This is a genomic window from Paenibacillus sp. Root52 (assembly GCF_001426865.1).
In the GTDB taxonomy this organism is placed as follows: Bacteria; Bacillota; Bacilli; order Paenibacillales; family Paenibacillaceae; genus Paenibacillus.
The window spans coordinates 1-57671 of the sequence record NZ_LMFO01000019.1; the positions used below are offsets into that span (position 1 = coordinate 1).

46 protein-coding genes are annotated in these 57671 nt (G+C 39.3%); 6 read left to right on the forward strand and 40 right to left on the reverse strand.

Annotation, left to right across the window (positions count from 1 at the left end):
- The 9 genes from ASD24_RS16760 to ASD24_RS16800 all read right to left on the reverse strand — a co-directional run.
- A partial coding sequence (locus ASD24_RS16760; RefSeq protein WP_056697777.1) for a P-loop NTPase fold protein occupies window positions 1–744 on the reverse strand: 744 nt, incomplete at its 3' end.
- Between the two features lie 133 nt (window positions 745–877).
- Window positions 878–1903: a hypothetical protein gene (locus ASD24_RS16765; RefSeq protein WP_056697780.1), complete on the reverse strand. Its 1026-nt coding sequence runs from the start codon at window positions 1901–1903 to the stop codon at window positions 878–880.
- Between the two features lie 187 nt (window positions 1904–2090).
- Window positions 2091–3617, reverse strand: coding sequence for a hypothetical protein (locus ASD24_RS16770; protein ID WP_056697782.1), 1527 nt, complete (start codon window positions 3615–3617; stop codon window positions 2091–2093).
- Between the two features lie 361 nt (window positions 3618–3978).
- Window positions 3979–4917, reverse strand: coding sequence for a hypothetical protein (locus tag ASD24_RS16775; RefSeq protein ID WP_056697785.1), 939 nt, complete (start codon window positions 4915–4917; stop codon window positions 3979–3981).
- A gap of 126 nt (window positions 4918–5043) precedes the next feature.
- Window positions 5044–6594, reverse strand: coding sequence for a TnsD family Tn7-like transposition protein (locus ASD24_RS16780; protein WP_056697787.1), 1551 nt, complete (start codon window positions 6592–6594; stop codon window positions 5044–5046).
- Complete coding sequence (locus ASD24_RS16785) at window positions 6591–8240, reverse strand: ATP-binding protein (RefSeq protein WP_056697791.1); 1650 nt, start codon at window positions 8238–8240, stop codon at window positions 6591–6593. Before ASD24_RS16785 ends, ASD24_RS16780 begins: the two co-directional genes overlap by 4 nt.
- A 1-nt stretch (window position 8241) precedes the next feature.
- Entirely contained in the window at window positions 8242–10368 is a 2127-nt protein-coding gene (locus ASD24_RS16790; RefSeq protein WP_056697794.1) for a Mu transposase C-terminal domain-containing protein, read from the reverse strand.
- Window positions 10349–11197, reverse strand: a complete 849-nt coding sequence (locus ASD24_RS16795) for a heteromeric transposase endonuclease subunit TnsA (protein ID WP_056697797.1) — start codon at window positions 11195–11197, stop codon at window positions 10349–10351. The genes ASD24_RS16790 and ASD24_RS16795 overlap by 20 nt, the downstream gene beginning before the upstream one ends.
- Entirely contained in the window at window positions 11190–11660 is a 471-nt protein-coding gene (locus ASD24_RS16800) for a hypothetical protein (RefSeq protein WP_056697802.1), read from the reverse strand. The genes ASD24_RS16795 and ASD24_RS16800 overlap by 8 nt, the downstream gene beginning before the upstream one ends.
- A 332-nt stretch (window positions 11661–11992) precedes the next feature.
- Between ASD24_RS16800 and ASD24_RS16805 the strand changes: the two genes are divergently transcribed.
- Window positions 11993–12412 carry a hypothetical protein gene (locus ASD24_RS16805; RefSeq protein WP_056697805.1) on the forward strand — a complete coding sequence of 140 codons (420 nt, stop codon included), beginning with the start codon at window positions 11993–11995 and terminating at the stop codon, window positions 12410–12412.
- A gap of 398 nt (window positions 12413–12810) precedes the next feature.
- Here the strand turns inward: ASD24_RS16805 and ASD24_RS16810 are convergent, their stop codons facing one another.
- The 5 genes from ASD24_RS16810 to ASD24_RS16825 all read right to left on the reverse strand — a co-directional run bounded on the left by ASD24_RS16810 (window position 12811) and on the right by ASD24_RS16825 (window position 17727).
- Window positions 12811–13914 (reverse strand): hypothetical protein, encoded by a 1104-nt coding sequence (locus ASD24_RS16810; protein ID WP_056697808.1) that lies wholly within the window; start codon window positions 13912–13914, stop codon window positions 12811–12813.
- A 377-nt stretch (window positions 13915–14291) separates the two neighbouring features.
- Window positions 14292–14537 carry a hypothetical protein gene (locus ASD24_RS16815; RefSeq protein WP_056697810.1) on the reverse strand — a complete coding sequence of 82 codons (246 nt, stop codon included), beginning with the start codon at window positions 14535–14537 and terminating at the stop codon, window positions 14292–14294.
- A 438-nt stretch (window positions 14538–14975) separates the two neighbouring features.
- The gene (locus tag ASD24_RS31520) at window positions 14976–15143 is read right to left on the reverse strand and encodes a DUF6075 family protein (RefSeq protein ID WP_442952596.1); all 168 of its coding nucleotides are present in this window, start codon (window positions 15141–15143) and stop codon (window positions 14976–14978) included.
- 303 nt (window positions 15144–15446) lie between these two features.
- On the reverse strand, window positions 15447–17231 hold the full coding sequence (locus ASD24_RS16820) for a helix-turn-helix domain-containing protein (protein WP_056697813.1): 1785 nt from the start codon (window positions 17229–17231) through the stop codon (window positions 15447–15449).
- A gap of 280 nt (window positions 17232–17511) precedes the next feature.
- Window positions 17512–17727: a hypothetical protein gene (locus ASD24_RS16825; protein WP_056697814.1), complete on the reverse strand. Its 216-nt coding sequence runs from the start codon at window positions 17725–17727 to the stop codon at window positions 17512–17514.
- Window positions 17728–17942: 215 nt separating this feature from the next.
- On the opposite strand from ASD24_RS16825, the gene ASD24_RS16830 reads away from it, so the two are divergent.
- Window positions 17943–18296: a hypothetical protein gene (locus tag ASD24_RS16830; RefSeq protein ID WP_056697817.1), complete on the forward strand. Its 354-nt coding sequence runs from the start codon at window positions 17943–17945 to the stop codon at window positions 18294–18296.
- Window positions 18297–18471: 175 nt separating this feature from the next.
- The gene (locus ASD24_RS16835) at window positions 18472–19236 is read left to right on the forward strand and encodes a DNA-binding protein (protein WP_235540623.1); all 765 of its coding nucleotides are present in this window, start codon (window positions 18472–18474) and stop codon (window positions 19234–19236) included.
- 172 nt (window positions 19237–19408) lie between these two features.
- Here ASD24_RS16835 and ASD24_RS16840 read toward each other — a convergent pair whose 3' ends face one another.
- The 8 genes from ASD24_RS16840 to ASD24_RS16870 all read right to left on the reverse strand — a co-directional run bounded on the left by ASD24_RS16840 (window position 19409) and on the right by ASD24_RS16870 (window position 30957).
- A complete protein-coding gene (locus tag ASD24_RS16840) occupies window positions 19409–22453 on the reverse strand; it encodes an Athe_2463 domain-containing protein (RefSeq protein ID WP_056697821.1) in 3045 nt (1014 codons plus the stop codon).
- 165 nt (window positions 22454–22618) lie between these two features.
- Window positions 22619–23530: a copper amine oxidase N-terminal domain-containing protein gene (locus ASD24_RS16845; protein WP_056697824.1), complete on the reverse strand. Its 912-nt coding sequence runs from the start codon at window positions 23528–23530 to the stop codon at window positions 22619–22621.
- 170 nt (window positions 23531–23700) lie between these two features.
- The gene (locus tag ASD24_RS16850) at window positions 23701–24111 is read right to left on the reverse strand and encodes a hypothetical protein (RefSeq protein ID WP_056697827.1); all 411 of its coding nucleotides are present in this window, start codon (window positions 24109–24111) and stop codon (window positions 23701–23703) included.
- A gap of 15 nt (window positions 24112–24126) precedes the next feature.
- Window positions 24127–24339 (reverse strand): YgiT-type zinc finger protein, encoded by a 213-nt coding sequence (locus ASD24_RS16855; protein WP_056697829.1) that lies wholly within the window; start codon window positions 24337–24339, stop codon window positions 24127–24129.
- Window positions 24339–24506, reverse strand: coding sequence for a hypothetical protein (locus tag ASD24_RS30360; RefSeq protein WP_156395479.1), 168 nt, complete (start codon window positions 24504–24506; stop codon window positions 24339–24341). Before ASD24_RS30360 ends, ASD24_RS16855 begins: the two co-directional genes overlap by 1 nt.
- 277 nt (window positions 24507–24783) lie before the next feature.
- A complete protein-coding gene (locus tag ASD24_RS16860) occupies window positions 24784–26412 on the reverse strand; it encodes an S-layer homology domain-containing protein (protein WP_156395480.1) in 1629 nt (542 codons plus the stop codon).
- A gap of 42 nt (window positions 26413–26454) precedes the next feature.
- Window positions 26455–27093, reverse strand: coding sequence for an S-layer homology domain-containing protein (locus ASD24_RS16865; protein WP_056697836.1), 639 nt, complete (start codon window positions 27091–27093; stop codon window positions 26455–26457).
- 63 nt (window positions 27094–27156) lie between these two features.
- Window positions 27157–30957, reverse strand: a complete 3801-nt coding sequence (locus tag ASD24_RS16870; RefSeq protein WP_056697839.1) for a S8 family serine peptidase — start codon at window positions 30955–30957, stop codon at window positions 27157–27159.
- A 321-nt stretch (window positions 30958–31278) separates the two neighbouring features.
- Here ASD24_RS16870 and ASD24_RS16880 point away from each other — a divergent pair, with 321 nt between their 5' ends.
- Window positions 31279–31623, forward strand: a complete 345-nt coding sequence (locus tag ASD24_RS16880; protein ID WP_056697845.1) for a helix-turn-helix domain-containing protein — start codon at window positions 31279–31281, stop codon at window positions 31621–31623.
- Between the two features lie 149 nt (window positions 31624–31772).
- Here ASD24_RS16880 and ASD24_RS16885 read toward each other — a convergent pair whose 3' ends face one another.
- The 3 genes from ASD24_RS16885 to ASD24_RS16895 form a co-directional block, all read right to left on the reverse strand.
- The gene (locus tag ASD24_RS16885) at window positions 31773–31994 is read right to left on the reverse strand and encodes a hypothetical protein (RefSeq protein ID WP_056697849.1); all 222 of its coding nucleotides are present in this window, start codon (window positions 31992–31994) and stop codon (window positions 31773–31775) included.
- Between the two features lie 108 nt (window positions 31995–32102).
- Entirely contained in the window at window positions 32103–32630 is a 528-nt protein-coding gene (locus ASD24_RS16890) for a hypothetical protein (protein WP_056697851.1), read from the reverse strand.
- A gap of 459 nt (window positions 32631–33089) precedes the next feature.
- A complete protein-coding gene (locus tag ASD24_RS16895) occupies window positions 33090–33533 on the reverse strand; it encodes a hypothetical protein (protein ID WP_056697854.1) in 444 nt (147 codons plus the stop codon).
- 223 nt (window positions 33534–33756) lie between these two features.
- Here ASD24_RS16895 and ASD24_RS16900 point away from each other — a divergent pair, with 223 nt between their 5' ends.
- Window positions 33757–34470 carry a hypothetical protein gene (locus ASD24_RS16900; RefSeq protein WP_056697857.1) on the forward strand — a complete coding sequence of 238 codons (714 nt, stop codon included), beginning with the start codon at window positions 33757–33759 and terminating at the stop codon, window positions 34468–34470.
- 18 nt (window positions 34471–34488) lie between these two features.
- Complete coding sequence (locus tag ASD24_RS16905) at window positions 34489–35181, forward strand: YkyB family protein (protein WP_056697859.1); 693 nt, start codon at window positions 34489–34491, stop codon at window positions 35179–35181.
- 205 nt (window positions 35182–35386) lie between these two features.
- On the opposite strand, the gene ASD24_RS16910 is transcribed toward ASD24_RS16905, so the two are convergent.
- The 15 genes from ASD24_RS16910 to ASD24_RS31050 form a co-directional block, all read right to left on the reverse strand.
- Window positions 35387–36541, reverse strand: coding sequence for a hypothetical protein (locus ASD24_RS16910; protein ID WP_056697861.1), 1155 nt, complete (start codon window positions 36539–36541; stop codon window positions 35387–35389).
- Between the two features lie 17 nt (window positions 36542–36558).
- A complete protein-coding gene (locus ASD24_RS16915; protein ID WP_056697863.1) occupies window positions 36559–37161 on the reverse strand; it encodes a hypothetical protein in 603 nt (200 codons plus the stop codon).
- Between the two features lie 1781 nt (window positions 37162–38942).
- Window positions 38943–39200, reverse strand: coding sequence for a hypothetical protein (locus ASD24_RS16920; RefSeq protein WP_162248954.1), 258 nt, complete (start codon window positions 39198–39200; stop codon window positions 38943–38945).
- Window positions 39193–41247 (reverse strand): protease Lon-related BREX system protein BrxL, encoded by a 2055-nt coding sequence (brxL, locus tag ASD24_RS16925; protein WP_056697869.1) that lies wholly within the window; start codon window positions 41245–41247, stop codon window positions 39193–39195. Before brxL ends, ASD24_RS16920 begins: the two co-directional genes overlap by 8 nt.
- Before the next feature lie 18 nt (window positions 41248–41265).
- Window positions 41266–43824, reverse strand: a complete 2559-nt coding sequence (pglZ, locus tag ASD24_RS16930; protein WP_056697872.1) for a BREX-1 system phosphatase PglZ type A — start codon at window positions 43822–43824, stop codon at window positions 41266–41268.
- Between the two features lie 79 nt (window positions 43825–43903).
- Window positions 43904–47437 carry a BREX-1 system adenine-specific DNA-methyltransferase PglX gene (pglX, locus tag ASD24_RS16935; protein WP_056697874.1) on the reverse strand — a complete coding sequence of 1178 codons (3534 nt, stop codon included), beginning with the start codon at window positions 47435–47437 and terminating at the stop codon, window positions 43904–43906.
- Between the two features lie 76 nt (window positions 47438–47513).
- Window positions 47514–51080 (reverse strand): BREX system P-loop protein BrxC, encoded by a 3567-nt coding sequence (gene brxC, locus ASD24_RS16940; protein ID WP_056697878.1) that lies wholly within the window; start codon window positions 51078–51080, stop codon window positions 47514–47516.
- 18 nt (window positions 51081–51098) lie between these two features.
- Window positions 51099–51665: a DUF1788 domain-containing protein gene (locus ASD24_RS16945; protein ID WP_056697879.1), complete on the reverse strand. Its 567-nt coding sequence runs from the start codon at window positions 51663–51665 to the stop codon at window positions 51099–51101.
- Window positions 51666–51668: 3 nt separating this feature from the next.
- A complete protein-coding gene (locus ASD24_RS16950; protein WP_056697882.1) occupies window positions 51669–52268 on the reverse strand; it encodes a DUF1819 family protein in 600 nt (199 codons plus the stop codon).
- A gap of 3 nt (window positions 52269–52271) precedes the next feature.
- The gene (locus ASD24_RS16955; RefSeq protein ID WP_235540626.1) at window positions 52272–52562 is read right to left on the reverse strand and encodes a TIGR04540 family protein; all 291 of its coding nucleotides are present in this window, start codon (window positions 52560–52562) and stop codon (window positions 52272–52274) included.
- 331 nt (window positions 52563–52893) lie between these two features.
- Window positions 52894–53520, reverse strand: coding sequence for a MarR family transcriptional regulator (locus ASD24_RS16960; RefSeq protein ID WP_056697888.1), 627 nt, complete (start codon window positions 53518–53520; stop codon window positions 52894–52896).
- A gap of 287 nt (window positions 53521–53807) precedes the next feature.
- Window positions 53808–54440 (reverse strand): hypothetical protein, encoded by a 633-nt coding sequence (locus ASD24_RS16965; RefSeq protein WP_156395482.1) that lies wholly within the window; start codon window positions 54438–54440, stop codon window positions 53808–53810.
- A gap of 71 nt (window positions 54441–54511) precedes the next feature.
- Window positions 54512–54868: a hypothetical protein gene (locus ASD24_RS16970; RefSeq protein WP_056697894.1), complete on the reverse strand. Its 357-nt coding sequence runs from the start codon at window positions 54866–54868 to the stop codon at window positions 54512–54514.
- A gap of 10 nt (window positions 54869–54878) precedes the next feature.
- Window positions 54879–55562, reverse strand: a complete 684-nt coding sequence (locus tag ASD24_RS16975; RefSeq protein WP_056697898.1) for a Fic family protein — start codon at window positions 55560–55562, stop codon at window positions 54879–54881.
- 1383 nt (window positions 55563–56945) lie between these two features.
- On the reverse strand, window positions 56946–57179 hold the full coding sequence (locus ASD24_RS31050; protein ID WP_235540628.1) for an NUDIX hydrolase: 234 nt from the start codon (window positions 57177–57179) through the stop codon (window positions 56946–56948).
- Window positions 57180–57671 lie beyond the last annotated feature (492 nt).

The window sequence follows — 57671 nt, forward strand, 5'->3', positions numbered from 1 at the left end:
TATATTTTTTAAAATTTCATAACTATTATTATCTTCTATTTTCTTCGCACGATAATTTTCAATATTTTCGAGATAAAATTCCGAAACCGTTTTGATATTTTCTTCGCTCAAATCTCTCAGATGATTCTTAGCAATTAAATGCAGAACTTCAATATCCAACTCATCAATCACAAAATGATAGTCTACAATCTTTTCCTTATACTCATTGAAATATTCTAATTCATCCTCAGAAAGCTTAGTCGAGTTTGCAATAAATACAATGTTGAAGTTGGTAGATGCCCTCTCGATTAAGCCAAGTAAATCTCCAATTTCAATATCAGTTGACTTCCTTTCCAGATCATCTATGCACAATACTATATTTTCTTTAACCCTGTCATAACTGATATTTTCAATTCTTAGATTGTTTAGTAAGTCAAGAATATTCACTTCCTTATCAAAAAACTTTAAGGTGCTGGTTACAACATTTCCCAATATCTTCATAGCATTGCTATCTTTCACTTTGTTAAAAAGCTTCTCAGTCGGCATTAATTGCAATATTAGTTCTTTCTCTATTTGCTCCAAATCTTTTTTTCCAAAAACAGAAATATACTTCAGGGTAATTTTCTCGCCATCATTCTTGAATTGGTTAAGGATACTATGCGTCTTCCCTATGCCCCATCCACCATCAATGAAGACGCAAGTGCTTTTCTCTTGACTAATTTTAAAAATTTGATTGAGCGTTTTGCTTACTTTAGTTTGATTCATATACAAACGACCTCTCATCAATGGGAATTAATTCGAAACGGATAATAGCTTTTCTATTTTAGAGCACATTGCTGACGGAAATATTTCATTTGTTAACAAGAAGCATTTAGGAAGAAAATCACTCCAATAATAATCACTTTATTCGCATATCTCTGAAATTATATAAATTATTTTCTCTATTTTCATAAACTGGGTATCCCCTATCGCACAAAAATGAAATGGCATACAGTATATGTTGGCGAGTTATCATTTGTTTCGTACCATCAATTAAATTAGTTAAATACTGACTGAAGTCAAAAACATGTCCTAAATCACTCATAGTATGTCTAATTGGCGACAAAATGAAAGCGGACAAGTTCATTTGAGTCATTTCTTCGGTTAATTCTTCTGTGATCACAGTTCTATCTGAATCGATATTTTGAATATTTTGTTTTTGTATTGACATCGTATCTTGTAGATTTTCAAATAAGAATATATAATGATATTTTTCATGCTGATTACTGTTAATTTTAATAATTTTTCTGTTTAAAAACTCTATTTTATAACTAACTAAATGACCGAAATCCGAGTTATAGAGCCCTAAATGTTTATTATCACTTTTAGAATATATAGATGATATCTTCAATCCCTTCGGAAACAAAAATGACCTATCACCAAAAATTCCATTAAGTTCTGAGTTTATAAAATCATCATCCAAAGAAATTTTCCGACCTTTTTTTTCGAGATATTCACTGCTAAACAAAGTCCAATATCCTGCCATTTTTACTGCAAAATAGAGTTTGGCACCCATTTTATTTGCAAATATCCTTTTCTCATTAAAATTATTAGCTGAGATGCTATATTTATTTTTCTCAGTTGATTTTATCTCTACAATAACTCTATCTCCATTTACTAATTCAATAAGCAAGTCGGATGCAACAGTATTAGTTAATTTAGCAACCCCCTCTTCAAATCCTATAATGCTTTTGCACCATTCTAATAAGTGAATCATTAATATGAATTCAACTTCGTTATCTTTTCCCCAAACTCTTTTTTCGAGATCTGTTGAATTCAAACCAAGCATCGCAATTACTTCCTTCTGCTGTTCTTCAGTCAAGAAACCTTTAATACTATGATACGCTTTTATCTTCTCTATGGAAGTCGGTGTTTTTGTTAGCAAGATTATGCTCCTTAAATTTATGTCTTAAAAAATCAAAATTAGGCTCAAAACCAAAATCAGTGCTTGACTCCTCCATGACTTAGTGCAGATGAAGTATACACGTTTAAACGGTATAGATTCATATGAAAGTCTATCGGAAAAAGCTCTGCAGAACTGTCAAGCACTGATTATGAGATAAAGCCCAAAATTAAATAATCTTTCTAAGTTCCTCTCTTATTTCTTGCACTGTATCCGTATCACCAAATCGCAGATATAATTTCTCAGCCTCTAAAAGAGTAATTTGTTTTTCATCTTTATTAAGCCCTTCTATCATGAATGCTTTGTTAAATAAGGAGATAGCCAATAAATGATACACGCTATCATCCTGGGCTCGATTAAGGTGTTCATTTATTGCAAAGATTACTTCATCAAACTCGATTTTCCCATCTTTTTCTTTGTCTATTCTGCATAAGATTGTTGCTTTAGATATTTTAACCTTGTAAAACATATAATAAATACCATTTCTCTTATAAGTTCTCATCATTCTATCGAGAATTTCTAACGATTGTTGATAATACTCCTCAAATCCATAATCCCCTAAATAAACATAAGAATTAGCAATAGCTCCTTGTGCAGAAAGGATAACATCAGTTAATTCTCCTCCTGACTCCATACTTTGATTTATAATCTTATTTAAATTTTCCGAGAAAGAGATAACTTTCTTTATTCGGTCTTTGTAAATATAAATCTGAAGTAAATGACCTGATGTTCTAATTGTTTCTGATAAATTATATTTACTTTTGAAGTGCTCCAATATTTCCGTAAACAGCTTTTCGGCAAAGTTTATATCACCCGAAGACTCTAAGAGTGCAAACGCCAAATTACCCTTGCAATATGCCTTGTCATCTTCATCTTTTAATATACTCATTGCTTCTTCAGCACATTTGATAGCATCGGTATTATTAAAAACAAGTACATACATGCCCGATAGACACATAAGTATTTTCCCTCTAAACTCTACATCAATGCATTCTCCTTCTACATCAAGTAATTCGACGGCATCTTCCAGATTAAGAATTACACTATCAATTCTCTTTAAATAGTTACCTTCTCTTGCTCTGGAATAATGCATGTTACTACTCTTAATCAGCTTATTAATATGCTTGTATGGCTTACTCATCTCAATCAGCTTATTCATTTTCTCTTCCAAGGGCTCTATACCCGTTTTAAACACATTAGTCGTCATATATTCCTCGAATAATTCAGGACAGAAGTGTGGATATTTGAGCAACTTTGTATGAACCCAGTTCAGATCTAAATATTCAACTTGAACGTCATAATTTTCTTTTGCCCATTTTACTACTCTTGATTCAAACTTTTTAAGATCTCCTTCTACACTAAAATGAGAAGGTTCTAAGTTCATATTAAAAATAACAATAAATTTATTCAACGTTATACCAAGTTCTGTTTGAGTCTTTTGCTTAGCATCTTTAATATTTTTTTTCAATGTTTCTATTTGACTATCCTTAAAGCTACTCGTATATCTTTTAAATTGGTAACCAATCAATGAATTATCATCTAATATTTTGTAAGCGTCTAAACCATTCCCTTTACCATTAGCATCATTAACTCTTTTTGTTGAAAACTCCTCCACACATATATGGTTGCATAAATCTTCCCATTTCTTATTATCTAAAAAATCATTTAATTCCTTAGCAGTTGGTGTTCTTCTCATGTTTCTGTCTCCTTAAATCAGCCTATAAAACTTTTCAATCTTATTCGAAATTACCATAAGTTACATAAAGCTCCACCACTCTTATTAATTCGACAAATGGTACAAATGTCCTCCAAAAAGATAGGTATAATGCACTTAAAATTTCCGAAAACGTTCCTTTTCGGAATAATTAACAATTTGATCTCTGATACTGAGAGAAGAACACCGAATCAACGATCAGAAAGACTGAATTTGTTGAAAAAACAAAAAAAGCCGAACGAATAATCAGGAATAAACACCTGAAATTCATCGACTCGACAATCAACTTATTATTCTTATGGACTTTCTGTAGAAGAAAACTCCATTATAATTGAAATTAACTTTAACAGCCAATAATTGGTTCAAGAACATCCTCACATAAATGCTGTAGCCCTTCTAATTGTAAGCAATTAGAACGATGATTAAAGAATAATGTAAGGATAATGGTAAGTTTCTTGTTTGGAAGAATTAACTCAGCTATCTCATACGATTTCCCATTTCTCAAAGTCTTTTTCGTGAATGTTAAATTTTCATTTCTGAAAATGAATTCCAACAGTTTCTTCTTGGCGTTCATATCTCCAACACCGATTAGTGTTGAGAAGGGGAATGTAACAAATACTTTCCTAATCAGCTCAGCACGATTCCATAGCATCTTGGAATACTCGTCGAGTTCTTCTTTTGCCAATTTACCGTTGCTTAATTCAGTTATTTTTTTCAAATTTGCATTAGCTAATTTGAAAGCTGAAATGTACTTCTTTTCGTCAATTCCATCGTATGGCCAAACATCCTCTGTAGGGCGAGGCAAGGGTCTCCAGTCTACTAATCCTGCCTTAATTTTAGTCTTGTTTGAATATAAGTGTTCTTTCAACTCTTGTATTTGATTCCATTGATTATTTAGAAGGTTTTTCTTAACATTGAACCAATTTTGATCCTTTTGTTCAAAATGTAATAGCATCCTTGCTTGGAATTCTAAGAACGGAGAAGCTGGAGGTGGAGGTGGGGCAACAGGTGACAGTCCACTTGCAGTTCTTATTTCATTCGTTATCCTTCCCAGGGTTAAGTACCCATCATGACTTGTTTCATCCCAATACCCCAGTCTCCAATCATTATCAATCCACGTATTCGCATCATATCCGTAAAGCTGACACCTTCCTAAAACCGCTTCAATTGGGTAGCCGCCCAGTCCTTCTTCATTTCCAAAAAAGACTACTTCTGCTTCATTAAAATTCCCATACCCAAACCAAGGTACTAATCTTTCAATGTGATGAGAGTCCAATTTCACTATATGCCGCTCCCGTTCTGAATAAAATATACAGCTATTGAACTACATTTCGACGAGAAACCAAAATATCCCTCCTATGTTGGGAATGATCGTCACACTTACAAAACTGCAATTCTTTCAACGATTTTATATTGCGGAGATCTTATTAAGATCATGTAAATATTCCTCTGGAACTCTACTTACTCCAGCCTTCACTTTAACCCTATTTAAAGTTAGCGATTCATCGTTCGATTTCAATTCCCCGATTGCCCACAATACTCTACGTTTTTGAAACGCTTCAGCATCTTCTACCACCTGCTCAAGAAAGGTTCGAGTACGTGGCATCTTCTTTAAATGCTTAGGCATTAAACATTTGCTACCTATGATCTCCTGTATTCTTTCCAAAGTGATGCGGCGTGGCTTTCCTTCTTCACTCATCAACTGTTCTGCAATCTCAGTAACTTTTTCAAGAATCTCCAGATCTCGCTTTTCCCAATCATGACGTGTTGTACCAGACTTCGGTGGCAACTTTTGGGGCATGTGATCCATAAGAAATTCTCGGTCGTACAGATAGAGCCAAGCGTATACCTTGGGATTAAGCTTCCTCAACTCTAATCTGCCAAGTCCAGGATGCTGGCTTCGCATTTGCAACCACGCTTCTCGCCTTTCTCTTTTAGCTTGTCTTCTATGTTCTTCAGTCATTGTTTTCTTCATAATTTTTCTCTTTGGCAGAGATGCTTTACTCGCATGACCATCTAAAAAATCCGATGGTTCACTATTAAATAATTCGTCCAGTGTCAGTCCTAAAAATTGCATAACCAGTAGATGACGAACAGGATGGAATCCTTTCCGATGCTTCTGGAAGATTAGCTTCAGCCAACTACTTTCGCCATTTGCTGATGATTGGAGAATCTCCAGCAGTTCAACTCCATAAAAATCAACAAATTCTGCTCTCAATCGCTTATAATCAGTTCTTCCCTTATCTGAGGCGTAGCCTTTCCGCATCAACTGATTTATGTAGTGTTTATGAAACCACTCCATTGGACGATGAGGATATTTGAAATTGAGCAACTTCTTAATGTTGTTCACGATGCAACTATATTGGCCCAACATTTCCTTATCAGTAATCTCTCGAACAGAATGATCAGTGCAATTATCCTGTGTTGGAGCTATGAATGCATACTTCGTTCTTTCTCTCGTCAAAACCGAGCTTTCAGAAAGCCATATTCCATGTTTGATGCAAATTCGAACACCTGGGATTTGAAATAGCCGTGTCCAATATAGTTCTCCATGCTGTCTTATGCTCTCCTGATTGCATAAGGAGCAATATTGAAAGTGAGTATTCGGTTGGACTGATGATGACATTAAACCAATGGAATTATGCAGATCCCTTCCATGCTCATCAAGCATACTGATATATATGGCGTGCGCCTGTTCTTCATCCCGAAAAGCGTTATAAAAGAGGTACATCGTATTCTGGTAGATGAGTTGTTTTGCTGATATTGTTGATCCAATAGGCAAATTTGAAACTATATTGCTGATGCCTGGTTGCAATTCCAAGCATGCTGTAAACCTGTCTGTTCCGAATATATCCATCAATATAGCCCTGTTGCTTATATTCCCACTTCGGATCCCAACTCTGGCAAGCAAACTTTGTAATAACTCATCATGATAGGGAGTCGGAAATTGGAGCATCATCCGAGTTCACTTCCAGTATCTATTGAAAAATCAGAGGCAATATATCCAGCATCTTTTAGCGTCTGGTAGGCAGTAAAACCATTTTCTTTCCCTGCCTTAACAAGCTTTCTCAAGTCGCGTTCATCATCAATTTGTGGTTGTGTCTTGCTTGTAGCTTGCTTGTCTTCAATTAGACCAAGATGAAGCTTATAAGCCTCCTGTACAACCTCTTGGATGTTTTGAATTTGAGGCATATCTGAAGTAATCTTGCTGACATTATGTTTGGCTTCTTTTTCTGGAACCCCTAATAGTGTTAATCGCACTACGGCATCCTGTTTAAATCGCTCAGCATGCACCTGTTGTTCTTTTTGTGTTTTCTGAAACGTTTGAAGCATATTACCTAAATCCAGCTTGGATTGCTCCGCCGCTATAAATCCATCGATTGGAGCAATGTTGATATCGCCAAACTTGGCAATGCTGTTCAGATTGCCTGAACGAAGAGCGTTCAACATCGGCTCCACTAATTTCAGGCTATCCTTAACGACACCTTTAATGATCTGTGGAGTTATCGTCTCCGTTCCTGATGTTATTGCCCGTATTTGAGCGAACATAAAAATTTTAACAGCAATGTCCGTAATTCCGCAACTCGCCTCATACATTGCATCATTAAACTCTGTTGTTAATTCCGTTGGATTTCGAACCCACTGAAAGTCCCAAATCCCTTCTATGAAAAGTCTCCAACTTGGCTCTTCCTTCTTCATTGGCAGCCATGCTACGTCACCCTGGCCACTTCCTCGTCGCGCAATGCGAAAATCTGAAAAAAGGGCATTTGCACGGGGCGTTCCAATTAAAATTGTCGGCAGTCCAATAGAATTTGAAAGCGTGACGAAGAATGAGAGCATTTTTTCTGCACCACCGCTTTTGGCTACGGATAAGTTTTGGATTTCGTCCACGCAAAGAATGCCTAAGCTACAGCTCTTTGCAATTTGGGCGACAATTGGCATCAAGGAGGAGGCAGATAATTTTGTATTCTTGCCAAAGCGATCCATATAATTCGTCCCAAGGAGCTGATCCAGCTCTACAAAAAAATTATTAATTAGCCCTCTAATTGAGCCGTCTGGAGGGCATTCCAAACGCAAATAAGTAATTTGATATGCACTTAGCTGTATGCTGTTGTATTCCGAATGGCTGATGGTCTGGGGCATTAAACTCAATATACGATTAATAGCTGTACTCTTGCCAATCCCGCTAATACCGACAATGGTCATTCCAGAGGAGAATGCTTGTACAGTTTGGCGAATTTGTCCACTTTGAATATCAGCGTGTCCTTGAACCATCTGACTCGCATAGTGTGGCTTTAAAGGATTTCGATTGACATAGCCTTGCCGAATCAGTCTCGATATTCGATTTTCAAGGTCAATATGCAGAGGCATTACTTGAAAGTAACCAAGCAGTTGCTGAATCATGTGGAAACGATAATGACTGTCGGCATAGCGCTCCTCCACATCAAAGTGAGGATAACTTGATAAGGCTTGAACAACCTCTTCTTTAGACATAATGGGAGGTAGTGCTTCGATAAGCATATTGCCCTCGTATTGACTGACAATTTGCTGTGAATATTGAGCCACTTGTGCCAAAGTCCCGTTAGGAATCTTTATCCATTCCATGCTATTCCTCCCCTCGTTTCCTTCTCAACAATTCGAAATCATCAAAATAATCAATGTTCCCAGAGGAGTCTGCCCTGTCTTCAGAATGAGTTGGTTTTCCGAACCCAAGTTGGGCATGTATGGATTCCTCATTCCGTATGAGTTTCTTTTCAAAATTCCGATAGTCTTGAATTCCACGAAGTTTTTCAGCTTTTGTACCCGAGACATATTGCTCTTTCGTTTGCTTTTCCGCCTCAAGTACGATAGCCTCGATGTGTGTGATGAGATCAATTTGAGGTTGTAGCTCTTTTTCTGCATGTTGCGCCTTTTGCATCCGCTCAAACTCCTGCAAATACTCAATTTCCTCCTGAGTGCGACCATTATATTGATTGTACTGGCTTAACAGATAGCAAGGTTCATACCCATTGTCGCCCACTCCCCGTAGATATATCGTCCCGAGATTTCGTGGATCGTAGCTCACAGAAAGTTTCCAGGTTCCCGTGCGCGCTTTTTCCATCCACCGCTCTTTAAGTGCCGTATGACTGCTATAAAACAAGCCTTTGAATTTTAACCCCTGGTAAGTCACCAGGCATTCAGCAGTTGGAAGCAGGTTTAGCAAGACCACTGACTTCGGCACTTCCCGCAACTTTCCCGATCTATATTTCACGCCCCATTGCCAGATTTTCGAGGGGATGCTTTCTACCTCGTCACTAATCATCATTTCCTCGCGAGCATATTTGGGCAAGTAATGATTGTTATGGTAGAGCACGCATCGAATGATGACTTGGGTGAACTGGTATAAGTCCAATTTTGCATCCAAGCGATAATCGCGACTGTTCGGACCTCTTTGCCTAAAATCTGGATTGATTACTCCAGGAAGCATCATCTTAGTCAGATCATTTGTTGTCCTAAAGTGTCGCTCAAGAATTGCTTTCAAATCCCCTCTGTAGCTGGATGTATTCTCGATTTTAACGTGCAGACTGCTTATGAGGGTCTCTACATCTTTCGTAAAGAGTTCTCCACGATCACCAAGAATGGTTTCGGGTAAATGCTTTGCCTCCCATTCTTCAGGGCGAATGTCGATCCCGTACTGTTTGCAAAACTCAACCTTATCTTCACAGCAATTTGCAATTGCCATTGCCGCAGATAACCAGCTTGTTTCCAAAGTGACATGGATCGAAGTGATGCATCTGCTGAAGACATCCTGGGTGTATACAAGGTAGGGACGTCCGATTATCCAGTTCCTATTAATTCTTGAGACCAAATATACATCGAAAGCAGTCGCATCGAACAAGTAGCGTGACCCTGGTCCAATGGCTTCTGCTGTAGCACTCCCGAGGACTGGACGGTGAAGCAACTCATATTTTTTCGAGCTAAACCTCGTTGAGACTTCCTTCTTGATGTTGTTTTCCTTCTGAAAGAAGTATTTGAACTGAGTATACGTTGGTAATTTGCTCGAACCTTGAATAATAGGCATCTTCACACCGTTTTCCATCCTGCTGTCATGACTATAGAACTCCTGAATCATCTTTTGATAAGCAAACTTCAGCGGTGCTTTCTTTGAGGTATAATAGTATTTTTTCAAGACGACTCGAAAAATCCGTTCAACCTCTTCGTCAACATTAATCCCTTCTTCTTGACTATATTTTCGCGGTCTTCCACGCTTTTCTTGCCCTGAAGCCTTCGTCTTTCCCTTGCCTCCTCTTTTATCAAACGATGGAGCCAAGGCGTATTTGACTTTCCCCTTGACCCAAAATGACTTCAGGTATCGTCCAATAGTTTTTGTGCTGACTCCTGAAAAGTCAGATGCTTTTTGGATTAGCTTCATACGAGTAGCCGTGTCGAATATGGCTGGTTCCTGATCCCCTAATTGTTTTACAGCCTCCCATGCGTTCTCCATCTGCACCCTTGCCTTATCAGATAAAAGCTCCTCACAGACAACAGAAAACCATTGATCCTCGACCACATGAATTACTTCTTCCTGTATTCCTCTCTCAATATCCTCAATTAATCGCAGTTCAGGGAATCGATTCGTAAAGATATTAATGATATAGCAATGGACTCGTCCAGCATCGATCCACAAAATTCTTTCGATTTGCTTTGTATCTCCTCCATATTGGAGCATCGTGTTAACCGCTAATCTTAGCAACTGTATCACTTCCTTTGTTATCCACAATCTCAATGCTTTTAGCAGAATGATTAAGGTCAATAGGCTTGTCCATATCGATTTTGATTTGCTTAGTCGCAAGCAGATGCTTTAGCATTAACAATCCTTTCCCTTGCTCTCCTGAAAGCTGACTATCGAAGCGTTCAATGGCGTTTTTTATCGTTCCTTTTCCGCCGTTCAAAAGTTCCATTAATGATTGGCTCTCGCCTGCAATCTGCTGTTCTGAGTAGCCCCAATCGCTTAACCTTCTTGCGGCGTGCAACCATTCAATGTTCTTTGCCCGTGCCGCATTGATTTCAGAGGAGCTAACCAGTCCCCAAGGAATACCTTTTTTGTGCCAATATCGGCGAATGACCTCATAACGTTCAATGACTGAGTTTTTTTCAAAGTCCCTCGCCTCTTTGATATTCCGAGCGAAATGTCGCTCTTGCCCCTGCTCGTTTTTCATCGTTAATAAAAACGTGCTCGTTAAAATATGTGGAGTACCCGTTTTGCGATCCATTAGTTTTTTCGTTAAGTCATCATCTAAAATATCAGTCATCTCGTACAAATCCATGAGGGGATAATGCTCGCGGATGTCGATCACAGCATCTGACCACTCGCATAAATAGAAATAGCGCGTCTCATTATCGGATAGAAAATGATGCACCCTGCCAGTTTTCCAGCCCGAAACTCTGCTCACTCTTCCGCGGGATGCAATGCTATGGACATTTAGCCATGGCTGGTATTCTGCCTCACGCCCCTGACCTCTTCCTTCCTTAATGAATCGTTGTAATTTGGCATCAGAAGCATCGTAGTTAAATTTAGACATCAGATCTCCCCCCATTCTGCAATCTTAAAGAGATATGATAGGCGTCCGTCGCTTCAGCATGTTTTTGACCGTATGTGTAATTCGTCAGTATTACGCTTTTCAATGTATCTCCTGCAAGCATCTCCTCAACACTTTTGACATCCCACTGCTTCAACGCTTTGTTTGAAATGGAGCCTTTAATAACATCGTTTCTGAAACTGACGCTGAAGTTGTTAGAATCGATGAACTCTATTTTAGCCCGAGAAGTGATGTCACCATGATAAAATTCAGCTAACTTCCCGATATTTTCATCGATAAATGCAATCGTTTTGATTGGTGTATACATAGACGAGACTGTTAAATGTTTAAGCAGTTTCCGAAGCGATCCTGAATCCAATAAAAAATCAAAGATGATCACAACATCTGTCTTATAATCTTCACCTGAATTGTATCTGACAATTTTGCATATATACTCGATTTCCATTTTTTCAACCTTCTTTCTTCTTATTTAAAGCACAAAAAAATGCATTGCCTATATGCGATAAGTCTCCTTTTTTTTAAAGGAAACAGCATATATCCAATGCATTTAAAGTTGGTTTCGGTATTCTTGGTTGTATTATAACTCATAGCGGGCTAATCAACAACCAATGATCATTGCGCACTTTTGATCAAAACACGATTATATTCAACTCAGAAATCTATCATATAGATACTTATAAACAAATGGAGAATGATTGTATTCATCTAAAGGATAGGCAGGAAATTAAGCAGTGACATATTTACAAGGCAAAATTAAAAACAGGAGCGTGCGCAGACATGAGCAAAGATACATTAGGCTATATCTTGGGTATTGCATTTTTGAGTTCGATTTTGGCGTTCATTGTATCAATTCTATTAGACGTTTTGCTGTTTGTAGCAGTTTTTTCAGTTGTTCTTTTGCCGCTTTGGGGAGCTTTCCGTCAACATAAAAATTGGACGCATGAAACGAGTGGATTGAGAAAGTGGCTGAGTATATTTAGGAAGGTATCTAAATGCGGAAAGCCACGCTTGACATTTTACTTGATTGCAATTGTTGTTGTTGGATTTAGCTATGGGCAGATAACGGGAATATTAGGATACGTGACTGGGGGAATGATATTTATGCTGATAGCTTGGGAATCGGTTCGATATGTTCTATTAAAATCAAAAAAAGTCAAGATCATTTCATTTGCAGTCGCTTTGAAAAGTGTCTGGTAGTTTATATTGACGAGGGAGAGAGAGGAGATTTCCTCTCTTTTTGTCATGAAAAATGTGCGCCTTGAGTGAGTTTGTGAAACAGTTGTAAATAAATGGTTGCATATATAAAATGTCTTTAAATTATCAAGCTAAAATACAAATAAAAGTGTTAAACTACTTCGCAATCTTCTTATGTGCGTCCCTACGGACGCTTAGCGCAAAACATGGTTACAATATTCGCCTGCGCGATAAACCTTGGTTTTTATGCAAACTCCTTATTGGTGATACGCGTAAAAAACTAAGCATCCCATCTCAGGGATACATGCTTGATATAAGATTGCGTTCCTCCAAACATGAGATACACAACTTTAATGCGTTAAACCGACAACTGTAGTGTGAATTATATAAATTTATAGCTATTAAAATGGAATTGGATCATCTTCAATATCGATTAGGATGTCTTCTGCATCATCAACCAACGTAGAATTATCTGCTGAGTTAATTTTCTTCACGGTATATTCAGCTAAATACACCTGATTTGCTCTTGCTTCTCCAAAGTGCTTACTCACTTTCTCCTTTGTAAGTAAACTTCCCCATACGCCAGCGGCTTGCAGTATGATAACGACCTTTTCTGCCAATTGCAATGTTTCATTACTATACTCTGGGATTGTGTAAAACGTAATCCTTTTGCCTCCTATATAGCCCTGATTCATCCGATAACTCAAAATCGCATCAGATATTTCAAGCATTCTGCTTGGAAGTTTTTGATGCGGAATTTTTACAATTAATCCTGATAGCGCGAGCATATTAATGGATCTGGTCACGGTTGATTGACTAATGTTCAATTTTTCCTTAATTCGATTGGTTGCGGAGAAAAACACATGCTGATTTTCGTAGCTGAAGACCCGATATAATTTATCCTCCTGGTGATCGTTGAAATACTCTAAGATGGCATAGTATTTTTGAATAAATTGAAACACTGCGGGATATGCTTGCTCCAGATCCTTTCTTTCTCCACGTATGTATTGCAGATTGCTCTGATACTTTTGAGCTTGTTGTAATACCCATTCGTCCTTTAGTTCCAGTTCAAACAAATTGGCGAGTAGGCTCCGAGCGCTCTGGAATGCGTTCTCCGCTTCATCAGCGTTTCCAAGAACAATTTCGACGACATCAAATATATTAAGGCTAATCGTGCCACCCCAGCGCGCCTTGGAGAAATAGCGATAGACCCCTGCTTCATCTTTGGATATCCAGGCATCATTGCCAGCTACGAAATTGCAGTAATGCCGCTCATCTTCCACCATGTCCAAGTTACCAAAAACTTTGCCAAAAGCGTTCTGTCTTTGGATGTAGTGCTCGAATTCCTGCGTTGTCGTTATAGCAGAGAAATCCTTGTTCTCTATATAGCTTCTGATCTGGAACTGCTGTATGCGACCAGTATTATGCAAATATTGTCGAATAATGTTCTTTGCGATTGTATTGGGCTTTACGTTTCCACCCGTAAATATACTGTTGATGTCCATATACTCTCCGATTATTGTAAAATATTATTTACATTTATATCGGCTCAGAAGAGACATTTCAATACAGTTTTAATGTAAACTCTATTGCTACAGGAAAAAAGCAAGGGAACAAACTGTTCCCTCACCTTTGTAACAGTGTAAAAAGGAGATCCAATATATTGTTCTTGGATTCGATCTCCTTTTTATCCTTATATTGATTTGTCCAGCAGATAAGTTGTCCATTCATTCATTTATACTTTTAGCCTATCAACTACGCTAATGACGGCATGAATGTTATTCGAATACTGTTCACTTAGCAACTTGAATGACCTACTAATTTCCCCGATTAATCATGTTGCCGCCGTCAATTGAGTTGTGTAATGTAGAGAGATTTATTATCAATCCTTACTATGACTGTCCCTATATAAGCGATAAAGATCCTTAAACATCTCCAAAGCAAGTTGAAAAAGCGACAATTTTCGAAACATATACATCGTCGCAACAAACATGAGAAAGAAAACAATTTGCATAAAAGGTCTGTTTAGCGGATCGTGACCATACATTTGATAAATACTTCGGTTTAAAAACAATAAACCTCCTCCGACCATTAGCCGAACTGCCAGAAATAGCTTCTCTGGTTCCATATTTCGTTCCCCTCCTATAATCAGCGATCTGTTTAGTCTGATTCCTTCCCTTTAACTCCCATCAAACAAAAAAAGCACAGATCCCCCCCCTAAGGTAAGATCGGTGCTTCCGATTTGAAATATTCGATTCAGTTGCCACCATTATACTTCATTACTTTGATTCAAGTAAATAAACCCTTATAGTGATTGAGTATAAATTTGTCGGTAGCTCCCTCGCCATCTTAATGTTTCTTCTGCTTCATTTTAAATCATCAATCTCAACTGGAATTTGAAATCGATACTTAATTGCCTGCAATGCAAGTATGCTGTTGCGGTCATCAAGGGTATTAAACAAAAAGCGAACCTCGCATTCCGCCTCCGAGCCGTGCAGACTAAATGCCAGGTCAATCAAGCTACGAGTGCCGCCAGTTAGGAAAGCTTGATTGTAAGCCTCCAGCCTTATAGTATGATCCTCAAAGTGTAAAGCATTTCGATATTTTTGTACAACAGTTCTGTTCCTGAGAAAATGTAAAAAAGTGAGCACCGTTCAATGTCCTTGATATTCGTTTTGTCTCTTTCGCATAAATCATTGAATCGTCTTTTGTGCTCGTCTGAACGAAATTGCATACATATGCCTCCTTGATAATTGGTTTATATCTTATATGCATGCAACCTATCAAAAACAAGTATCGAATCTATTAAATTGATTCAATGTTGTATTGCAGTTTTAAGTATTGTTATCCTTATTCGCACCCTCTCACTTCGCTCCTCTCCTGTTTCTATTATTATTGTGAATAGATGTCGGTTAAAACCTGAAACCCCTTATAAAACAAGGATTTTTGGCTCCTCCAAGTATGTGAATAGATGACGGTTAAAAATTGATAGAAAACAAAAAAACCTGGAGCTTAGATTTGCTACAGGTTTGATGTGTTAGAAATTCAAATTATAAATAGAATGCTTGATCCCGTTCCTGTCTATTGTTTTTTTTGCAATGAACCCCTTCTTGTGAAGACTCGCTGTCATTTTAGAAATTGAATCATGACCCTTCTTACCAATTTTTTGAGCGATGTACTTTTGACTTGCCCAGCAATCAGCTCCTTTCTGAGATACAATTTTGCTCAGAAAGCTGTACAATTTTAACTCCCCATCAGTAAGATCCTTCAGCATCAATTTAACCGTTGCATTATCAAGGGTAGTAAAGCCAGAAACGGAATTAAAGAAGGGATTTAAGTAATACATATACCCTTCGCCAGCTCTACGATTCCCTCTGCGTTTAGTGACATGTCCTTTTAAAACTAACTCCTTCATATTTCGCTCCAGAGTTCTCTCGGAAATTTGAGCGTACCTTTGGATGTCCAACTTACTAAAGTTCTTGATTCCCTCCAGGCTTTCTCCAAGCTTCATAGCCAAGTAAATCCGTGTTGCACAATCAGATAGAACGCTTAGATCATCGAAAAAGTCATTCGAAATGATGAGTTTGTTTTTTTTCGTATAATTTTCAAACTCTAAATACCCATATGCACCGCGAAGCTCCTCCGTATACTTGCCATGTTTGCCCTTAAAGTCTTTTGCATATATTCTGTCTGTCTCTTTGAAAATGTGGGAGGCATCCAGACTTGGTGAGCACCTTTCTCCCCAGCAAACCATAACGTCCCTAATCGTCTGGATATTTAATCCAAGGCTGTTCCGCAAAAACGGAATGATGAACATCATCACTTTATTCCGCAACCCTTCCTGGCTTCCAGCAAGCATCTTTTGTACGGCATCAGGAAGCCGCTCGAAGTCCAGCATACTGTAAACGACTTTAAGGGTTTCGATCTTTATCTCCCCGACTGCTTCAATTTCCCGTTTATCTCTCTCCTTTTTTACTCTCTTATCCACACCGCTTAATGGTGCAGTTTGAATTGAATTTAGCTCAATCTCACTCAAAGGCTCCATCTGCTTAATCACATCAGACAGAGTATTTAGTTTCTCGAAAACCTCAGTGATGTGATATCGCTTCTCCGTCCATGATACGTCTGTCGTTGGAACAATCTCTGGTTTTGTCCCGCTGTAATATTTGCTCTTAGGATCAAGAGCCTTGCAGTTAAAGCTGTATGGCATCCTAAGGACTCTGGAACAATCTTGTATTGCCTCATCAACTTTAAAGCCCTTCGCAAGCATTAGGGTGGTAAACTTCTTGTAGATTTCCTTATCTGCCCTATGATTTAGCAGTATAAAACTTTGGTAACCGTGACCTGAAAAGATATCAAGTGTTTCAATGCCCAATTCTATTAGCCGTTGTTTTTGAGACTGAAATTCTTCTGCCGTTATGCCGTCAAAATCCATTGGCAAAATACTCGTAAACAAGGCATTTTCACTATTCACCTTTCCTTTTTCATACTTTTTCCCATCCTTCTTGAAAACTTCCAATTGATAGTCAAACGCAAAGCTCGAAAAGTATAAGTCTACTCCTTTGCCATTCATAATCTGGAGAAACTTTTTTAGTTCCGAGGTATCCTTTTCGCCGAGGTGCCATGTTCCGAAGCTCCGTAGATACTCTCTTATCGATGGATCGCGCTTGACTGGTCGAAGCTCAACTCTGCCCTCATTCCAATGCTCGTCCGCAAGTTGGGGATGTACTGCCTTCATAAAACGGATCTGTTTCTCTGCTTGCTTGTCTATCTGCCCATCCGTCAAGACTGGCACTTGGTTAAAAATCTTCATTTCTTTCATCGAAAATAGCCCCCCTTTGTACAGGAGGCTTCAACTGACCCATTCTCTCTTTCATCCACATTTCTATTTAACATTAAACCGTCTCAAACATTTTCAAGATTATATTTCCTGATTGAGCGTAGTATAATTATTTCATAAGTGAACGAAGAGAGTGCTTGCGTGGACACAACTTTGGCGGGAGTGTTGAAAGCCTCTCTTTTTTTGTTTTTTATGTTGTAGTCGAGGGCAACTGATTTGATAACTATTAATGCCTACAAGCAAGTCTGACCATTAATCAATTTTAAGATGCTTGGTTAGCTTCGATCTTCATGAACCGTTTCAGCTCCACAATGTAGTACCAACCCGTAATCGCCATATCCTCTCTCAAATCAGTCTCGTCAACCATCAGCTCATTCGCCAATTGGTTAAGCTCCCGATATTCCTCTTTCTTCAGCTCTTCGTTTAAAAATTTCGCACGATCGTTTGCCGATAATTGATAGATTTGATGCCCATACATATGCAGCACCCCCTTGATTTTTTGTTTATATATTTTATGCAAAATAAAGGGGATGCAATCGAATTATGTTGCAGAAAATGCTTATAATATAGAGTTAAAAACAATAAAGGATGAGCAATTATGTGTATCAAAAACAGCAACTTTAAGGAGGATCACTAAGGCTCAAAATCGAGAAATTTCAGAAAAACATATTTTATATACGGAGGTATTTTGAAATGGAAAAATTGGTAATGTATAAGGACAAATTCTTTTTTTTGCAATCAATTAATTTTGATAAGTATGATATGGAATTTGCTATTTATAATCTTGCTAATGAGCAGATTGGGAGCACGTTTTTCGGATTTAATGAAGGCGCTAATCCTTTTGATAATGAGGTAGAAACAGATGAGTTTATGGAATGGGTACAGGACGAGTCTCACAAAATTGAGGCGGAATTCAAGTTTTTGTTTGAGTTTTTTCATCCTGTCGAGGCGGCGGACGAGCTTGGATTTTCAGCACCTGAGTTGGCAATTATGATGCAGGAAAAATGGAACATTTCATATGAGATCATGGACGCAATCCTTCCTTGAGGTAGCAAGCAATAATTTCGGCAAAGAAGACTTCCTACATACATTAGGAAGTCTTTTGTTTTGCCACAATTCTTCGACTCATATATGAAATTTAGCTAAACCAACAAAACAAACATTAACGAAATTGATAATTCGTTAACCATGCATTAGAATAGAATGTACAAGGGAGATGTAGATGATGAATAGAACGGTATATGATTACACCCATGAGCGAATTGGTTATGGCTTCAGTGAAAAAAATCCTGTGGTGATTGAAAAAGAGACGGATTATATCCTATCCAAAGTTTTAGCCAGTTTTGCAATATCCTTTCAGGATAAAGTTGTAGGCATCAAGGTTTCGAACGGACAATTTACATGCACGGCAGAATACCTCTTATCTCCGACTCACAAAAAAAATCTGATAACATGGCTGGATCGAGTCTACGAAGTCAACTCACCAGTTAGTGATTTGGATTTCGGAAAATGGAAGATTGATTTTGACACTTGGTATTATGAATTAGGCGGTGTGTCTATTGAATATATCTACCATGACGACTACCTACTTGCGGCTTCGGAAGCCGCAGATCTACTGGGCATTTCAAAAGTGACGTTACGCAAGTACGTAAATCAAGGTTTAGAATGTCAGGACAACAATGGATCTCATAAAAAGATTCCTAAACATGCAGTAGAACTCATGCGTGATACCGTTTATTCCATTCGAATGCAAATGAACTATCAAACAAAAAAACGATTAGAACAAACTCCTCAAGAACGTCTACTTGAAATTAATCAAGAGCTGACTGAGTTGCAATTGCGGTATGGTAAGAAGACTTACCAAGAAGCATTTGAAGGAATAGCGGAGGGTGATTTGGATGATCCAATTGATTATTATCGTTGGGAAGCCTTGACTGAGGAGATGGATGAAATTCTTAAAATTGCGGGGAATACTAAAGGGAATTGATGTATATTTGAATGTCGAAGTGCAGTGCTGATTGATGGCTCTTCTTTTTCTGTATTGTAAAAATAGAAATCTTTGTAAAGTAAAAGAAACAAGCCATTAGGCTTGTTTCTTTTACTTTTCTCCCTCACGTATGGCTTCAGGGGAATTTCATTAATAATTCTCCTGCGTTTTATTACTGAGTTATATGGGATTTTACATCATCGGTATAGCTACCGATCAGAAAAATCGAAATATCTACAGAATCACAAAGATAAATGGACTGGTTTGGTTTGTAGGAACTCCCATAAAAGTAACGATATGTGGAAACTTTTAAATTGTATCTTCCATCCTTAGCGGAAACATTTGTGAAAACTTCACGCGTATTTTTCAATCCAAATGCATTTTTTTCAGGCATCTCATACACCTGACTAAGCGAGTCCCATGAACCTGACTGAGATGGATTCGTCAAGTTATAAGTCACGTGATTCCCAAACTTATCGGCAAATGGCATTTGAACACTAAGAGTGGTAGGGGCTGTTACAGTTCCGCCGTACTGACGAGTTACTGTTCTAAACGAACAATCGCCAGGCCAACCTTTGGGCGAGTTACGATACGTGTTTGTATCGAACTTAACGATATATTTGATTTCAAATCCATATCCAGCTTTTACTTTCGCTTGATCTGGTCGAGCTAAGATATCAACCCAACCATCTCCACCGAGTTTATCTTTCGTCAGTTTGCTTCGGAACATTACATTGGTTATCTTGTATTCCTCGTAATAGCTTCTTGTATCAGTCCACGTATTGTCATAGGTTGTGATGCAATAACTACCCGATCCCCAACGGTTTGACCAGTAATATCGATAACCTTCACGATCATGGATATAGTGAGTTTCTGACCAAGTATTACGGTTGTTTACGACCAAACAAGTCTCTGGGTTAGAATTCGTCATATATGCCATTACTGCACTCGTATCGATGTTATCAGCATACGGGTTCGTTGTGCTTGTAGATGTTTCAATTATCCGCCTTGGTGGTGGGTTGATCTCTACTATAAAGGCATTTGAAGTACCGTTGGATCCCGCACTTAGCGAAACATTGGGTACAGTCCATGAGAACGGATAATCAACGTTTGCTGGAAGCGTAACGATCTCTTCCTTAACAACTCTACCATTACGATCTCGAATTTCAATTTCAACATCTCGATCCGAGTTTTCAGGGTTAATGTTCGATGCAATAAATTCAAATGTCAGGGTCTCATTCAAAGTAGAAGATGGACCAATAACCGATGTGGGAACAATTGTGAAATTGCTTACGCTCAGATTGTTCGTGGATCTCCATACTTTAGATGCTTTGTCGTTCGAAGGATCAGAACTTTGATTACCGAAACTTGGCGAACTATTAAACCAATGTATTTGAAAGTCCGCCTTAATGCTCGGTACAAGAGGTGTAATCGCATCTCTAATCTCGATTACTGCCGTATCCCCTTTAAAGGTTAACGCCTTCGTTGCTGAAACCTTGTCATGGTCAATATAAACGGTTCCTGTATCGTTGAGAGCGATAGAAACAGCCGCAAAAGGGTTGTTATAATCGTTTGGATCACCAACGAGTTTGTTACCAGTGACTTTTTTCACTGTGATTCTCACACCATGAGACATTCCTGGAACAACATCATTTGTAACGTTTCCTTGATTATCAAGAAGCTCGATAGAACTTTCTACAAGTCCGATATCTTCTTCTTTAATCTTGAATCGAAGTCGCCCATCGTCGTCACCCGTGTAGATATTGTCATTGTAGAGCTTGAATCCTGGAGAAACCTCAGCACCCAAAACAAATTGTTTTTTTACGTCAGAAGGTACTTTGAATTCCCATTGTAGAATTTCTCCAGATGAATCGTTCTTCGTTTTATCAAAGGTAACAACCTGACCTACATCGATACCGTTGATTCGAGTTGCTGGATCAGCATTCACTCCAGGAATGACATCCTCAGTTATGGCAGTATTCCATTTGCCAAGAATTAGAGAGTCTTCGTCAAAAGAAGCCATCTGAATCATTCGAACAGGTGTATACTTTGTTTTACGACCATTAAAGTTTGCTTGAACCATGTTCTTAACTTTGGCTGTAACGACTAATGTATCGCCTACAGCAACCTCTTGGTTGTTTATTTCCCATGCTCTCGAAATGTTGTCGTTATTATTTGCATCAGCAGTCATTAAGCCAACGACTTTACCCGTTTTTTTATCCGAAATTTTAAATTCCACAACTCTCAAATTATTTCGAGGTGGGGATTTCAAAACAAAGGTCGCATAATAACCGCTTCCGTGCCATGCAGTTACAATCCCTGTTGATAGCTCAGGATTATTAAGCAGGCTAAATTTTTTTGCGTAGTAAATTGCATCTTCTCGTTCACTCTTTCCCAATCTTCTTAGATTTTCGTTCGCTGGCAAGAGATATTTTATGAACCACTGCACCTTCTGCTCAAATCCCTCGGGGTCTTCATCTGGAGAAACATCCCATGCGGATGCTGTTGTTTTAGCAGGATGCCCTTCAGTAGTCGTCCAAGGATAGTTCCACCAGCTTTTTTCGAGTGGGTTCCAGTCAGACTCCTGATCGCCTGAGGGGAAATCTGACGGAAAATATGGATTGCTTATTGGTATTCCTGCATCCGATACACCAAGGTGACGGTACTCATAATTCGCCCCGAAATATGCACCTAATTTGCTCGTATTAACGATAGTGGTTGTCCCACTGTTGTCCCCATTATAATGGTCTCTCGTTTGATATCCTGGATCCATGCTACCGAGTTTTAGATTTTGCCAAATACCAGTTTTCCCTGGTCGCACCAGATAGGCATAATTTGTTCCCTCTCGCACCAAATTATTTTCGTAAATCAACGAATGATCGGTGTTGGAGTTTCTCATTTGTGCAGGTGTCTGCTCGGTTGGACTGTACCACAGAAACTTGTTTTTGTGATACGACTCATATAGTCTCGAAATCCCTATGGAATCATACCATTCCTTTTGCCGTGAATCATTGTAAGTAAGATACACTGGAGGCTCACTGATATCTCTGACTATCTTCCCCGTGCCATCATCCCAATGAGCCGTGACAAGATCGCCGCCGAAGGCAAATGCCCTTTCCACTACATTGGGCTGGTAAACCTGATGTAGCAAGAACCCAACGATCAGGCTTACCACCGCCAATCCACCAACAAATTTCATTACTTTGTATCTCTTCATGCTTTATCGACCTCCTTTCCATTTAGTTTAGATTTTTTGATTGTGTTAGAAAACACAAAAACTGTTTTACCTTGCTCTACCTCTTTTACGCAACAGGTGCGAGATTCATAATTTGATACAAGAAAAAAAGAGACGGATGTCCGCCTCTTCCCTCGTTAAATTTCTTTATTTTTTCGAGATTTTAACCGTAACACTCCGTTCATTTTCAGTGATCGTTATTTTGCGTCCGTCAAGCGTAAAAGATTTATTGATGTATTTGGAGATATCCTTTCCGCTGTATCCATCATTCATAACCTTAAAGAGCTTATCGTATTCTTTCGGCAGATAGAAGCGGAATAGTTCGCGGCTGACATACGGTATAGTGTTGCTAACATGCTCCTGATTTTTGTCACCATACCAAGCAAGAAAATCGATATTAGCGATAGCTCCTTCCGCAAGACCCACCCTTACTTTTCCTAAACCTTCGTATGCATCCTGCCCATAGGGGTTATACCAAATTCCTCGCTGGAATCCCAACTCGTCTTCCAAGATCTTTCTGTTTGTCTGATAGTCGCCTGTTGCTGATGATTTCATTTGCGACAAGACCCATTCTGATGGCACAGGATATGACAAATCCAGTTTCTTAGTCTCCGCACCAATCAGTTTGATATCATAGCCAAAAACGGTCTTTGCCGCTTCCAATGGAACGTAGAGTTTTCCATCTATAATAGATGATTTTTCTCCACTCGGAACAATAACATTATTCATCGTTTTGGTGACAAGGGGTACACTCTTTCCATTTAACTTTATAGTAGTTTTGTTTGCTGAAATCTCTATAACAGCATCCTTTTGACGGATTATAGCCGTTTGAGTATTATTGTTCCATTTAATGCTGTCTCCAGTTGCTTTGACTATCGGAGCAATAGGGACACTGAGGCTATCCCGCCCTTCATCTACTACCATTTGTTGTGTTAGAGTCGTTCCATTAGCCTCAATCGTGTATGCGTTTTTGGTCTCCGCCGCTGAACTTGTCTGTACGCTTGCCGACATTAACAGTATTGCTGATAGCAACGATGCGAAAATTTTTATTTTTTTCATTTTAATCCCCTTCAATTTCTTTTTTTCTTAATTTTATACGGAATAGTCCATGCAATATATGGATTTTGTGTCGAACCTTGTTTGAGCTTCCGTTTAAGATGTTATACACCGTTTATACGCATTCATTCATACAAGTTCTGAATATATGCATAAAAGTTGTGAAGTTGTTCTTAACTTTTATGAAGATGCTCCCATCCACCAGTCCTCTTCCGCCAATACGCTAAAAACGAATTCAAATCCTTATCAAACTCCCTCAACGAGTAGCCCTCCACTTGTTGATTAGCCATATTTAAGTTAATTTGCAAAAGATCGATCATCTCTTGTTTCACTGGCTTTTTTTCTCGTTCATGAAATAGAGCAGAAATTGCAGTATCAAAAATGTAGCCGATACCAAGCTCCTCTCGCATTTGGTAATAACTATAAAAAGTCTCTCTATTTTTCAGCAAATACATAGCAAAAAAGCGTCTGGCTCGATGGTTATTATTAATCTTGGCTATAATCTGGCTGAGCGGGTTTGCCTCAAATAGATGCTCCCACATTTGCTCCAGATACTCGCCGAATGCTTCTTGATCAAATTGCATCCTCCTCTTCCCCTTTCAGAACTCAAGCTCTTCAGCCCCCGACTCAACGGCTTTTCTAACTCTCTGGGCAAATCTCAAGCTATCAGAACCCGTTGTAAATGCTTCTTGGCAATCAGCACAATAGTATGCAGGCACATTGTATATTGTAACGACTTTATCCTTTATTCGCCCTTGCTCGTTCTTATATTGCAACCGAGCCAGTCCTCCGCATACACATATCGTTTTCATCAGCTATCATTCTCCGCTGTCCTGATGATTATCTTGTTATGCTCAGCAACGACTATGCAATTGTCTCCAATAGCAATGTTCGCTTGTTTCAATGTGGCAATCGGGATAATAAATACGCACTCTTCTTCATCGGCGATGATTTTAATAAATTGTTGTTGATAGTCCAATGTTTTCCCTCCCTTTCACTCATACATTTCTATAATGTTTAGATGCAAACTCTATTAAATAAATCAAGCGCTCAGTCGTCTTCTGACCGAGCGCTTTAAAATGACACAGTTTTATTTTCGCAAATACACGTTAATCATTGTAGGCATCTCAAACAGATTGTTATAGATACATTATATTATTTTTAAATGTATATAACAAACATTTTTTCTATATTGTTACTTTTATAACTCCATTAAAACCAATTAACCATCTTATTTGTAGAGCATCAATCTCACTTTATTTCTTACCGATTGAAACAGTGACCCAACTTGCACCATTTTGACCTGTACCCTCTGTAATTCTAATCTCGCGACCTTCCAATTTAAAAGGCTTGTTCAGATATTGAGATACATCTCTACCATCGAATCCATCCGACATAATCGTAAACAGCTTCATATGCTCATGTGGCAGGAAAAATTTTAAAAGTTCGCGCGAGACATAAGGAATTTTGTTACTATTGTTTGTTTCCGTCTTAGACCCATACCAGCTTGTGAATTGGATATCATACATATATCTTGAATTGTCGCCCAAGTAAATGACCGAGAGCGGATAGTTCGAATACGCATTCTTCCCATAAGGATTAAAAGAGCGTCCGTCCGTGAAACCAAGTTCTGCATCCAGTATTTTACTGTTCCTACGATGGTCGTTGGTAGCAACTGATACAATTTGCGGGGGTATCCAATTCGCAGGGGGAAGAAATTGAAGATCAGGCTTCCAATCTGGCAACGGCTTTGGCTTTGGAATAGGTGTTGCTTCATAGTCGCCTACGGATTGAGACTCTTTGTTTAGTTCTCCTACATGAACGACAGGCATTGCTTCCCTGACTGAGGTTTGAATCGGATACCCCAAAACATCAGTCAAAAAATCGATAGGAACAAATAGCTTGTTATTGACCACCATCGGTGTATACGGTTTATAATTTGAACCATCGGTAATAATTTTTTTAGATACGGGGATAGATTTGTTGTTTATAAGTGCTGCGCCCTTATTTTCATAAATACTGATTTTAGATCCATCGTTTTTCTCGATATATCCACTTTCAGCTTGATTAATCCAGAAGAATTTGTCACCCATGCCACGTACAATTGGTTCAACGGGTATATATATATTTTCTGCCAGATAGAAAGGCTCCCCTAAGATCGATGCCACTGGATCTCCATTTACATTCAGACGAGATAGATTTGATTCCTTAGTTGAGGTGATAGGAATATATTGCAAAAAGGACAGATCCGAAGGGTTAAGAGGGCTTTTTAATAACTTCCCCTTTCCTTGCTCTAACAGGTTCTTGATGAACTGCACCGCTTCGGCACGCGTTAAATACCCTTTAGGGCTATAACCTTCAACAGACAATTGAGCAGGATTACTACCTTTGGCAAGACCGCTATCAAGCATGTATCTAACAGCTTCGTCTCCCCTATAATGCACTCCTTGCGTAGCTGATATAAGTTCAGCAACCTTGACCCGAGTCATTTCGCGGTTGCGTGTGCGATTATCCCCTTCCTTTGAATTAGGGTAGCTCAATTGATCGGCAAACTTGTAGTAATTATTCGCCCATTGCCCATTCTCATCGGATTTAATTTCGGGTTGAAAGGCTCGAATTAATATAGCGAGAAACTCCGCTTCTGTTACCAAGTTGTTTGGTTTAAAGCTTCCATCCTCGTATCCCTTGGCAATGTCGTGTTCCAATGCCCATTGTATTGTTTCCTTTCCCCAATGCTTTTCCACATCTGGGAAGACGGTAGATGCTGAGACAGGTGAACAGAGCGTGATGAATAGAGTAGAAAATATCAACAAGGTTGGCACTGCTTTTCTTTTCATAGTATCCCCCAATAAAATAATTGATTTAAGCAATAATCCAAATCGCAAGAGGTAGCTCCACGGAACAAGAAAGTAGATGGTCGTTGTAGGTTAAAGACGTATTGGAGGCAATTCGCTTGGATTCGATGGCTCAGTCGGTCTTTCCAGTAGCCCACCAATGCCATATTCCACGAAATTCTTAACAAACTGTACAGCTTCTGCACGGGTTAAAGCCTTATCTCCCTGAAAACTTGCAAGCGTTACTTCATTGGGATTGGAACCTTCGGCAAGACCAAAAGCCAAAAGATAATGAATTGCATTTTCACCGCTAAAGTTCACACCTTCTGTCGAGGATATCAACTCTGCCACCTGTTTGCGGAGGATCACTTTATTCCTCGAAGCAATGTTCGTATAGCTTTTTACTGGATAATTCAGCTCTTTAGCTCGTTTGTAGTACACTTCTGCCCAATTCTCCGATTTTGAAGAAGAAAGCGTTGGTTCAAACGCACGTAGCATCATCGTCAAGAATTCAGCTTCGGTTACGCTCTTGTTTGGCTTGAACGTTCCGTCTTCGTATCCTTTAATCATGTCCTTAGAGATTGCCCAATCCACCGTTACTTCGTACCATGCCCCTTTTTTTATGTCCGAGAACGTAACCTTTTCAGCGGCATCTACGCTTTGTGGAATCGATGTTGCGATGAGCACAATAAATAGTGCGATTGTGAGGAACTTAAACTGCTTTTTAAACATATGTACGCTCCATTTCCTGCTTTATTATTATAGGGGAGTTGCATTAACAACTCCCCCTGTTGTTTAGCGAGTCGTAAACTCAAGAATCAGTGGGTTTTTCAGTTCAAAGCTTTCCTTCGAGTTTTTGCTCGCTTTGCCCTTCACTGTCGTATCGAGAATGATCGTGAACGTTTCTTTCGAATCGAACTTACCATTCAGAGGAGTAACAAAGATTCGATTGAACAATACATGAACTTTCACATCTTTAACCAGTTCTCCTTTGCTGTTTAAAACAAAGACGTTTTTACCTGGTTGAATCGACGCTTCATCAATGTACTTATAGTTCTCACTTTTCATTGCTACTTGCAAACTGATACCAACTGGAACAAATGTGCGAAGCTCCGTTTTCGTTGGAAGATCTTTGACTTTAAGCTCTTTTTTGAGTGTCTCCAATTCCTTTTGAAACTCATCACGTTTCTCTATGTCAGTCATGGAGTCAATTGCTGACTTTGCACCAACGAAATCAGCGATAGTCAGCGATTCCTTCGCTTTCTCAAGAGCTGTTTTCACTTCATCAACCGAAGATGCTTTTTCTGGAGCAGGGGTTACGATAACTGTATTACTGCCGCTACCACTGCCACTTGGAGTTGGAGCTGGTGTTGGATTCGTAGGAATCTCTACAACATCGTCGTCTGGATCTGTCGGATTAATTGGAGGCGTTACTACAGGAACGGCTTGAGTTCTTGCATCAAGCGTAGCACCAGCAGAAACATTGCCACTTGCATCAACTGTTTTTACAACAATGGTATAAGGTTTATCTGCAACCAATCCAGTAAACTCGTAGGACGAATTTGTAGTATCCGCAATAAAGTTGCCGTTAACAAACAGCTTCACCTTTGCAAAATCACTGTCCTCAGGATTATTCCAACGTGCTGTGATCGTTGTTTGGCTTGTAGCTTCCGTTATCAATCCCGTTACTTCCGCAGGAGCCGTTGTATCAACTGGCGGTTGCGGATCTACTGGAGGCGTTACAACAGGTGTTGCTTGCGTTCTGCCTACAATCGAAGTGCCGATGGATTCATTTCCGCTTGCATCTACCGTTTTAACAACAATAGTGTAAGCATTATCCTCTGTCAGACCAGCGAATTCGAAGAACGAGTTCGTTGTGTCAGAAACAAAAGTTCCATTGAGGTAGACATTTGCTTTCTCATAATTTGCATCCATTGGATTTACCCACCGAACACGAATGGTGTTAACAGTCGCATTAGAAACTTCCAAACTTGAAACCTCGCCAGGAGCCGTTGTGTCAACTGGTGGCGTTACAACAGGTGTTGCTTGCGTTCTGCCCACAATTGAAGTACCGATGGACTCATTACCATTCAAGTCTACTGTTTTCACAACGATCGTGTAATCCGTGTTATCTGTCAGACCAACGAATTTGAAGAACGGGTTCGTTGTGTTAGAAACAAACGTTCCATTTAAGTAGACGTTTGCTTTCGCAAAATCTACATCTAATGGATTTGTCCAAGAAACATCAATGGAAGAATTCGTCTCTCCGACCACCGTAAAGTTGCTGACTTCGTCTGGTGCCGTGTTGTCAACTGGAGGTGTCGTATCAGGTACAGGCTTCGTTTTCGTCATAACATAACGACCAGACGATTCATTGCCATTAGCATCTACTGTTTTCGCTTGAAGAACATAGTTCGTATCCGCGGTCAAACCATTGAATACATAACTTGTTCCTGGTGTTTCACCAACGAGCGTCCCATTCAAATACAATTTCGATTTAACGAAGTCTGGATCGCTCGGATTAACCCAAGATATTTCGGCTGTCGTAGTAGTCACTTCTCCAACCGTCAGATTGCTTACTTCTGCTGGAGGGGTTGTATCCACTACAGGTTGAGTGTCCTTTGTTGTTACAGTGACCGCTTTGCCCACAGATTCATTGCCAGCGATGTCCACTGTCTTCGCCGTAAACACATGTACTGTATTTGGATTCAATCCATTAAATACATACCGTGTTCCTGAAACATCCCCAACAAAAACATTGTCTTTATACAGGTTAACTTTCGCAAAATCTGCATCACCAGGATTAATCCAAGTTACTTCCGCAGATGTTGTGGTAACTTCGCCGAGTGTCATTCCCGTTACTTCGGCAGGAGCAGTTGTATCGACAACTGGTTCGGAGTCTGTTGTCACGGTCACTGCTTGACCAGCAGATTCGTTACCCGATGCGTCTTCGGTTTTAAACTCAAACTCATATACCGTGTTTGGAGTAAGACCTGTAAATTCATACTCGTTTTGTGTAGTGTTATCTACCAAAACGTCATTTTTGTACAAGTTAACCCGCACGAAATCTCCGTCAATCGGATTCGTCCAAGTCATTTTCGCTGTAGTCGTGGATTTTGAAACAACCGAAAGGTTGCTTACTTCCGCAGGAGCTGTAGCATCTGCATCTGTTGTTTCCGTAATAGTAGACCCTTCCGATTCATTTCCACCCTGATCAACGGATTTAACCGTAACCGTGTATGGTGTGTTCGGTTGAAGATCTGTCAGCGTAAACGTGTTACCGTCCGTGTTACCAACTTTTACATCGTTCGCAAAAATATTATTCGTTGCGAAATCTGCATCTTGTGGATTCTTCCAGCTAAGCGAAATGCTGTTTTCGGTTTTATCAGCAACGGCGAGATTCGTTACATTCGCAGGAGGAGCAACATCCTTGTTGAATGTCAGCGAACCAAATCCGTACTCAATATCTCGTCCTGGTGCTCCCAGATCAACGGCATATTTTTTAATTTCCTCACGAAGCTCAACATTGCTCATGTTTGGATACTTTTGCATCAACAGAGCAATCATGCCTGCTACGTGTGGAGCCGCTTGTGAAGTACCGCTTGATTTACCATAACCGCCAGTGCCATCGGCTTTTACATATGTTGAAATGACATCAACACCTGGAGCCGCAAGTTCGACTTCATCACCAACAGAAGAGAAAGTTCCACGTTGATTCAAGTTGTCTACTGCCGCAACCGCAATGACACTATCGTATTTTGCAGGGTAATTTACAGTGGGAGTACTAATGGGAATAGGATTTCCATTAGAGTCTTCCTGACTATTTCCTGCTGAACCAACAACGACAATTCCTGCGTTGTAGGCATTATTAATCATTTCCTCTAAGAGTGACGAATCTGTATCCGTCCCAAGCGAAACGTTGATGATATCCATTCCATTCTGAATCGACCATTCGATCCCTTCAAGTACGTCAAGTGTCGTTCCTTCGCCGTCTGCTCCTATGGCTTTCACGGCATAGATTTGAGCGTCAGGTGCGACCCCTACTATACCGCCATTTCCACTTTTAGCAGCGATAATACCAGCAACATGAGTACCATGTCCTCTATCATCGTTGTAACTTGTCGTGTAGTCTACGGTCGAAACGCCGCCAGCAATCGTTAATTCATCGTGCGCGAAAATGCCCGTATCAATAACTGCGACTTTAACGCCTGCTCCTGTGTAGCCTTCATCCCACCTTTTCGTGGGTTGAATAGCTTGGAAGTTCCATTGCGATTGCTCCGCAGGGACGGCTGTTACTTTGATATCTCCACCAGTAATTCGGAGTGTGGTATTTCGCTCGATATACGCAATGTTCGGATCACTCGCCAATTCACGTAAATCAGCATTTGTTACCTTAGCGGCTACTGCGGGAATCGTTTCAAATTCGTGTTTAACATCAACACTTTCTTCAATTATGGCTTCCTTTCCATCTGCATTTTTGTACACAATAATAACTTCTTGCACGCTTCCATTCTGGCTACCCGCATGTGCTATTCCCGCATTTAGCAGGAGGGATATTGCTAAGGTTGTAGCGATTATACCTTTATGTTTCCCCATTTTCTCTCTCCTTCGTGTTCCCTACGTTCTGTCTCTCATAATACTGTTGAGAGAAATGTAGAGTTTGCAACAAAATCAATGCATACTCTTGATTTGCGTCATCAAGCGTGCTAAAAAGCGAGTTTAGCTCAGCAATATTTTTTGCCTGCTTATTTTTTGGAGTCAAAAACGCACCTCCACTTTCAAATTTGTGTTATAAACACAATCTACCATTATTTAGTTGTGTTGTAAACTCTTTTTTAGGGTTTATATTGTGTTGACTGTAGAGTTTTTGTGTTGTACATTTAGACTACCTGTAGTTAAAACAGTGGAGGTGTGTCTATGCACGACAGAATCAAGGCTATCCGCGAAGCTCTAAAAATGAGTCAGCGCGAGTTTGGCGAAAGACTTGGAGTCAGCCGAGATGTCATTTCAAATCTTGAATATAATAGGGTTGAAATAAAGGATCTTATGGTGAAGCATATTTGTGAACGGTACGGTATTAATGAAAATTGGCTCACCACAGGTGAAGGTGATATGTTTTTAAATGAATGGCAATCCAATAAGAAACTTGATGAGGCGATTGCTATTTTCAAAGAATTGCAACCTCAATTTCAAGATTTTGCTCTGGAGCAGATTCGCAAGTTAGCAGACTTGCAGGCAAAGCAAAATACCGAATTGGATTGACTGCTTCGAATCAATGCTGTTACCTTTCGAACATTAAAAAACACTCAGGCGTGGCTGCCTAAGTGTTCTATCAAAAATCAGTTTGCTGTTAATTATCTCAGTGTTTATCCAAGTCATCGGTTCAACCTCCAATAAAATGACGAACATTTTTAAGGCACATCAACTTCAACGACATCTCCAGCGCCGTTGCTAAGCGGAAACCAAACAAATTTTGCATCCTCAACATTTTCCATAGATGCTTCAACTATACTCTGTGCCGCAGTATAAAACTCTTGCATCGCAAATGCACCCAATGCAATAACCAGACCAGCAACGATTACTGTCTCAATCGAGACGTATCCTGCTTTGTTTCCCATCCATTTCTTCAACATATTTTCTCCCCCCTCCTTCTTCTCTTTTTTGTATGAAACGATCAAGCTTTGTAATGTAATATACTCAGAGTCTCATTAGTTCATAACGAAAAGTGAGTCTAATCCCTTTCAATCTATGAAAGCTCGAAATGCACCCGATATGGCTTGACTGGAGCTGGCACGCACCAAATTTTCCAAGTAGCGAAGAAAGCTATTATAGCTCTCCATCAGCAATTTGCCTTCAATATAAATCACAAGCAATGAGGTATCTACCCGAGCCGTCTGCCATGGCGAGATCTCTATATTATCGTACACATTATTGTACTGGAAAAAGCGGAATTCCTTTTCTTTCGCCAGCTCAATAATTTCATCAAACGATTGCCTTTTTTTAATTTCTAAAAGTAGTTCAGAAAAATCTTCCGCATAACTCTGATCATAAAGAGAGAACTGCTCGCTCAAGAACATTTGCAACTGCTCTTGCACAACTAATTCTTTGATGATAAAAGAGATATTCTCCTCCGATTCCTCGAAATCAAAGAGTTCCAAATCAACCAATTTGCCAAGTTCACCTTTGATTTTATCAATCGTTGTTTTCTCAATTTTTTTTTTTCTGATCAGCATTTGATGACAAATTCCCATTTGCAGATATTGTCCCATGTTAATACTCCTCCTCTTACTGCGATTTTAAAACAGCATTGTTTTGAATAGGTAGCCAGAGGCGATGCCGATGACAACCATTAAAAGACCAGCAATCAATTCGGTAATCAAGTTCTGGATGAAGCTTCTCTAAAATTTTGTTGAGTATGAATTGCATCCTATCCAACTCCTTATTTCAATGATGTTGCGTTCATAACGGCATTAAAAAAGGGTCAGCCTATTTTTGGCTAACCCTCAGAGATACACGCTATTAATTTATGACATTTTGATAATACCCACATCGTATTCCACCTCGTTTGATATTGTTTTGAGCATAATAGTACAGCTAAACTCAGTGGTCGTCAACCAAAATTTGGAACCCGTTACCTTGTAAACGGTATAGCATTGTCTCGTGCAATAGAGCACCATCGGTGCTACAATCATTTTCAATTACCGCGAGGCAAGAGATGTTCTCCCAAGTCAACTGAGTGTGAGAATTTCTTTTAATTGTATTAGATCTTCTTCTCGCGGATACTTCGATCCGAAGAAGTACGAATAAAATCCCCATGCCGTCTGGACATCCTCCATCGAAACAGATAACAGTTCTGCTTGTTTCTTGAAACTGTCATACACTTCAGGTTTGTTAGCCATTAACACTAAAATCTTCGGTAACAGTGACAGTGGCGTATCTTGAACCACGTTCTTCTCGGTTAGTAAAAATCCTCCGTTGATTACCTTCAAGAGTCCGTATCTCAGCAGGAATCCTAACTTCTTGCATGTTCCTGTATATGACAACCCATATAACTTAGTTATTTCTTTTTTCGTCAATCTACAGATACTATCTTTGTCTGTATTATCCTCAATGATTTTGAGCAATTTCTCATAGCCAGCTATTGTGTCACGAATCTTTTGTACGCCATCCATTACCTTCCCTCCCACTTTCCCTCTGCCGAATCAGCCTGACCCATTATTGCTATTATATCAGCATGAAATAAAAATAAGGGGATGGCTTTCTTCATTTACATTAAAGTGGAAAAACAAAGACTTTTTTTGGGACAGGTGCAACCGAATGCCATATTCATCGTTTAATAGGGCAAAAGCAAATTCGAAAAGTAAAAATAAACATTTAAAAGGGGTCTGGTATGGCGTGAAGACATTAACTGCTGTTGAAGGATGGGTTTCAAATAGCTCTGAAATTCAGGGGAAATATCGGAATGAGCAGGGAATTGGACTTTCTGGTTTCTATCGGAGAGATTACAAAGAAACTTCTGATATGGTGGTCATGGGTAATGGACACTCCATGCTGAGGTATAAATATCCCAAGGTTTCGAATATCCCGTTTTATTCTCCTATGGTCCGTTGGCACAATTTGTTCTTTTGTGGCGGATATTCAATCAGGTTTCCAAACGGAGAGCGAACTGACACCTATGATCGCCTATTTGATGCCATTAGGACTGGATTGAAACCAACTGGCTTTTGGCCATTAACATCAGAAGAATTGGAAGAAACTCTTCATAAAGTGAAGCAGACTGATTTGGTATGGAAAGTGTCCGATAACAGTCATCCGAACTTTCAGTATGAAATCGGCGTGGCAAACAAAGGCAAGATGAGGGATCATTTCGATCTGAACAAATTGATTGAATCATACCAGCTCTTTAGTAAAAAACTCGGCTACGATCTTCTAAGCAAAGACCATGAGGAGATTATTCTGAACCATGGAAACTTGGAATTGGTGTGGTACCTCGAAGGATTTGACTACGGAAGTCCGAGCAAGAAAACATTTGATGACGTACTGACAGGATTAATTTTGGGATATCCCATCGAATCAACGGTGGCATATCTCACTGATCGCATCAATTAAGCTAAGGGGATGAGTACAATGATTGCGGCAATTGAAAAACAAAGATTTTCCCGTTGGTCACAAGTTCCTGAGCATTTGAAGACGAAAACCCAATTAAAAGAGCTTGGATTGAAACCACTCGACGAATCCGACTTCCAGGCAACGATAAAAGTACGCCAACACGGTGCTATGCGAGAATTTGATTTATATGATATTTCGATGACACGTCCAATAAAAAGAAGAATAATCAATATTGACAGCATCGAAATAGCACCTGAGACGATTGCGGAATCGTTGTACGTAATCAACAAGTCGGCAAAGAAAAGTAGAGATACCAAAGAATCAAACTACTTTATGGGCAACCATGATATCGTCGGCAGATCTAAGACACGGCAAAACAACTTGTATGCCCTAAAAGACAGGGTGCTGAAAAGTTGTATCGCCAAAGGAGTGGCAGAGATCGTTGGATATCATATTCACAACATCGAATGGATGGATACGAAACAGGTTAAAAAAATTCATCTACTATTGATAGCTGTGGCTGATTATACCTTCCATCTTCCAGCGTCGAAAAAACAAGTCAAAAATCTTGAATTCTTAGGTGAAATCGATAAAATATCCGCCGAACAAACAAGAAAAACAAATATCAAATTTGAACAAGCGGTGGAGTTGTTGAATAAATACCTGAAGGATCGAAAGCAATCATTTAATGATTTCAAATCTACTGAATAAGTTATCGTCTGAAAGCAGTGTAAAAGCCTCTCCTTGAAAGAGAGGTTTTTTTCATGAATTGTTATGTAAAAGTTAAGCTCATGTGCTTAACCGTTGTGAACAGTTCACACGTCATGCATACTACATATGCAAATTATTCTTATCAACGCACAAAAAGTTCGCATAGAGCGAACCTTTATCCTATCTGTTTATTTGATTAATACCATTAACGCCTTACAAGATTAGCATGCTTAATGCCGTCGAGAAACTCATCTGTGATGTTATAATCAACAAAATGCACCTCAATCCGTCCTTTCATCAATCGATCAACATGCCATTTCTCCAAAATATGAGATAGTCGCGAATCCCTACGCTCTTTTGAAACAAAGTCGATAGTTGCCGATTCAGCTTGTGTCTTTAGATGATTTGAGGCATACCCATCAATGGATACGACACCAACCTTCAGCTCAATCTCATCCTGGAAATAACAGGTGAACATATGATGCATACAAGCGATATGTGTGGCTACCTTATATACATTTGATCTGTTAAAAATGTCGAAAATGAGTACCGTGATTTTAACCTGCCCCTTGTCGATCCTGATCTGTGCGACATACGCATTGAACGCGAGCATTGTATCAATTGTATAATTATCAATCTTCTCTTCCTTGCTTAAATCCTGGCTTCGCTTAGCAATGTTATCAATGCGATTCATTGAGGACACTTCAGGAAGATAGAGTCGCCCCCTCCCTTTCCCGTCCGATGCTTTCGATCCTTTCCTCAATCCCTGTCCCATTCTCTGCTTGATTTTCTGCATTTTATCGATATCTTGCTCAACCGAAAGCATATCTAAATACTTTTGTAGAGTTGCTTCATTTTTCATTTTTTCCAAAAAGGACAGCCCCTGATTCTTGTTATGCAAAATTGTACTGTGGTCGCGTTCCAACAGATCATTTATTGCTCTAAGCGTTACCCTCGTATCCTCCTTTTGGATACGAGGAATGATTTTATTGAGGATGTATTGGTTTTTAAAAATGCTGACCAAAATCCTTTCGTTACCCATAGCTTTCTTGACCGATGCAACGCTGTAGCTGTCTGGCTTTTCCTCTAAAAATCGAATGCCATATTTTCGCATCACAAGCATTTGAAGCTGAGTCTTCTTACCGAAAGCGTTAAACGACTCTTTTCTAAAAATATCGGCATCTACAAGTTCTATTATGGAGCTGTAAAAAGCTGAGTAGCTTTTTGCTATGCCCATCATTTGAGCATAGTGATACAATTGCTTCATCAACATGACTTTGTTTCCAAAGCTATATATAATCTCGAGATAGATTCTATATTTCTCGCAAACTGCTTGTTTATTAGCATTTGATATAGTCATTATTTCGTTTCCTCCTTTCAAACTCTAATTGTTTCGTATTGGCATCCAATCATGCTGACGAATGTTTCTTTAGACCTCATTTCCTCGATCCCATACGAATTGGTGATTATTTCAACCCCCACCTCGATGCCCTCAGCATTGCTATATAAGCCATCTGGCATAGATATTAATTTCTCTTTGATCATATCTTGATATAGCTTTGCTTCCACTTCGTTTCCTTCTTTTCGCATATCAGAAATTTGATCTTCAAATTCTTTTCGAATCAGAGTTTCTGTTTTCCAGCTTTCTCGTGACTCCTCTGATAAGCTGAAATACTTTTCTGCTATCGCAAGGTCGTGCATCGGACTTTGAGCATGGTATGCATAACTCAATCCCCATAGGCGAGCGGCTGTTTCCCGCCCTGACTTCGTAAGCTTATAACATTCCTCACTTTTCCCTTTTCTTTTGTACGCGACTTTCTCAACAAGACCGTCTCGTATAAGGTTTTGTATACGTCTATCGGCTAAGCCGCATGTGTGGAGATGATCGGAAGAGACATGACCGACGTTGTGCATTGCCGTAAATGCGAGCCGATCTCGGGCAAAAAATTGGGTAACGAGTGGTTTGCTTCTTCTTGCCATTGCTTGCACCTCCTTTTGATGAGTGAATAATTTGTTCGTTGGCAATGTTTATTTGACCATCGTAGATGGTCAGTGTGGCATTTGCGTCTCGGAGAGACGATTGTCGCGGCGAAATTACGCGGCAACATGCTTTTTTGCCTCATCGTGAGATGAGGCAATGTAGTTGTGTTTCGCAGAAACACTTGTCACATTGCAAATGGGGCAACGGCTTTTCCCAAGGGGCGAGTTTCCATGGCTCCGTTTTGCAGGGAGTGCCGTAGGCCGAGCGGTCGGCGATAGCCGAGCACAACGGGGCTTGGTGGTTCTTAGTGAGCCGATTTTCCGAAGGAAGAGGCGAGCTTAGAACCCACCCATTGAAACGAAGCCCCTTATCCCGTAGATGATAGCATTATAGTTATTTGGTTGCGGCATTATAACGATTTGGGGATGAATGCAAAAAAGGCTCATACGCACCAAGCGCAGGAGCCTCTTCTCGCTTGCGAGAAGCATGGTTTTGTATTTGATTACAGCGAACAATCCAAACTATAGTAGCAAACGATGTACACAATTAAGTTGCAAAATTGGGCATGTAATATTGGAATAATAGCCGCCTCCACACCGTCTTACACGGAGCAATTTCAGTATATTCCTATTTATTGGATCCAATTCAATCGATTCTCCTGTGGCTGATTTATCAGACAAACGTGTTGTTTTTCGTATTCTTGTCGTGTTTTCCAAGCTAATCCTACTTTCCAACATCGATTTCACGAAAATCTTCAACACCTTTAAACACTAATCTACAGATAATCTGATGTGTTGCTGTTAATTAGCGTTTTGGAGATTTCCAAAAGCTGAGGCTTTATCAATTTACCGCTGGATTTTATCTAATTTGAGATTTCTCCTTCCACTTTAAACAGACACAACTCTGTTCAGGGTTCCTCAGTAACCCCAATGCTTCTCTCATTAATTTGAGTTCATGTCGTCCAATCAGCGTTGTCTTCATTTCATATTTTATATTTCTGTTTATGTTAGGCTTACGATTTACTTTAACCATATCATCCCCCCATTCGAGTCTGAAGGAGCAGCCACTTGTATTACTAATGCTGATTTTGATGGTAAGTTTACCGTTAATATCCGTAAAAAGTCAACACCAAAATAAAGTTAATTATTTTATCACAAATCAGCATCAAAAGTACATAAGAACTTATCACACTTTATATGAAACATGTTCATAAATCCTCATAAATGTTATGAACAAGTTATGAACATCCTCACACATATTCTGTAACATCTTCATAACTCTTATGAATTTGTTACGCAACCCTACATATAAAGAAGCCGATCAACAACCAGATAGATTGTTTGAGCATTGTTGTTGGCAATGAAAGTTATTTGCATATTGGAATTTGAAATATAGTCAACTGGGCATGCTTTTGATAGCGTCCTTATAATTTCGTGCCACATAATCCTGAGCGGTTTCCCTTGCCTCTTTTAAAGATTCCCACAATATCCAAACCTCCTCTCCTGAACACAGATTACAGATGAAGATGTCGATCTATCTACCACTCCTTCTACTAAAATCTCGCATTTAAAAAGAAAAGTACCGAAGAATCGCCTAATTCAGACGAAAACTCGGTACTTCCTATTAATTTCCCTTCCTTTCCCCCGATTCATTCCTTGATATCGGATCAAATAGTGAGTGAGGATGTAAAGGGAGATTTGTGTTTATACTGCTTTTCACCAGAGAACTATCCTTCCAACACTCAGACGACTCTATTTCAGTCGATTTCATGGACTTGGAATTAATCATAAGCTGACAACGCAATCATCGTCCTTGTGATTTCTGTCTTGCTGTACCCAACAGTCTGCCCAAACTCTTCTGCTTTACCATCAAGCAAATAGATGGACTGTAATCGGTATATCGTTTCCCCTTTGTCTAACCAAAGATCAAAACACTTTTCCTTCCTTCCCGTCTGAGTGGGTATAGGTAATGGTGTAAGCAGAACCATATCCAGCTCGGTAATGATGCTATGTATCTTATCTTCCGTAAGCTTATCCAACTCCCAGAGCTTTAAACACAGCATCAGTCGGATCCGAGTAAAATACAGGCTGGACCTTGATCAACAGGTCAGCAGGAACCGTTTGAAAATCTACTACAGAGGAGGCAGGAATAAGAACTTTCTTCGCTCCTGCATCCACACAAACCTGAAGCGTATTTGCAAACTCATCGACCTTTGCAATAGTTCCACCAACCGTCATGTTACCGAGCACAACCATACTATCCTGAACGGGACGTTCCAATGCACCAGAACATAATCCGATCAATTCAGCTATAGCGAGTTCATCCGTCAAACCAATCCCTTGCAAATCACTAATATGCATCAAATAATCCTTGGTCTTCGTGCTAATCGAACCGCTGATACTCTTACTGTTTGAAGTGAAGTAGCGGAAGGCGGTATCCAGGCTCTCTTTCACTCCTCGATGGGATCCGACACCCGATTTCTCAAACTTCCCTGTCCCCGAAACGACTTGGTTCTCCAATTTGTAAACCCCGATCATGCCAGAATCTCCATGACCAACCGTATATACATGTCCTGGTTTGCCCATTCCTTCAGGGATCAACTTTCCACCGCCTTGTTCTGGCACTGACACATATTCTTCGCTCATTGTTTCCTTATCGATATAAGAGAAATGGACATCGTAAAACTCCATCCCGCCTATTTTTTTGAGCTGTTCCTTGACCCTTCTTCTTCCTTCGAGAGCATACTTCAAGATCTCCTCGATGTCGTCTCTCGTATACTCCCCGTCTGGATACAGAAGCTTCACTAACCCTGATACCGTTTTACGCACTGCAATAACATCACGTTGATTCAGGTTATTACCCAGCCTAAAATACCGATCCAGAACATCCGCAAACGAACGCTTCCGCATTTCTCTAAAGTATTCAGCCATGTAATCGACGATGAAGCCATACTTATCTGTGAAGAAGTCAGGTCGCATCTTCGGTACTTCCCAGCCTGGGAGGTAATAATGCATCCGATCAAAGAATGCAGAGTCATTCGCCATTGCTTCAGGGAACGGTGCAAATAAATGGGATGTCTTGATCAGTGAATCAAGACTTTGGTTGATGTTCCCTACAAATACCATGGAAGCAGAAGCCGCCTTCTCTTCTCTTCCCCGTGCAAATGATCCCGATGCCATGTAATCCTTCATGATCTGTATACCATCTTTGTCCTTAAAGGTTATACCCGCTACTTCATCGAATGCCACCGCATCGTACATTCCAACAAGTCCTACTTTTTTTGAAGACATGTTGTAAAAAAGGTTAGCAACCGTCGATTGTCCACCAGAGACGAGAATCGAGTTAGGCGATATCTCTTTATACACATGTGATTTACCAGTCCCCCGTGGACCGAGTTCACACATGTTATAGTTGTTTTCAACAAGTGGTACAAGTCGAAGTAGTAGATGCCACTTCACTCTGTCCTCAAGTTGGGTCGGCTCCATACCTGTAGAGCGAATAAGTACATCGATCCATTCCTCTTTCGAGAAGTTCTTCCTACCCTCAAACACCTCGTTCAGATCCATGTTCGGCATTTGAATCGGCTTCAAGCTACTGATGCTGAACGGATTGCTGTTCTTGACCTCTTCATCAAAGAAGTATTCCATCTTCAGCATACACCAGATCCCGCCTGCCAAGAGCTTGTCGTACTCTTTGACATAGTTCGGCGATATCGGAACCCCTTTTAGTCCCAAGTTAGAGAATTCTGCCACATAAGAATCGATCTTCTCATTGAGCGTTACCGTTATCTTATCGATAACGGAATATTGACCGAGTTCTCGAATTCTCGATTTTACCTTCTCCGCTTCATCTGGTCTAACAAAATTCTCTGAGAGGATCTTCTTCACCCGTTGAACCCCTTCTTGAATGTTGTCTTCATCATCTGTAGCGGCATACATACCAAGAAGATATTCAAGAACATAAACAGGGACATTTGCCCCCTCTTTCATTAGCTTTGTCAGGTCTTTTCGAACAACCCTGCCTGAAAAGACATCATTCAGTTTCCTATCTAAATCGATCGTTTGTCCTTCGCTTATTGACTCCATTCGTTCCTCTCCTTTCCTCTAAAAATCGAAGTCACTAACTATGCCCAAATTGATTGTGAACTGCGTTTTTTCAATGACGATATTTGTCTCAATGTCTTTTGTAATGAGGTAATAGTTACTATTCTTATCATATGGTATCGACTTTAACGCAAAGCGAAGCTTAAATGTACGCTCGTCTGGCTTATCTGATGTTCGATCACAGATGATGAGTTCCTCATTACTAATCACGCTTTCGGCATCATCCACCATGTAGATCTTAACCGTTCGAGGAACCCGCTTGTCCTCCACTTTCTCCGTCTGGAAAAAGGTAAGGTTGAACAGGCTATTCGTGATCTTTCTGGTGGTATTTGTGAGCTTTACATCCACTTTCTCGATTTCACGACTGTTCTTTTGCCCAGCTCGAATGTTCTTAAATTGTATGAGCGGCACAACGATCTCTTGAAGACTGGCTCCCCCATGAACAAAATTAGCACCAGCACCTTGAATTTTGAAACGAATAGTCGCCTTCGGAACATAAGTGGTGATCTTATGCTCATTCTTAATTAGACTATCCATGTTGATATCAAGGAGACCGCTTCGTTCTCCATGTTCTTGCGAGAAAAGATGTCTCCGTTTGATCTCAAACGCTTGAATACCTTCCTTTTCAATCTTGTCACTCTCTTCCAATGCATCACGTTGATAAACGAAGCCATGATCCGCAGTGATGAAAATGTTTGTACCACTCAAATCATCCTTGATGATTTTAACTATATCGTACAATTCATCAATAGCTTTCTCAGCCGCTGTGAACGTATAGACCTCGGTCGATGCCTTATCTCCCGTTGCATCAATGCTGTCGTGATAAATATATACCAGTTTCTTACCCTTGAAAGTTTCCCTGCGACCAGCCTTATTCATGTTTTTCAGCACTTGATAGTGAATGGCGGTACTATCAGCTACTGCTCCTTGTAGGATATCAATACGATTATCTATCCCACTGGAAGATCTCCCATTGACCAATACTTTTCCACTTAGATCGATCTCCAAATTCTTATGCGGAAGAAGTGATGCCATCCCCATCTTCGTTACAGAAGGTACGACTCCTAACAATGGCTGGATGTCGCAGGCTCCTGTTGTTTCCGAATTAAGCTTGTCCGCCAACTCTGCCGCTATTTCATAACGCAGAGCATCAGAAATGATAACAAATACCCGATCGCCATTATTGATTTTTGGTGAAACAAAACTTCTATAGAAGTCCTTTTGACTTTGGGTCCCTGGAAGCGCCCAGCTTGATTTCATCTCATCTTGCACAGCGGCGGACCAATGCGAGCTTAATTCGCTCATATACCAGCTGGTATACAGGTTCTCGACCATGAGTTTGAGCTTCTTCAGGATTTCACTGTTCGAAATATTATCGTAAGCGAAATAGAACTTTCTGTAGTACATATCCATTTGGTGATAATCATTCACATACGCTCGGTACATGTCCACAGCTTGCGTTCTCGGAATGCCCATGTTGTACTTCTTATGAAATTCGAACATTTTAACGGTATAAAAAAGGGCTTCATAAATGGATTGGTACTGTTCGTAGTAATGCTTTGCTCTCCGCAAGTTAATCAGCCTCAAATATTCATCATAATCCTCTAAACGATCTTCCAAGCTGTTGGCGATATAAATAATGATGGCTCGATCAAAATATGGGAAAGTATCTGCCGCTTTGAACTTCTCAACAGGGAGCTGGTTTACGATATCCGAAAGCTTGATTTCCTTCTCGGCAATTTCAGCATACTGATCATACTTATGATAATCCGATTTATGATGCATCCAATGGTCGATGAATACCAAAGCATTTGATTTGTTCCGAGTTGCGATGTAATTTTTGATTTGTGAAAGTCGATCTTCATTTACCGCATGGCTTAGTGCAGTGACGGTCAAGTGGATGAATAATGTTTTTAATGACTTTTTAGTTGGCTCATACTCATACCGCTCGGCTACTGCATCCCAAAACACATCTAATCCGACATACTTTGCAATCGAATCCAGATGCTTATTTTCACTGTCATCAAGCGAATCCATCAGTACAACCTTTAGAACATCCTCAAAATCTGGGGTCTTGATGTTGCATAACGCACTCATCATCATTAGTTCAATTGTTCCTTCAGAAACCGTTTTAGCCTCAAACCCTTTAAACTTACGAAGCCTATCCTTACTTCCAAAAAACTTCTCGTATTTTTTAACTGCTCCTCGAAATGAAGGATCAATACTCAGTTCATTCATAATGAGGGATATCTTGTCCGCATAAAAGGTCTTCGAGTACAGAATCGTATCCAATAACCAATTGTCTTCCATACTCATATCCAGATTGGAATAGACCAAATAATTAGATGTTGGATCCTCTTCTTCAAGCAAGACCTTTGTATAGAAGTTGTTATCTTCGTTCAATATATGGACCTTGACACCCTCTAAGCCTATTTCATGTAAATATTCAGCAAACTCCTGGTCTTTATCGAACCAGAAGATAATCTTCCTTTGTTCGCCTTCATTAAGTGGCTGAAGGAAAGCCTCTTGCAGTGCCTTTGCCACTTCATCCATATTCATTAGTTATCAACACCTTTACAATCAGGCTAAAAAACAGGGATATACCAAACTTAACTGGCATACCCCCATTGTAACCAAATTATTTGATTGGAGCGAGTAAGCCATCAAATTTAGCGTAGTTTACAGCAACGCCGTCATCGAGATCTATTTCAATCTGCATGTCTGCCATGTGATGGAGTTTTTCATCGTATGCTCGTAGTTCCTCGATTTTCAAGTCAAGTGACTTTAGTTCTTTCTTCGCATTGCTGATTTCTTTAGTATTTCCATCTCCCTCGATAATGCTAAGGAGGGTTTTCTTTTCTGCATCAAGCCGAACTTGAAGTTCATGCAAGTAGTCTATTCTTATTCTTGATAGTGTTGTTTTATCGTATCGATGCATGTAAATTAAGCAATTGAATGCCTTCTGCTTTCCTGAGGTGAATAGCCAGTAAACTGGTCTCTTATTATATAATTGGACATGATCCTTGAAGAAATCGTTCATGAAATAACGGCGTACTGTATCAATAGTTGTTTCCGCATTTCTACGTCCAATTGCATCCGATATATAATCCAAATTTTCTTTAAGTGTTTCTTCACCAAATGTCATCCGAGTGAAATCTACAAATCTTGTAACAATATCGTCCACAAAATAAGCACCTGGCAAGACTGGAAGGATATTATCTTGATCCGCTGGGAATGTTTTATATCTTGAAGGATCGAATTCTCCACCAGCATAGATAAGACCTTCTTCATCGAGTGAATATCGACCGAAAGAACAGCCAATGGCATAAGAAATAAAACTTTTGATGTCACGTTCCAAATTGGCTATTCGAATGGAAACGTCTTTTGCATCAACTTCTGGCGTTAGTTCATCTTGTAAACCATATATTTCAATGAATATTCGATTCAGTTCTTCTTCATTTACTTTTAACAGGTTAAACTGTTGTTTTGTATACATTTCGAATTGTTTATATGAGATTTCAATTGTCGATGATTTCCCTTTATATATTAATAAAGGATGCTGTCCAAAATCCCATGAGGTTTCGTAAAAATCCCATTCCATTTTAGAAATTTTTATATTTTGTATAACAATATTTGAGATTTTTGAATTATTTAATACCTTTTCATTTATAGGAAGTATGGATATATCGCCTGATAAAAATGATAACGTTGGGCTAATAAACTTTAAGAGTATAGTAACAACAGAACTATTTAAAAAACCTAATAGTTCATAGATATTTCCTTCTGGGAAAACTGCTGGACCTGTAGTATCAAAGATAAAGCCTTTATCATTTAGCCTAAAACTAATATCACCCGATGAAACCCCTGACCAAGCAAGCATTGGCTTAAAATAAAAACTCTCACTTCTTATTTCTTTAGTGTACGATCCACCATTATATTTTTTTACAATTGAATCCTTTAGTTCCTTTCCATTATTAAACCAATTGATAAAGTAATCCCTATTCCCATACCATCTTCTGAATCCTCCTCCCTTTGATAGCGGAAACCATTTCGCACTACTTTCAATAGATTTTTCACTATTTTCTCCAAAAATAGATGATTTATTGAACTCAACCTCGTACCAAAGTCTTAGGAACCTATTATTATCCATAGTTACCAAACCTTTTCGAGGTTTCCCGAAATGTTCAACTTTATATTTTGAACTAAATGTATTTATTATATTATCACTCACCCAATAAGCAATCGGACTTCCAGGTATTTTACGAAAGTTTTCTTGGTTAAATGAATAGCGATAAGGAACAGATGAATTTTGAACGGCTTCCATTGCCTTTACTTTCTTATCTTTCGCCGTTCTATCTTCAATCATCCGTAAATAAGTACCTTTACTTTCTGAAACCTTAGCGTTTCTCAACACAAAAGCCGTCGATTGAACAATTTCCCCTCCAATTTCTTCAAAAGCTCTCGGTCCTAAATGCAACATATTCTCGATGAATTTGTTTTGAATAACCTTCTCTCTCAACTTCTCATAGCTGGACAAAAACATCCATGAGTGCTGATTAATGCTTGCATAAAATCCGTTTTTCTTTAGATAGTAGTCCACTTCCATAAAAGCGGCGAACAGATCGGATTTTGAGTCTGGATAGTTCCTTTTTAGGTAATCTGACAATTCTTTATTCATGCTTCCTAAACCCATGTATGGTGGATTTGTAACGAGAATATCATATTGCTGTCTCATGATATTCGTTTGTTTAATTAATTTCGGAAGTAAGGATAATGTGTTTTCCCGTTGCTCTATTTCGAATAAGTCCTCTACGGGTGCTGATTCAAACACATGTAATCTACTTTCTAAATAAGCTGTATCATGCTCAGTAACTTTTATAAGTGAGCCAATTGCTTTGGCATTTCGGTATTGTTCGAAAAATGCATTCATTGTGTCTAACTGTTCGATGCTTTCGCCCGCTATATACTTAATATCATCAACTGTCCATCCATTTGTTTCTTGTACCGATGCCAAGTTAAGCATCAGTCCATCCCTTTCTATGCTTCTCAAGAAACGTCTGTTGTATTCTAATGCTTTCATGACGACAGAGAAACTTGCAAGCTGATACGCACGGTCATCAATGTCCAATCCGTATAAATTTTTTTCGATAATAAGACGTGGAATTTCACGCTCCATGTAACCACATTTAATGTAAATTTCATAAAGGACATCAAACATATACACTAATATATGGCCGCTACCCATTGCAGGATCGAAACACTTGATATCTTCGACGTTCAACTCTTTACTCACATACGGAGCGATTTTTTTTTGGAATTTTTCTTGTTCATTTACCAAATAAAATTCCCATCCACTGATCAAGTCACCATGTTCTGGATGGGCTTCAACCCAGTAACGTCCAAGCGAATTTTGCACCATATAGCGGACAATCCAATCAGGAGTAAAAAGCTGAGTAGCAAAAGGAATTTCTTCCGCCTTATATTTATTTCTCTCCTTAAATACCCGATCCTTTTCTTCTGAAATGTAGTATTGGTATAACCATCCGATCACTTCGATTTTCACCCAATTTTCTTCTGGAAGAACTTCCGTATCTGTCATTTGAGAAATAAATGAACCCGTCCCAAGTAAACCTTCTGGAAAGAGGATCTCCGTGTAGTCCTCGATTGTTTCGAACATAAACGGCATGTAACTGTTTAAATAGTTACAATGCATCTTGATCAAATATTTGAACAGCTCGTCTGTCTCGTTGTTCATTTTGAGTTCATATATACGCTCATTATCAAGATCCAAACCAAGTGAAAGTGCCTCCTTCATCATATCTGGCTCAGCACTGTCCGCATGTAAAGAAGAGAGAACACGCACTTTTGTCGGGAGATAATCGTTTACTTCCATAAATCTCAATGCTGTAAAGCGGTTAAACCATGTATAGGCCACTTCCTCTACAACTTGCTTATAGCCTATTTCCTTTATTCGGTTAATAAGTCTCCCCCGTTGTATCTTTTCAGTTGCAGTTAACTGTTTACCATCGATATAAATCGCATCTGAACTTTCAAACTGTGCCTTCTTAATGTTTTCTTCCGTAATCCCTATTTTAAAAGCCTTTGCTTTTACTTTCTCAATCAATTCTTTACGAGCATTTGTCGCAAAGTTTTTCAATGCTGTCTTATTCATTTGTACTTTTCACCAACCTATATTGGAATATATTATAGTCAGAGATGCCGTGGCCATAGACCACGGCATCTCTGATTTAATCAATAAACTCGATTTGTTTGTTGCTCTTAATAATCTGTTTTAGCTTTGCCGATAATGTGTCCAACAACATATCTACCTCTGCTTCTGTACGCAAAGTCTTAGTAGCAAGCAGATCATTCACTTTTACTCGCTCTCTCTGAGAAACGTTTACTATAACTGGAGATTTATCTCCCTCTCCAACTATTGTAACTGGCAGTTCCACTCTTTGCTTCTCTTCAAACTCACGAATTTCACGGTTAATAATGAGTTCTTGTTTGTCTTTGAATGCTGAACTTTGTGATATTGATGCATCCACCTTAAAGATATCGACAAGGTTATTCATTCCGTTGAATAGATCTTCGTAATATGCTTGAATTCGTTCTTTCGTCTCTTCGGATACACCATCTTCAATAGCACGTAACGTAAGATGATTCAGATCTAATTGAATAATATTTTTCGCCGCTACCTTCTTTTCTTCAAGAACAGCCTGAATCTGCTCATCGATCTTATTCACAAGCTCAGGAATATCCTTGATTTTGCGATATGGCAGTACTTCCGTTAAGATCTCTTGCAGTTTCTCTGCATAACCTTTGATCTCGTAACCTGATAAATAAACATCGTTTTCTTTGTATTTCTCAATTGCTCGAAGTCCTTTGTCAAAGATATCTTTTTGGGAAGCGAAAAAACTCCGAATATACGTTACGTCCTCTTCCCAATCCAATATGCTATCTTCTAAATCACGTAGCTTGGTGAAAAAGGATACATTGTCTAATCCCTTTGTAAACTCGCCGAAGTATTCAAGACCTTTGTCCAAAAGACTGCCACCAGGATATTTTCTTCCCTCATAGCGGCTCTTGAGTGCTTTTATCTCCATTACTTGCTGATCAATAAGATGACGAATATCCTTAATCAGACCATCTTCATCGTCTGCCACATCTGTTTTATTAAATACTTGCTTGCAGATATTTTTCGCAACCTTCAATAACCCCTCATCAACGATGATACGCTTCACTATGATTACTCGATCAACGTCACTTGCTTTGGTTAAAGCATTAACGGTATTCCCATCTTCTGGCTCCAAGTATTCAGAATTAAGCCGTAAGCGAATCCTTTGTTCCTTCATTAACTCTGCAATCAAACCCGATATGTCGAGATCCTTCCAACCATATGGTTTATCCTTATAACGATCCGATACTGTTTTTACTCGTATTTGTTTTTGGATACTATCCTGTAAGCTGATAAAGTCCAAGACTTCCTTTACTGCCAGCTCATTTGCATTCGACGATCCACCATCAATGGTCAATTGCTCATTACTCCTTCTTAGAATCGAAATGAGATCCTTTTCCGACTCCAAGAAGGTCTTAACATAGCCAAGCTTCGTGTAGACGTTTTCGACTAATGACAGGAATCCAGCGTTTATCCGCTCTTTGACCGTAGAACCCTTGATCTCCGCTTTATTACCATTGATGTAGAATGTACCGCCCTTGATCGATTCCTCCAGCATATCTCTTACTCGACGTTTACGATCTCTTGCTTCAGCTTGTTTATTATTCAGGATATTCTGAATACTCTCTGCAAGTTGTGTCGGATTTTTCTTCTTCCGATACTCCTCGATTTTGAGAACCTCTTCCATTTCCTCAACATATGCCTCACTCGCACCCAGTTTAAGAATCATCTCGCCTGTGCCCGACGACATAAGCATCAGCTCTTGTTCGGATTTAGCATAGTGATCAGACAGCGGCGAGAGGATATTGATTCCAATACTCGATGTTTGATTACCGATATTCTTCTCGTCCATCTTCTGGTTATAAGAGAACTGGTAATGAGCCGAATAGCGGTATCTCTTGTCATCATATAGGTCTTGAAAAATGTAATTAGCAAGCTCACGCTTGAGAACATCCTCTTCAATCTTCATTGCCTTGATCTCACGGTTAATATCCTGCTCATCGTCCGTCAAGAACAGGTAGAATTCACCATTCTTCTGTATGAGCGTTTGTGAAATCAGTTTTCGGAGAGCTACCTTGATCTTCTCCTTCAAAGCCAACTTATCCTCATCGATCTGTGTGACCATGAGCGTTGCGATATTATCGATATTGGCAGGGAGTTCTTTGATGTATTTAATCATGAACAGCACTTTCAGCAGTTCCATGTTGAACTCATCATCACGTAATGCAGGGTTTTCATATGCTCCATCTATTACACGAGAAATAGAAGGATTTAGAAATTCTTTAATCGTTTCATAAAAGGCATAGAACGGGATCAATGTACCTTCTTCTGCATTCTTGAAACGTAGACTCGATTCTTTAAAAGCAGAAAGCATAGAACGCTCACCTTCTGATAAACTCTTACCAGAACTACCATGCTTACGTACTTGCTCAAAAACATTTTGCAAAAGTTTAAACTGATACGGAAGAAACGGATATACATCCACAAACTCCAAATCATTTTCAAAGCCACGTAAATCCGCCGTGCTCTCCTTGAAGCTAATGAGATTCTTGAGTGTTGCACTCTTCTCATGGTGAAGAAGCTTTAATTTATCAGCAACATGCTCCTTCTTTTCGAGAATCCGTTTCTTGATAACCTCATCAACCGATATCGATGAAAGCGATAGTCTGGTATCGAAACGTCCTTGAATACGAGAGAAGTCATCACCTTTCACCTTCACAATACTGTCAATACTCTCCTGCGAAGTGACCATAATCCACACCTTGCCTGAGCAATGCGTTCCGAGATCCTCCGCCAACGTTTGCAAGTTAAGCATCAGTTGTCTACTGTCCCCTATGTATTGACCAATCTCATCGACCAGGAAAATGAGGTGGAAGTTGCTCCCCTTCTGAGCGATGTACTCTTTTACGTCCTTCGAGAATTTTTCGATGCTGATCTCAAAGTTATTTACACCATTCTCGAACCAGTTTCGAGCAGTATCTTCGGACATCGAAGTAACCTTTGTCAATGCTCCGATCACATAATCAGCGTCAAAATAGAAGGTGTTTCTACGGTCAACCCATTCTTCACCTGCCGCCTCTTTAAACTCACGCTTAAAGTCCTCATACACACCTTCTTTGGTCAGGTACTTTTCCATCTCTGCCACACCAGGGATATCACCATAAAAACCCATATGCTCGTAGAAGACTTTCGTGAATACACGGAGGATGGCATCCTCTTTAGACTTGTTATCCAATGAGCTTTTCGAATCAATATTGAACAGGATAACCTCTGTTTCCACGTTAGAAGTTCTTTTCATATTAGCGAGAACAATTGGATCTTGAATTTTATCGACAAAAAAATCGACTGCACGTTTATCTTTCGCCTTCTTGTTTTCAAGCAAGTAAGCAAGTATCTTTAAAAAATGTGATTTACCCGAACCAAAAAAGCCCGAAATCCAAACGCCCATTTTATCTGTATTTCCATCGATGCCTTGCTGATAATTCTCATAAAACTTAGATAAGTGCTTATTAAGTTCCCGTGTTACGACATACTCATCGAGTTCCTGATAAATGTTATTTTCATCGGTCTGAGCGACCTTAATTACGCCTTTAATACTACGTTCAATGTCTTTCACGAACATGTCTTTGATTAACACAAGTCTTCCCCCTCTGGTTTAATCCACTAAACGGAATGCTCTATAATAGTTGTCGTCTTTAAAACGATCGAATAAGCGTAATGATAATCCATCGTACTTCCCTGGGAAAAACATGATAACAGGTGTCTTGTCTAAAACTTCCTGAAGGTTGTTCAATATATTGTGGGAACGTACAAACGGATATACCTTACCCACACCTGTGATGAGTACGACATTGTGATCCTGCATCTGATCCTTGATCTTTTGCAGAAATATTTCAGGCTTTGCAAAGTTAGCCATCGCTTTAAACAAGGCATCCTTGCCCTGTTTTTCTTCCATTTGAGGAATTCGATCATAGATCCGTTTCTCTTTGGCAATCTCAATGAGCATCTTATATAAATCGAACTCAATAAGTTTGCGTCCAGAACCTTCGTGACTGAACTCCTTCAATACGTGAGGGATATAATCCCGAACCAGCAGTTCGTTCTCAGCCTCATAATCAAACACATAGAAGCTAATTTCGTTTCCCAAGCCTCTGCCCTCAATGAACTTATCTTCCCTGATTTTCGGTATTATTTTATCAAGCCTACTTTTAATATTCGCCATACGTTATACCTCACCCATTGCTCGAACATAAGCAATGTCTCCGATTTGAATCAAGTGCTGTTTCAATTGCTCATCCATCATAGGTCTGCTTAATTCACCAGACTTCTTGTCCTTCAGGAGTCCTGAATCATGTATAACCTTTACATATACTTGCTTCAGTCTGGTAATCGTTTGTTCTGTCCAAGCCGCCACCCCAGCATTTTGCTCAGCCTTTGAAGCAATATACAAATTGAGGTCTTTCTTTTCCAACAGATAATTGTCAGAATTAAACTTATCTTGGATAACTTCAGTCATAAATTCAAAGAAGAGCCTGTCCGTTTTCATAATAGCATACAAATTGATGATCTTCCCTGACTCTAATGAATGCTCCAAAACCATATGACAGAGTGCTTCATCGAGCACGCCTGCTCTTCGCAATACCGATGGCAGACTTCTTTTAATACTTGATTTGACCTGATATTGAAATAGATTTTCCTCTGCTACCTTTTTTTTTATTTGCGATTCCGTTAATCCCTGTATCTTAAGTCCTACGACCTGCTTCAATTCATAAAATAGGAACGATGCACCAGTTATCGTTACACTATAATCTAATTCTATAGTCATGGTTTATCTCCCTGCTTTTACGCCAATAGTATTTTGTTCCTTCATCATTCCAGTCAGCAATAGTACCCGTTCGACAACTTCCAGTCGTCGTTTCCCGCATTGTTGTTTGAGTATAGTTGTAAACTGTTCTTGTTTTAAAATCTTGTTCGGATTGTTTATGTAGATATTCGATATACACTGCATTAGCGAATCTTCGCTTACGCTATTATCCCAATAAGCATTAACAATCTCGTTTAACGCCGTGGCGAGTTCCCTCTGGGTTTTATAGAAAAGCTTCAGTTCCAAATTAACCACCTCGCACAAATCTACTTATACTTTATTATTACTCCACTCTTACTTTTTTATTATACAAGATCAACTCTAAAAGAAAAACCGCTTGTTCAGCGGTTTAGGTTAACACTATTTCCCAAATACAATTCGAGTCCCATTACCTTTAGCATCTTCTCAAGAATATTGACCAACTATCTTATCGTATCATCCAATTTATCCTGCGGATAATGCATACTCCTTTGTCATTCCTTCTTCATTAACATTGGATATATACTTGTTCGAAGTTCTAAAAAGTATATATTGTAGCACCCAAGCAGTTCGTATCTTAAATATTCTCTTTCATTTACTGAACTTATTAGGTTTCACATTGATGGACTTTACCCTGTCCATCAATGAATATTGCCGTTATCCCTGTCCGCTTCTTCGCTAACAATGGAAGTCTATTCCAAAGATTCCGAAACTGCTTCACGTCGGGTAACGCAATGCTATACTTTGCATTCGGGTCATCCATTCGTTGAAGCGTTTCTGCCAGGACTCCCAAAAAGTAATTTACGTTCATTGCACTTAATGACCCTAACCCTTTGACTTCCAAAATCCATCGCTCTGTTCCTCGAATCGCATTGATATCGATCCCAGGCGTTCTCCCCCATGCAATCTGCGTTTCCCATCCATCAGCATGCAAATAATCCTTCAATATCTGCTTGAGATGATCTTCTTTGAACACTGCGGAAGCCTCGGTCGTATGCTTTACCTGAACGAATGAAGGTGGTTGAATGTGCACGCCCTGAACGACTATGTAATTGCCAATCAGCCCATCTCTACGATTAACCCGCCTAACGATTCCTTTGCTCACTAATGCTCTACATATTTGGTTTACTGCCTGTTGTGGTTCGTTCACACCTAAAATAGCATTAGTAATCTCGCGATCAGTTAAGCCGTCCTTGTCTTTCAGATAGCTGATTATTTTGTCCTTTAAAGTCATGTTCCAACTCCCCTCCCTGCGTTGTATTATAGGCTACTTCCGTTATCTGCGTAAGTAATTGGAGCATTGTGATTGATGAATGTGATTCATATTGTGAATTAGTTTGTGGTTAACTAAAGATTTTAAACTAAGTTCCCCTCGCCTTAATTACAACCGAATTGAAGCTTACCATAAACATTCTGTCTCCAAACACAAAAACACCGCAGACCCAACTCGTTAGTAGAATTTGTCTGCGGTGGTTCAGCAAAATTGTACGACTTTTGTTTTTATTCATATACATTCGCTAACTATAATGCAATGCCTCGTTCGGGTTCTTGATTTGTGATTCTCAGGATTTCCTCACCAAACTTCTTTTTCAGATCAGCAATTTGCTCATCCGTTAGCAGTGCTTCAACCTCAATTACTTCATCAACAGGATTATAACTGACAGTTAAAGCTCTGCCTTTTTCAACTATGGATTCAACGTCCGCCCTAACTTCATTAGCAGTATCACTCAGAAGTTTCGGGCTATACTTCGCTTTTTTGAATATTACTTTATCTCCAAGCTTTTCTTCAAGCTCCTTGCGAAAAGCATTCATTTCTATTGCATTCTCTTGATAAAAGAGGAACACAACCTTAGAGTTATCATTATCGAAATAGCTGGTTGCTTGCTCAAAGAATACATCCCCATTCGAATCATTCGAAAAATGCACCTTCATGACTTCCTCAAAAACAGGAATAACGTCACCTTGGAACGTGACGACTGGGTCCTCAACATATTTTACCTTTGAATTTTTGTCTGCTACGTCACTACATGCAGTTACGATTAGCAAGCAAAGGCACAAACACATTATTTTCTTATGAATCAAGTCATCCACACCCATCTGCTCAAATACATTCCGTCGATGATACAGACGCAAACTAATTTTAAATGTTCCCATTTTTAAAATTTCAATTTTTGGATATCAGAATCTGTTATAGAGCTTAGCCCTGATATAACCCTTATCCTTACTCACTTTTTATAATACAGCGAAAATACATCCAAAATCTGCTCCAGTCCATCCAGCGCCTCTTGAGCCAGCGCACTTCTTTCTGTTTGAGCAGGCGGAGATGGTGACAAATTAGGCATATGCGTTACTTTCAAGAGATCTTCCTCCATGAAATTAAATCTCTGATTGATTTGCAAAATATACGTGTTATATGTCGATAGAGCCAAATTCTCTCCACTCTTTAGCAATAATTGATCAATCGCTGGTCGAGGAACATCTGTTAATTTTGATAGCGTTTGCTTCGAATACCCTTTTTTACGCATAAATGCTTTCAAATTATCAGCAACGTTTTGCTGATAATTGTAATAGTTTACTCCCATACTTATCCCACTACTCCTTGGAAAGTGAATTTAAGAATGCATTGTAGCGTTGCCGATCTTTATTAATATTTTCCGTAGCATATACTGTAAAACCCTCTGTGTCTTGCTTATCAAGAAATTGAAAATACTTATGCTTTTGATCTTTAAGAATCACAAGGGGTACAACTCGATTTTTCAACAGAAGATGCATCATAATTAATCGACCCGTTCGTCCATTACCATCTTTATATGGATGGATTCGCTCAAACGCAATGTGACTGGAGCAGATTGAAAGAATGATATCATCAGATGACTTCGCCTTTTGAATGCGATTGTTCAGATTTAGAAGCCACTGTTCCATAAGCAAAGGCGTTTCTTTGGGAGAAGCTGTAGGGAATGTCGCTCCTACAATTACATTCTCGTGAGACTTGAAATGCCCCTTCTCATGATCAAGTCTATCCATCAGAAGAGAATGAACATCATGAATCAAGGATATCGTAAGTTCTTGATTAATACTCTCTATGATATAGTTGAAAGCTATCCGATGATTTTCTAATTCGTAAAATTCGCGTACAGATACTTTGCCTGGAATCATTTGATAAAGTAGGATGGAAACAGTTTCGCTAAGCGTAATTGTGTTATTCTCAATCGCACAAGAATGATGTGTCATACGCACTAAGAGGTCGTCCAAATAATCTTTCGGAAGATGCATCATTTATCACCCGTTCCTAAAAAGCTTGGAGATTTGTTTGATATGAACATACACAAGCATATTAATTTCGTCAATAAAAACTGGATGGTGTTGCAATTGTAACCACATTAAAAATAAATCCAACTCCATCTTGCTTTATGCTCAAAATAGGATTATACATGGTATAACGATCAGACGGAGGGGTGAAAACGATTGGAGAAGTTGACCGATCTTGACAGCTTAACAAAGGAATTTATATTTGCCATAAAGTTAGTGAAAAATACAGACAAGTCAGGAGAGCCAAGTTCGGAAGAGATTCAGAGGGCAACGATTATTTTCACCGACGACACCCTGCTATATGTTACGGAATGTCTTAATAATGGTTATTGTTATAACTGGGTTTCGAAAGATGGGAAGTCGCTGTTTCATCACGATCATGAGAGTACAACTCAAAACTTCTACCATCGGGATTTGAATTCGATAATAAGAGGAATTGTTACTTTTCACCTCTTGATAGGTGAAAACCATGAGTAGTGAGTCAAATCAGGCTTTGATAATTTCTTTAAATTGTACTGGTTAACCACTCTTTGAAGATTGCATAAAAGTCTTTTCGCAAATGCTTTTTATTGAACCCTGTATCTTTAGATTCTAATTGCAGAATACTTGTCAGATGAACGCCTTGAACAACTATGGTTGCGTGCAATGTAACCATAGCGTAGGTATGTTTCAAAATTAGAATGAGTTCACCATAACTTTATAGATGATCGGAACCCATTGATGAATACGCAACTTACTTCCGAAGATGACATGCGTAAAACCCATAGATGAACTTTTTGTCCCTATATATAGGTTTATTGTATTCCGAAAGTTGTTTTGCCTCATAATTGACGGCTTTCGCCTCGTCTGTTGGAATTCCAGCATTATCGATTTTCGTATGAAATATCATTTCTAAAATAAGCTATGCAAATAAAAAGAAGCCTCGGGATTAACCCTCAACCCCTTCAATGGAAGACCAGTGATCTCAGCAACTTTATCTGGATCAAGGTCCTTCAGCATTTTTTGGCAAAATCACATTTATGTTTTTTTAAGGCTTGCTCTTTTCCTGTAAGTATATCTTCTCAACCTTTGTCATCCTTACATTCTTCAAATATCCCTCACCCATATAGGTTCGCTAATACTCTAACCGCTTGTTCAAGAATAGCCTTTTCCCGTACAATCATAAATTGGGTTGAATAATTATCGCAAATTATTTCAGAGCTGTTCATTACTTCTAATGCTTCACTTTCAGTAAGCATCGCGTTACTTACGCGGCTGTACGCTTTTGCTACAAAACAGTAGGATAGTTGCATAAAATTATTTTTGTTCTTATGCTCCTCGACGTAACCCAATTCATATATAATCTCAGCTTCATAGCCTGTCCTCTTCCTTTATTTCACGTAGAAACGCATCTCTGATCTCTTCGCCTTCATCAATTCCCCCGCCAGGTAACTTGTAAAGGTTAATTTTCGACATGTACATCATATCAACTTTAAGCATGTCGTCCACTAATACACCCCTTGAGGCATAACAATTTGTGGTATCCATGAATTCAGGAGCACCACCAATAAAATCACTGTCAGTTATTCTTCTTATCAACTGCATGAAATCACTCCCTGTCGTTTGCTCCACAGACCTAATCATTTTGAAAGTAGTTACACTGATATACCACCGCCTGAGAAACCCTGAAACGCATGCTTCAAGCCTCTGAGGTATGATTCGAGTAGAACTTTTTCTTCTCCTGCGTTCCCCAATCCCCTCCTCCTACCCAAAAGAAAAGCCGAGCGAAAATCAGGGGTGGTTAACTAAAACTTGTCGGCTTGGTTGTAAACTTTAAGTGATAAGGGGCAGACTTTAGGTGCGGAGTTGCAGACTTAAATTGTGGACTACAGAAGTACATGAATCGAACCGTAAAAAAGTTTGACGGAGAGCAGGAGTAGGTACAGAGAAACGTCGGAGTTGGAGAAAATGCCTTACTGGCAAGGAATATACGGGATAGTGATTGAGAAAAGGAAGTACGAGTAAATAATTGAGGAAAAGCCAAACGATAATTAGGATAACGTCCTGATTATTGTTTGGCTTAGCTACAATCTTATT

What these genes read in the sequence shown, in the direction of transcription:
- ASD24_RS16865 (WP_056697836.1), bottom strand. Translation starts at nt 27,093, where the DNA reads ATGTTTAAAAAGCAGTTTAAGTTCCTCACAATCGCACTATTTATTGTG.
- ASD24_RS16820 (WP_056697813.1), bottom strand. Translation starts at nt 17,231, where the DNA reads ATGAAAGAAATGAAGATTTTTAACCAAGTGCCAGTCTTGACGGATGGG.
- ASD24_RS16830 (WP_056697817.1), top strand. Translation starts at nt 17,943, where the DNA reads ATGGAAAAATTGGTAATGTATAAGGACAAATTCTTTTTTTTGCAATCA.
- ASD24_RS16970 (WP_056697894.1), bottom strand. Translation starts at nt 54,868, where the DNA reads ATGGGAGTAAACTATTACAATTATCAGCAAAACGTTGCTGATAATTTG.
- ASD24_RS16890 (WP_056697851.1), bottom strand. Translation starts at nt 32,630, where the DNA reads ATGGGACAATATCTGCAAATGGGAATTTGTCATCAAATGCTGATCAGA.
- ASD24_RS16885 (WP_056697849.1), bottom strand. Translation starts at nt 31,994, where the DNA reads ATGTTGAAGAAATGGATGGGAAACAAAGCAGGATACGTCTCGATTGAG.
- ASD24_RS16945 (WP_056697879.1), bottom strand. Translation starts at nt 51,665, where the DNA reads ATGGCGAATATTAAAAGTAGGCTTGATAAAATAATACCGAAAATCAGG.
- ASD24_RS16795 (WP_056697797.1), bottom strand. Translation starts at nt 11,197, where the DNA reads ATGTCTAAATTTAACTACGATGCTTCTGATGCCAAATTACAACGATTC.
- ASD24_RS16825 (WP_056697814.1), bottom strand. Translation starts at nt 17,727, where the DNA reads ATGTATGGGCATCAAATCTATCAATTATCGGCAAACGATCGTGCGAAA.
- ASD24_RS31520 (WP_442952596.1), bottom strand. Translation starts at nt 15,143, where the DNA reads ATGCAATTTCGTTCAGACGAGCACAAAAGACGATTCAATGATTTATGC.
- ASD24_RS16880 (WP_056697845.1), top strand. Translation starts at nt 31,279, where the DNA reads ATGCACGACAGAATCAAGGCTATCCGCGAAGCTCTAAAAATGAGTCAG.
- ASD24_RS31050 (WP_235540628.1), bottom strand. Translation starts at nt 57,179, where the DNA reads ATGCAGTTGATAAGAAGAATAACTGACAGTGATTTTATTGGTGGTGCT.
- ASD24_RS16870 (WP_056697839.1), bottom strand. Translation starts at nt 30,957, where the DNA reads ATGGGGAAACATAAAGGTATAATCGCTACAACCTTAGCAATATCCCTC.
- ASD24_RS16850 (WP_056697827.1), bottom strand. Translation starts at nt 24,111, where the DNA reads ATGCAATTTGATCAAGAAGCATTCGGCGAGTATCTGGAGCAAATGTGG.
- ASD24_RS16895 (WP_056697854.1), bottom strand. Translation starts at nt 33,533, where the DNA reads ATGGATGGCGTACAAAAGATTCGTGACACAATAGCTGGCTATGAGAAA.
- ASD24_RS16960 (WP_056697888.1), bottom strand. Translation starts at nt 53,520, where the DNA reads ATGACTTTAAAGGACAAAATAATCAGCTATCTGAAAGACAAGGACGGC.
- ASD24_RS16845 (WP_056697824.1), bottom strand. Translation starts at nt 23,530, where the DNA reads ATGAAAAAAATAAAAATTTTCGCATCGTTGCTATCAGCAATACTGTTA.
- ASD24_RS16950 (WP_056697882.1), bottom strand. Translation starts at nt 52,268, where the DNA reads ATGACTATAGAATTAGATTATAGTGTAACGATAACTGGTGCATCGTTC.
- ASD24_RS16780 (WP_056697787.1), bottom strand. Translation starts at nt 6,594, where the DNA reads ATGATGCTCCAATTTCCGACTCCCTATCATGATGAGTTATTACAAAGT.
- ASD24_RS16965 (WP_156395482.1), bottom strand. Translation starts at nt 54,440, where the DNA reads ATGGGAACATTTAAAATTAGTTTGCGTCTGTATCATCGACGGAATGTA.
- ASD24_RS16810 (WP_056697808.1), bottom strand. Translation starts at nt 13,914, where the DNA reads ATGGACATCAACAGTATATTTACGGGTGGAAACGTAAAGCCCAATACA.
- ASD24_RS16855 (WP_056697829.1), bottom strand. Translation starts at nt 24,339, where the DNA reads ATGAAAACGATATGTGTATGCGGAGGACTGGCTCGGTTGCAATATAAG.
- ASD24_RS16915 (WP_056697863.1), bottom strand. Translation starts at nt 37,161, where the DNA reads ATGGCAAGAAGAAGCAAACCACTCGTTACCCAATTTTTTGCCCGAGAT.
- brxL (WP_056697869.1), bottom strand. Translation starts at nt 41,247, where the DNA reads ATGGAGTCAATAAGCGAAGGACAAACGATCGATTTAGATAGGAAACTG.
- ASD24_RS16975 (WP_056697898.1), bottom strand. Translation starts at nt 55,562, where the DNA reads ATGATGCATCTTCCGAAAGATTATTTGGACGACCTCTTAGTGCGTATG.
- pglZ (WP_056697872.1), bottom strand. Translation starts at nt 43,824, where the DNA reads ATGAATATGGATGAAGTGGCAAAGGCACTGCAAGAGGCTTTCCTTCAG.
- ASD24_RS16815 (WP_056697810.1), bottom strand. Translation starts at nt 14,537, where the DNA reads ATGGAACCAGAGAAGCTATTTCTGGCAGTTCGGCTAATGGTCGGAGGA.
- ASD24_RS16805 (WP_056697805.1), top strand. Translation starts at nt 11,993, where the DNA reads ATGAGCAAAGATACATTAGGCTATATCTTGGGTATTGCATTTTTGAGT.
- pglX (WP_056697874.1), bottom strand. Translation starts at nt 47,437, where the DNA reads ATGAATAAGACAGCATTGAAAAACTTTGCGACAAATGCTCGTAAAGAA.
- ASD24_RS16905 (WP_056697859.1), top strand. Translation starts at nt 34,489, where the DNA reads ATGATTGCGGCAATTGAAAAACAAAGATTTTCCCGTTGGTCACAAGTT.
- ASD24_RS16785 (WP_056697791.1), bottom strand. Translation starts at nt 8,240, where the DNA reads ATGGAATGGATAAAGATTCCTAACGGGACTTTGGCACAAGTGGCTCAA.
- ASD24_RS16840 (WP_056697821.1), bottom strand. Translation starts at nt 22,453, where the DNA reads ATGAAGAGATACAAAGTAATGAAATTTGTTGGTGGATTGGCGGTGGTA.
- ASD24_RS16770 (WP_056697782.1), bottom strand. Translation starts at nt 3,617, where the DNA reads ATGAGAAGAACACCAACTGCTAAGGAATTAAATGATTTTTTAGATAAT.
- ASD24_RS16910 (WP_056697861.1), bottom strand. Translation starts at nt 36,541, where the DNA reads ATGACTATATCAAATGCTAATAAACAAGCAGTTTGCGAGAAATATAGA.
- ASD24_RS16800 (WP_056697802.1), bottom strand. Translation starts at nt 11,660, where the DNA reads ATGGAAATCGAGTATATATGCAAAATTGTCAGATACAATTCAGGTGAA.
- ASD24_RS16835 (WP_235540623.1), top strand. Translation starts at nt 18,472, where the DNA reads ATGATGAATAGAACGGTATATGATTACACCCATGAGCGAATTGGTTAT.